This window comes from Stenotrophomonas sp. STK16_22, assembly GCF_051984505.1.
In the GTDB taxonomy this organism is placed as follows: Bacteria; Pseudomonadota; Gammaproteobacteria; order Xanthomonadales; family Xanthomonadaceae; genus Stenotrophomonas; species Stenotrophomonas maltophilia_A.
In genome coordinates, this window is sequence record NZ_CP196972.1 from 1,387,392 (window position 1) to 1,443,440 (window position 56,049).

Annotated in this window: 50 protein-coding genes (2 of these 50 running past the window's edge); 16 read left to right on the forward strand and 34 right to left on the reverse strand. The window is 67.2% G+C overall.

Features of this window, described 5'->3' with window-relative positions:
- From ACSYAO_RS06330 to ACSYAO_RS06350, 5 genes are all read left to right on the forward strand, one after another.
- Positions 1–405, forward strand: partial view of a putative bifunctional diguanylate cyclase/phosphodiesterase gene (locus ACSYAO_RS06330; RefSeq protein WP_049424576.1) — the 3' portion only. The gene continues 2,019 nt to the left of window position 1, outside the view; the window shows 405 of its 2,424 coding nt (coding positions 2,020–2,424); its start codon lies off the left edge, out of view; the stop codon is at positions 403–405.
- Positions 406–514: 109 nt separating this feature from the next.
- The gene (locus ACSYAO_RS06335; protein WP_049461760.1) at positions 515–2,179 is read left to right on the forward strand and encodes a sensor domain-containing diguanylate cyclase; all 1,665 of its coding nucleotides are present in this window, start codon (positions 515–517) and stop codon (positions 2,177–2,179) included.
- A 34-nt stretch (positions 2,180–2,213) separates the two neighbouring features.
- Positions 2,214–2,936 (forward strand): pseudouridine synthase, encoded by a 723-nt coding sequence (locus ACSYAO_RS06340; protein ID WP_049424580.1) that lies wholly within the window; start codon positions 2,214–2,216, stop codon positions 2,934–2,936.
- 144 nt (positions 2,937–3,080) lie between these two features.
- The gene (locus ACSYAO_RS06345) at positions 3,081–4,151 is read left to right on the forward strand and encodes a sensor domain-containing diguanylate cyclase (protein WP_197655921.1); all 1,071 of its coding nucleotides are present in this window, start codon (positions 3,081–3,083) and stop codon (positions 4,149–4,151) included.
- A gap of 117 nt (positions 4,152–4,268) precedes the next feature.
- The gene (locus ACSYAO_RS06350) at positions 4,269–5,429 is read left to right on the forward strand and encodes an AAA family ATPase (protein WP_134951490.1); all 1,161 of its coding nucleotides are present in this window, start codon (positions 4,269–4,271) and stop codon (positions 5,427–5,429) included.
- A 30-nt stretch (positions 5,430–5,459) separates the two neighbouring features.
- Here ACSYAO_RS06350 and ACSYAO_RS06355 read toward each other — a convergent pair whose 3' ends face one another.
- Genes ACSYAO_RS06355 through ACSYAO_RS06365 form a run of 3 tightly spaced genes read right to left on the reverse strand, consistent with a single transcriptional unit; the run spans position 5,460 to position 7,712 of the window.
- Positions 5,460–6,407, reverse strand: a complete 948-nt coding sequence (locus ACSYAO_RS06355; RefSeq protein WP_197655920.1) for a DMT family transporter — start codon at positions 6,405–6,407, stop codon at positions 5,460–5,462.
- 34 nt (positions 6,408–6,441) lie between these two features.
- Positions 6,442–7,272 carry a DUF72 domain-containing protein gene (locus ACSYAO_RS06360; RefSeq protein ID WP_197655919.1) on the reverse strand — a complete coding sequence of 277 codons (831 nt, stop codon included), beginning with the start codon at positions 7,270–7,272 and terminating at the stop codon, positions 6,442–6,444.
- Positions 7,269–7,712, reverse strand: coding sequence for a VOC family protein (locus ACSYAO_RS06365; RefSeq protein WP_049461764.1), 444 nt, complete (start codon positions 7,710–7,712; stop codon positions 7,269–7,271). The genes ACSYAO_RS06360 and ACSYAO_RS06365 overlap by 4 nt, the downstream gene beginning before the upstream one ends.
- A gap of 110 nt (positions 7,713–7,822) precedes the next feature.
- Here ACSYAO_RS06365 and ACSYAO_RS06370 point away from each other — a divergent pair, with 110 nt between their 5' ends.
- The 3 genes from ACSYAO_RS06370 to agp all read left to right on the forward strand — a co-directional run bounded on the left by ACSYAO_RS06370 (position 7,823) and on the right by agp (position 12,688).
- Positions 7,823–9,382: a serine hydrolase gene (locus ACSYAO_RS06370; protein WP_197655918.1), complete on the forward strand. Its 1,560-nt coding sequence runs from the start codon at positions 7,823–7,825 to the stop codon at positions 9,380–9,382.
- Positions 9,383–9,581: 199 nt separating this feature from the next.
- Positions 9,582–11,414: a multidrug efflux ABC transporter SmrA gene (smrA, locus tag ACSYAO_RS06375; RefSeq protein ID WP_180844846.1), complete on the forward strand. Its 1,833-nt coding sequence runs from the start codon at positions 9,582–9,584 to the stop codon at positions 11,412–11,414.
- A 44-nt stretch (positions 11,415–11,458) separates the two neighbouring features.
- The gene (gene agp, locus ACSYAO_RS06380) at positions 11,459–12,688 is read left to right on the forward strand and encodes a bifunctional glucose-1-phosphatase/inositol phosphatase (protein ID WP_197655710.1); all 1,230 of its coding nucleotides are present in this window, start codon (positions 11,459–11,461) and stop codon (positions 12,686–12,688) included.
- A gap of 141 nt (positions 12,689–12,829) precedes the next feature.
- Here agp and ACSYAO_RS06385 read toward each other — a convergent pair whose 3' ends face one another.
- Positions 12,830–14,638, reverse strand: a complete 1,809-nt coding sequence (locus ACSYAO_RS06385) for a DUF885 domain-containing protein (protein ID WP_197655709.1) — start codon at positions 14,636–14,638, stop codon at positions 12,830–12,832.
- A 113-nt stretch (positions 14,639–14,751) separates the two neighbouring features.
- On the opposite strand from ACSYAO_RS06385, the gene ACSYAO_RS06390 reads away from it, so the two are divergent.
- On the forward strand, positions 14,752–15,108 hold the full coding sequence (locus ACSYAO_RS06390; protein WP_046983156.1) for a GFA family protein: 357 nt from the start codon (positions 14,752–14,754) through the stop codon (positions 15,106–15,108).
- Between the two features lie 32 nt (positions 15,109–15,140).
- Positions 15,141–15,920, forward strand: a complete 780-nt coding sequence (locus ACSYAO_RS06395) for a DUF4349 domain-containing protein (RefSeq protein WP_197655712.1) — start codon at positions 15,141–15,143, stop codon at positions 15,918–15,920.
- Positions 15,921–15,951: 31 nt separating this feature from the next.
- Here the strand turns inward: ACSYAO_RS06395 and ACSYAO_RS06400 are convergent, their stop codons facing one another.
- Both ACSYAO_RS06400 and ACSYAO_RS06405 read right to left on the reverse strand, forming a co-directional pair.
- On the reverse strand, positions 15,952–16,245 hold the full coding sequence (locus ACSYAO_RS06400) for a hypothetical protein (RefSeq protein WP_005415831.1): 294 nt from the start codon (positions 16,243–16,245) through the stop codon (positions 15,952–15,954).
- Positions 16,246–16,313: 68 nt separating this feature from the next.
- Positions 16,314–17,258, reverse strand: a complete 945-nt coding sequence (locus tag ACSYAO_RS06405; protein WP_197655708.1) for a LysR substrate-binding domain-containing protein — start codon at positions 17,256–17,258, stop codon at positions 16,314–16,316.
- Between the two features lie 115 nt (positions 17,259–17,373).
- Between ACSYAO_RS06405 and ACSYAO_RS06410 the strand changes: the two genes are divergently transcribed.
- Entirely contained in the window at positions 17,374–18,246 is an 873-nt protein-coding gene (locus tag ACSYAO_RS06410; RefSeq protein ID WP_032128339.1) for a DMT family transporter, read from the forward strand.
- Here ACSYAO_RS06410 and ACSYAO_RS06415 read toward each other — a convergent pair.
- Both ACSYAO_RS06415 and ACSYAO_RS06420 read right to left on the reverse strand, forming a co-directional pair.
- Complete coding sequence (locus tag ACSYAO_RS06415) at positions 18,234–18,524, reverse strand: hypothetical protein (protein WP_197655707.1); 291 nt, start codon at positions 18,522–18,524, stop codon at positions 18,234–18,236. The genes ACSYAO_RS06410 and ACSYAO_RS06415 overlap by 13 nt on opposite strands.
- Positions 18,525–18,826: 302 nt before the next feature.
- The gene (locus ACSYAO_RS06420; RefSeq protein WP_197655706.1) at positions 18,827–19,729 is read right to left on the reverse strand and encodes a peptidylprolyl isomerase; all 903 of its coding nucleotides are present in this window, start codon (positions 19,727–19,729) and stop codon (positions 18,827–18,829) included.
- A 136-nt stretch (positions 19,730–19,865) separates the two neighbouring features.
- Here ACSYAO_RS06420 and ACSYAO_RS06425 point away from each other — a divergent pair, with 136 nt between their 5' ends.
- The gene (locus ACSYAO_RS06425) at positions 19,866–20,231 is read left to right on the forward strand and encodes a PadR family transcriptional regulator (RefSeq protein ID WP_032128337.1); all 366 of its coding nucleotides are present in this window, start codon (positions 19,866–19,868) and stop codon (positions 20,229–20,231) included.
- Positions 20,228–21,217, forward strand: a complete 990-nt coding sequence (locus ACSYAO_RS06430; protein ID WP_197655705.1) for a sensor domain-containing protein — start codon at positions 20,228–20,230, stop codon at positions 21,215–21,217. The genes ACSYAO_RS06425 and ACSYAO_RS06430 overlap by 4 nt, the downstream gene beginning before the upstream one ends.
- 214 nt (positions 21,218–21,431) lie before the next feature.
- Here the strand turns inward: ACSYAO_RS06430 and ACSYAO_RS06435 are convergent, their stop codons facing one another.
- Together ACSYAO_RS06435 and ACSYAO_RS06440 are read right to left on the reverse strand one after the other, a co-directional pair.
- On the reverse strand, positions 21,432–22,739 hold the full coding sequence (locus tag ACSYAO_RS06435; protein ID WP_197655704.1) for a polyhydroxyalkanoate depolymerase: 1,308 nt from the start codon (positions 22,737–22,739) through the stop codon (positions 21,432–21,434).
- A gap of 93 nt (positions 22,740–22,832) precedes the next feature.
- Entirely contained in the window at positions 22,833–23,423 is a 591-nt protein-coding gene (locus ACSYAO_RS06440; protein ID WP_197655703.1) for a class I SAM-dependent DNA methyltransferase, read from the reverse strand.
- A 149-nt stretch (positions 23,424–23,572) separates the two neighbouring features.
- Between ACSYAO_RS06440 and ACSYAO_RS06445 the strand changes: the two genes are divergently transcribed.
- On the forward strand, positions 23,573–24,028 hold the full coding sequence (locus ACSYAO_RS06445; protein WP_032128333.1) for a CopD family protein: 456 nt from the start codon (positions 23,573–23,575) through the stop codon (positions 24,026–24,028).
- Positions 24,029–24,168: 140 nt separating this feature from the next.
- On the opposite strand, the gene ACSYAO_RS06450 is transcribed toward ACSYAO_RS06445, so the two are convergent.
- From ACSYAO_RS06450 to ACSYAO_RS06565, 24 genes are all read right to left on the reverse strand, one after another.
- The gene (locus ACSYAO_RS06450; RefSeq protein WP_151356363.1) at positions 24,169–25,128 is read right to left on the reverse strand and encodes an acetyl-CoA carboxylase carboxyltransferase subunit alpha; all 960 of its coding nucleotides are present in this window, start codon (positions 25,126–25,128) and stop codon (positions 24,169–24,171) included.
- 113 nt (positions 25,129–25,241) lie between these two features.
- Complete coding sequence (locus tag ACSYAO_RS06455; RefSeq protein ID WP_197655702.1) at positions 25,242–26,111, reverse strand: hypothetical protein; 870 nt, start codon at positions 26,109–26,111, stop codon at positions 25,242–25,244.
- A gap of 64 nt (positions 26,112–26,175) precedes the next feature.
- Entirely contained in the window at positions 26,176–29,766 is a 3,591-nt protein-coding gene (gene dnaE, locus ACSYAO_RS06460; RefSeq protein ID WP_262220666.1) for a DNA polymerase III subunit alpha, read from the reverse strand.
- Between the two features lie 218 nt (positions 29,767–29,984).
- Positions 29,985–30,653, reverse strand: coding sequence for a ribonuclease HII (locus tag ACSYAO_RS06465; RefSeq protein WP_049461544.1), 669 nt, complete (start codon positions 30,651–30,653; stop codon positions 29,985–29,987).
- Positions 30,650–31,852, reverse strand: coding sequence for a lipid-A-disaccharide synthase (lpxB, locus tag ACSYAO_RS06470; protein ID WP_100437555.1), 1,203 nt, complete (start codon positions 31,850–31,852; stop codon positions 30,650–30,652). The genes ACSYAO_RS06465 and lpxB overlap by 4 nt, the downstream gene beginning before the upstream one ends.
- Positions 31,853–31,905: 53 nt before the next feature.
- Positions 31,906–32,697, reverse strand: coding sequence for an acyl-ACP--UDP-N-acetylglucosamine O-acyltransferase (lpxA, locus tag ACSYAO_RS06475; RefSeq protein WP_032128327.1), 792 nt, complete (start codon positions 32,695–32,697; stop codon positions 31,906–31,908).
- Positions 32,698–32,713: 16 nt separating this feature from the next.
- Complete coding sequence (gene fabZ / locus ACSYAO_RS06480; RefSeq protein ID WP_032128326.1) at positions 32,714–33,172, reverse strand: 3-hydroxyacyl-ACP dehydratase FabZ; 459 nt, start codon at positions 33,170–33,172, stop codon at positions 32,714–32,716.
- On the reverse strand, positions 33,169–34,191 hold the full coding sequence (lpxD, locus tag ACSYAO_RS06485; RefSeq protein ID WP_049455670.1) for a UDP-3-O-(3-hydroxymyristoyl)glucosamine N-acyltransferase: 1,023 nt from the start codon (positions 34,189–34,191) through the stop codon (positions 33,169–33,171). The genes fabZ and lpxD overlap by 4 nt, the downstream gene beginning before the upstream one ends.
- 434 nt (positions 34,192–34,625) lie before the next feature.
- Positions 34,626–36,989 (reverse strand): outer membrane protein assembly factor BamA, encoded by a 2,364-nt coding sequence (gene bamA, locus ACSYAO_RS06490; RefSeq protein WP_049463624.1) that lies wholly within the window; start codon positions 36,987–36,989, stop codon positions 34,626–34,628.
- Positions 36,990–37,063: 74 nt separating this feature from the next.
- Positions 37,064–38,422 carry an RIP metalloprotease RseP gene (gene rseP, locus ACSYAO_RS06495; protein WP_032127946.1) on the reverse strand — a complete coding sequence of 453 codons (1,359 nt, stop codon included), beginning with the start codon at positions 38,420–38,422 and terminating at the stop codon, positions 37,064–37,066.
- Positions 38,423–38,477: 55 nt separating this feature from the next.
- On the reverse strand, positions 38,478–39,668 hold the full coding sequence (locus tag ACSYAO_RS06500; protein ID WP_049463625.1) for a 1-deoxy-D-xylulose-5-phosphate reductoisomerase: 1,191 nt from the start codon (positions 39,666–39,668) through the stop codon (positions 38,478–38,480).
- Positions 39,669–39,670: 2 nt separating this feature from the next.
- Positions 39,671–40,507: a phosphatidate cytidylyltransferase gene (locus ACSYAO_RS06505; RefSeq protein ID WP_049463626.1), complete on the reverse strand. Its 837-nt coding sequence runs from the start codon at positions 40,505–40,507 to the stop codon at positions 39,671–39,673.
- Entirely contained in the window at positions 40,504–41,271 is a 768-nt protein-coding gene (gene uppS / locus ACSYAO_RS06510) for a polyprenyl diphosphate synthase (protein WP_032127943.1), read from the reverse strand. Before uppS ends, ACSYAO_RS06505 begins: the two co-directional genes overlap by 4 nt.
- Before the next feature lie 5 nt (positions 41,272–41,276).
- Complete coding sequence (gene frr / locus ACSYAO_RS06515) at positions 41,277–41,831, reverse strand: ribosome recycling factor (protein ID WP_032127942.1); 555 nt, start codon at positions 41,829–41,831, stop codon at positions 41,277–41,279.
- Positions 41,832–41,927: 96 nt separating this feature from the next.
- Positions 41,928–42,656: a UMP kinase gene (pyrH, locus tag ACSYAO_RS06520; protein WP_032127941.1), complete on the reverse strand. Its 729-nt coding sequence runs from the start codon at positions 42,654–42,656 to the stop codon at positions 41,928–41,930.
- Between the two features lie 121 nt (positions 42,657–42,777).
- Positions 42,778–44,316, reverse strand: a complete 1,539-nt coding sequence (locus ACSYAO_RS06525; RefSeq protein WP_049463627.1) for a GGDEF domain-containing protein — start codon at positions 44,314–44,316, stop codon at positions 42,778–42,780.
- 258 nt (positions 44,317–44,574) lie between these two features.
- The gene (gene tsf, locus ACSYAO_RS06530) at positions 44,575–45,450 is read right to left on the reverse strand and encodes a translation elongation factor Ts (RefSeq protein WP_032127939.1); all 876 of its coding nucleotides are present in this window, start codon (positions 45,448–45,450) and stop codon (positions 44,575–44,577) included.
- A 126-nt stretch (positions 45,451–45,576) separates the two neighbouring features.
- Positions 45,577–46,383 carry a 30S ribosomal protein S2 gene (gene rpsB / locus ACSYAO_RS06535; RefSeq protein WP_005408748.1) on the reverse strand — a complete coding sequence of 269 codons (807 nt, stop codon included), beginning with the start codon at positions 46,381–46,383 and terminating at the stop codon, positions 45,577–45,579.
- A 219-nt stretch (positions 46,384–46,602) separates the two neighbouring features.
- Positions 46,603–47,301 carry a fimbrial biogenesis chaperone gene (locus tag ACSYAO_RS06540; protein ID WP_197655699.1) on the reverse strand — a complete coding sequence of 233 codons (699 nt, stop codon included), beginning with the start codon at positions 47,299–47,301 and terminating at the stop codon, positions 46,603–46,605.
- On the reverse strand, positions 47,301–47,519 hold the full coding sequence (locus ACSYAO_RS06545) for a hypothetical protein (RefSeq protein ID WP_049463630.1): 219 nt from the start codon (positions 47,517–47,519) through the stop codon (positions 47,301–47,303). Before ACSYAO_RS06545 ends, ACSYAO_RS06540 begins: the two co-directional genes overlap by 1 nt.
- Positions 47,520–47,809: 290 nt before the next feature.
- Complete coding sequence (locus ACSYAO_RS06550) at positions 47,810–48,847, reverse strand: Csu type fimbrial protein (protein WP_049463631.1); 1,038 nt, start codon at positions 48,845–48,847, stop codon at positions 47,810–47,812.
- Positions 48,844–51,222, reverse strand: a complete 2,379-nt coding sequence (locus ACSYAO_RS06555; protein ID WP_049463632.1) for a fimbria/pilus outer membrane usher protein — start codon at positions 51,220–51,222, stop codon at positions 48,844–48,846. Before ACSYAO_RS06555 ends, ACSYAO_RS06550 begins: the two co-directional genes overlap by 4 nt.
- A gap of 7 nt (positions 51,223–51,229) precedes the next feature.
- Positions 51,230–51,979 (reverse strand): fimbrial biogenesis chaperone, encoded by a 750-nt coding sequence (locus tag ACSYAO_RS06560; RefSeq protein ID WP_049399527.1) that lies wholly within the window; start codon positions 51,977–51,979, stop codon positions 51,230–51,232.
- Complete coding sequence (locus ACSYAO_RS06565; protein WP_032127934.1) at positions 51,979–52,509, reverse strand: Csu type fimbrial protein; 531 nt, start codon at positions 52,507–52,509, stop codon at positions 51,979–51,981. Before ACSYAO_RS06565 ends, ACSYAO_RS06560 begins: the two co-directional genes overlap by 1 nt.
- Before the next feature lie 173 nt (positions 52,510–52,682).
- Between ACSYAO_RS06565 and map the strand changes: the two genes are divergently transcribed.
- Together map and ACSYAO_RS06575 are read left to right on the forward strand one after the other, a co-directional pair.
- The gene (gene map, locus ACSYAO_RS06570) at positions 52,683–53,525 is read left to right on the forward strand and encodes a type I methionyl aminopeptidase (protein ID WP_080355365.1); all 843 of its coding nucleotides are present in this window, start codon (positions 52,683–52,685) and stop codon (positions 53,523–53,525) included.
- A 2-nt stretch (positions 53,526–53,527) separates the two neighbouring features.
- A protein-coding gene (locus tag ACSYAO_RS06575) for a [protein-PII] uridylyltransferase (protein WP_049399523.1) crosses the window boundary here: on the forward strand, positions 53,528–56,049 show its 5' portion. 106 nt of this gene lie beyond the right edge of the window; 2,522 of the gene's 2,628 nt are visible here — the first part of the coding sequence; it begins with the start codon at positions 53,528–53,530; the stop codon falls past the right edge of the window.

Sequence of the window (56,049 nt, forward strand, 5' to 3'; positions counted from 1 at the left end):
ATCAGCAACCTCAGCCAGGCACGCGCTTTCATCGATGCGGTCAAAGCGCGTGGCTGCCGGATGGCACTGGATGACTTCGGCTCCGGCCTGTCCTCGTTCGGCTATCTGCGCCAGCTGCCTGCGGACATCCTGAAGATCGACGGCACCTTCGTGCGTGACATGGACACCGACCCGGTCAGCCACGCCACGGTGCGGGCGATCAGCGAGCTCGGGCGGGAACTGCAGATGGAGGTGGTGGCCGAATGGGTGGAAACCGCCGAGGTGGCTGGCGCACTGACCCGGCTCGGCGTGCAGGGCCTGCAGGGCTACGCGATCGAGCGGCCGCAGCCGCTGGAACGGATGACCCTGAGTGACCTGAGGCCGGTCCGCCTGGTGGCGGTGAAGGGGCCTCCGGCCGCTGGCTGAACGGCGCACGGCGACTTTGGTCTACACATGCGTGGCGTGCCCGGCTGCGATAATGCGCGCCAGGGGCGACGCGCAGTGGGCGCGGACGTAAGCAGGAACAGGATGTGGCGTGGGCGTCAGGCAGTGGCGGTACGAAACAGGGGCGCTGCTGGTCGTCCTGCTGATGGGAGTGTTGCTTCCCGGTCTGGTGCACGCGCGCCTGGCCGAGGCCGGCCGGGATTTCCTGCTGGTTGGCGCACCGACGGACGAACCGACACCCCATCGTGGCTGTACGCCCGCGATGCTGGCCGGGCCGCGCGAGCAGGTAGAGGTGCCGGCGCCGCCCGGGGGCTGGTCGGGGCAACCCCAGGCGCTGGATGTGTTCAACGTGTTCGCTGGCGAAGTCCGCGTACAGCATGGTGACCGCGAGATCTGCGGCAACATGCACGATGCGCGCACCCGTGATTCGCGCTTCCGTGCCGGCATCGGCCTGGTGGCGGTGCCAGCGGCAGGCAGCCATGAGCCGTTCCTGGTGTCGTGGCAGGCGCCGCTGAAAGCGCGCTGGGTGCCGACCTTGCGGCTGGGGGCGCCCAGTCCGGTCCAGCAGAACGATACCGCCCGCCTGCTGGTGCGCGCGGCCTGCATCGCGGTGGCGATCGCGCTGGCGCTGTCGGCATTGATGGCCTACCTGACCACCCGTGACCGCAGCTTCCTGGTCTACATCGGCGCGACGATCGTGGTGGTGGTGTGGCAGGCGGTTCTTGGCGGCTTGAGCGGTTATCCCGAACCGTGGCTGCCGGTGGGCGAGCGCGGCGCATGGTGGCTGCTGGCGCTGACCGCCGCGACCCAGGCGCTGGTACTGCCCGCTCTGTGGCGCCTCAACGGTGGGGACCGCTTGCTGCCACGCTCGCGGCCGGCACAGCAGGCTGTGCTGTGGGGCCTGATGGGACTGGCCGCGCTGGTGCCGTGGCTGCGCTGGGACACCCTGGCGCTGGTCGCGCAGAGCCTGCAGCTGACCTTCATCCTCGGTTGCCTGTTGTCACTGGCCGCTGGCATGCGTGCCTGGTTGCGCGGTGACTGCTGGGCGTTGGCGGGCCTGGCGGCGCTGGTGCCACTGCTGGTGATGATCGCAGCCGATGCCAGCAGTGCGGGGTGGCTGCTGGAGTACCGGGTGGAAGCACTGCAGCTGTCGGTGACCTGGCTGCTGATGATGGCCGCCTATGCCATGAACCAGCGGTTGGGCCGGCTGCGCCAGCAGCGCGATGAACTGCGCCAGCTGGCCGAAACCGATGGCCTGACCGGGCTGCCCAACCGCCGGGCCGGCCTGCAGCAGCTGGCCCGTCACCTGGCACAGGTCGACCGTGAGCGCGGCCCGCTGGTGATCGGTTTTCTCGACATCGACCTGTTCAAGGACATCAACGACCGCCATGGCCACGCGGTGGGCGACCAGGTGCTGGTGGCGGTGGCGCGTGCCCTGCGCACGGCAGTCCGCAGCCAGGACGAAGTGGTGCGGATGGGCGGCGAGGAGTTCCTGCTGCTGATGCCGGGCATGCCGCGCGAGGCGGCGTCGGCGCGCCTGGACCGCCTGCGCCAGCGCATCACCGAAGCCGGCCAGGCCCTGCAGGTGCCGGGCCTGGAAGTGACCGCCAGCATCGGACTGGCGCAGTGGCGGCCGGGTGAGGATGATCTGGCCGCGCTGCTGCGGCGGGCCGACCATGCCATGTACGTGGCCAAGCGGGCGGGTCGCAACCGGGTGTTCGACGGCGAAGAGCTCGATCCGCCGGCCCTGGCATGAAGCGCAGCGGGCGGCGATGCCGGATAATGGACCGATGACCACCCGACTCAACAAACATATCGCCGACACCGGCTTCTGCTCCCGCCGCGAGGCCGATCGCCTGATCGCCGCCCGCCGCGTCACCGTCAACGGCCACGCGGCCGGCACCGGTGCGGTGGTGGGCGAGGAAGACCAGGTGCTGGTCGACGGCCAGCCGCTGCGCGCGCGCGTGGCACGCAAGCCCGGCGCCCGCCGCCACGTCTACATCGCGCTGAACAAGCCGGTGGGCGTCACCTGCACCACCGAAACCTCGGTCAAGGGCAACATCGTCGACTTCGTCGGCCACGAACAGCGCATCTTCCCGATCGGGCGCCTGGACAAGGAGTCCGAAGGCCTGATCCTGATGACCAGCAACGGCGACATCGTCAACCAGATCCTGCGTGCCGAGAACGGCCACCAGAAGGAGTACCTGGTGGCGGTGAACAAGCCGGTCACCGACGAGTTCCTGCGTGGCATGGCGCGCGGCGTGCGCATCCACGACCAGATGACGCTGCCGTGCAAGACCTCGCGCATCGCCAAGTTCGGATTCCGCATCACCCTGCAGCAGGGACTGAACCGGCAGATCCGCCTGATGGCCGCCGAGTTCGGCTATCGCGTGACCCAGCTGCGCCGCGTGCGCATCGACAACATCAAGATCGGTGCGCTGAAGCCGGGCCAGTGGCGCAACCTGACCGAGCAGGAGCTGCAGGGCCTGCTGCCGAAGCAGCTGGACTGGTAACGCGCGGTAGTGCCGGCCGCTGGCCGGCTGCTCCAGGCATCGAATGAGTGCGGGATGCCGGCCAGCGGCCGGCACTACCCGTTGTGCGGATTACGCGCGGGCATCAGCTAGACTTTGCAGTGACCTGCCGGAACGTGACGCTGCATGATCAAGCCCGACAAGCCTGCCAACGAAGCCCTTCGGCTCGAGGCGCTGTACCGCTACCGGATCCTGGATTCGCAGCGTGAGCAATCCTTCGACGACCTGGTCGCGATCGCCAAGGCGGTCTGCGGTACCTCGATGGCGGCGGTGACCCTGATCGACGTCGAACGGCAGTGGTTCAAGTCGATCCAGGGCATCGACGCGGCGGAAAACCTGCGCAGCGAATCGATGTGTGGCCACGCCATCCTGCAGCCGCAGGAAATCATGGTGGTCGAGGACGCGTTGCAGGACATCCGCTTCCACGATAATCCGGTAGTGACCGGCGACCCGCACATCCGCTTCTACGCCGGTGCGCCACTGATCAGTTCCGATGGCCTGCCTCTGGGCACGCTGTGCGTGTTCGATGCACATCCGCAGCACCTGCCCAGCGACAAGGCCGAGGCACTGGCCGCGCTGTCACGGCAGGTGATGCTGGTGATGGAGCTGCGCCGTTTCGCGCTCGACATCCAGAAGCACATGCTGGAGCGCGATGACTACGAGCGCCTGTTGGCGGAGTACCAGGACGTGCTGCTGGCGCAGAATGCCGATCTGGCCGAGCAGAGCCGCACCGATGCGCTGACCGGCCTGCCCAACCGCCGCGCAATGGCGGCGGCACTGGAAGAGGCGGTGGTGGAGATCGATGGGCAACCGGGCGTCGCCTGCGTTGCGTTGCTCGACATCGATCATTTCAAGCACATCAATGATTTCCAGGGCCACGCTACAGGCGACCGGGTGCTGGCCGAGCTGGGCGTGCTGCTGCGCTCGCACTTCGCCGGCCGCGGCATGGCTGCGCGCTACGGCGGCGAGGAGTTCGTGGCGGTAATGCCGGGCACCGACCTGCACACGGCCGAACTGCAATGCGAGTTCCTGCGCCTGGCCGTGGCTGACCTGCCGCTTGGATTCCCGGTCACGGTCAGCATCGGTGTTGCCCAGCACCAGCCAGGTGAAAGCGTGGGTGACATGCTGGCGCGCGCCGACAAGGCGCTGTACCGGGCCAAGGGCAATGGTCGCAACCGGGTGGAACGGGCGGGCTGAAGCTCCAGTTAGATCCACGCCACGCGTGGATGAAAAATCCATTCGAACGCCGTGCGCGTCGCATTCCCTGCGATCCACGTGCTGCACCATGCCGTTCCTGTTCCCACGGACACAACCATGCTGCAGACCCTGGCCATCGCCCACTATCGCTCGCTGCACGGGCTGATACTGCCGCTGCAGCAGTTGAATGTGGTGACCGGCGACAATGGCAGTGGCAAGTCCAGCCTGTACCGCGCGCTGCGCCTGCTGGCAGAGACCGCGCAGGGCGGCGTCGCGGCGGTTCTGGCCCGCGAAGGTGGGCTCGGTTCGGCGCTGTGGGCGGGGCCGGAAAAAATGGACCGTCGGGTTGCTGCCGGCGAAATCCCCTTGCAGGGCGGCCCACGTCAGGAATCGGTGGGATTGAAACTGGGCTTCACCACCGACGAGTTCGGCTATGCCATTGACCTGGGCTACCCACCGCCCAGCCGTTCGGCCTTCGCACTGGACCCGCAGATCAAGGCCGAGGCGATCTGGGCCGGGCCGTTCCTGCGCAGCGCCAACCTGCTGGTCGACCGACGTGGGGCAATGGTGCGGCAACGCCATGCGCGCGGTTGGGATCTGGTCGATGACCGGTTGTCGCTGTTCGACAGTCTGTTCACCCAGGTTGGCGATCCGCAGCGCATGCCGGAAACCATCGCCCTGCGCGAGTACATCCGTCGCTGGCGCTTCTACGACCATTTCCGCAGCGACGCCGATGCCCCGGCACGGCAACCGGCGATGGCCACGCGCACGCCGGTGCTGCATCACGACGGTCGCGATCTGGCGGCGGCCTGGGTGACCATCCTCGAGATCGGTGATCCGGGCGCACTGGCGCGCAGCGTGGAGGATGCGTTCCCGGGCGCCACGGTGGGGTTCGAGGAACTGGACGGTCGACTCGCCCTGCGCTTCCACCAGCCGGGGCTGCTGCGGCCGTTGTCGATGGCCGAGCTGTCCGACGGCACGCTGCGCTTCCTGCTGCTGGCCGCGGCACTGCACACGCCGCGCCCGCCGCCGCTGCTTGTGCTCAACGAACCGGAGACCAGCCTGCATCCGGACCTGCTGCCGGCGCTGGCGCGGCTGATCATCGCGGCCAGTGCGCGCAGCCAGGTGTGGGTGGTCTCACACGCCAGCCGACTGATCGCAGCACTGGAGCAGGCGCCCGGCTGTCATTCGCTGCATCTGCACAAGGAACAGGGCCGCACGCTGTTGAGCGGGCAGGGCCTGCTGGATGCCCCGGCATGGCACTGGCCGCAGCGCTGACAAGGCGATTCGCATCCTGCGCGGATACGCTCAATCGGCGATGTTGCGTGCTTCCGACGTACCGAGAATTTCCGGATGCTGCACCGGCTTGCGGCGGTTCAACAACGGATGCAGGAACACCGCGCCGACGATGATCGCCACGCCCAGGTAGAACCACGGCGTGACCTCGTGCTGCTCGCGCAGCAGCACCACCGCCAGCACCACCGCGTAGACCGGTTCCAGGTTGGTCACCAGCTGCACCGTGTAGGCGCTCAGGTGGCGTAGCGCGACCAGGGCCAGGGCGAACGGCAGCAGCGTGCAGAACCCGGCCAGTACCAGCAGCAGGATGCCGTCGTGCAGGTCCGGAACTACCCATAGCGGGCTGGCCAGCGCCGGCAGCAGGTAGGGCATCAGTGGCGCCAGCAGGGTCAGGGTGAGGGTGCCGGCGCCCAGCTCCAGTGCGGTGACCGTAAGCGGATCGGCGTGGCTGACCATGCGCTTGTTGAGCGAGCCAAACACCGCCACCAGCAGCGCCGATATCGCGCCGATCAACACACCCAGGCGCATGCCATCGGGCACGCCACCGACCACCAGTGCAACACCCGGCAGCACCGCCAGGCCGAAGGCGAGTTCACGCAGCTGGAACGGTCGCTTGGCTACCCACGGTTCGATGATCGAGGTGAATACCGGCGCCAGCGCGATGCAGGTGGCGGCCACCGAGGCGTTGGCCAGCTTCACCGCGCCGTAGAACGTCAGCCAGTGCAGGGCGACCAGCGCGCCGATGCCGGCGTAGCCCACCACCAGGCGCAGTGGCAGGGTGCGCAATCCAAGCCAGACCCGCGGCAGCAGCGCCAGCATCGCTGTCACCAGCAGCATGCGCCACCACACCAGCGGCAGTGCGGGCAGGGTGATCAGCTTGCCGAGGATGGCGGTGACGCCCCACAGCAGGACACAGAAGTGGATCTGCCACAGCGCTTTGCGGGTGTCGGGTGTGCTCATCCGCCTATTGTGAGGCAAGGCGATGACCGCAGCGCTATCCGCGTGAGGAATTGCTGACCCCATCCACCCGCCGCTGCAGGGCCATCGCCGCCGCCGGGTTGCGTGCCTTGCCCGCACCAATGCACAGCAGGTAGACCTCGCGCGGCTCTGACGGTGCCGGCGCGGCCTGGCAGGGCAGGTCGTCCACCGGCTCGCCGCGTGACCAGTGGAGCGCGCGTTCGGCCCAGTGCTGCTGCAGGGGTGCCGGCAGACCCTCGTTCAAGCGGGCCTGGCTGCGCTTGATCCTGGCGTAGACGAAGCCGGCACTGACATCGCTGTGTAGTGGCGCCTCGTCGCTGTCCTCGATCACCAGCGCCACGCCGTGTCGACGGGCGGCAGCAACCAGTGCCGGGCCATGTGCCTCGGCGTTGCGGACCTCCAGCGCATGCTGCAGCGTCACCCCTTCCAGTTGCTTCGGCAGCTGCGCCATCAGGGCACCCAATGCATCGGCATCGGCCGGATGGCGCGGATCGAACTGCCACAGCAACGGGCCGAGCCGGTCACCGAGTGCAATCGCCGCCTGCAGGAAGGGCGCGGCCGCTTCCACCGTGCTGGAGAGGTCGCGGCGCTGCACCAGGTACCGTGGTGCCTTCATCGAAAACCGGAAACCGTCGGGTGTCTGTGCGGCCCACTGCGCGCACTGCGCCGCTGTTGGCGTGCGGTAGAAGGTGCCGTTGATTTCGATGCAGCGCAGGGCGCGGCTGGCGTGGGCCAGTTCTTCACGCTGCGGCAGGCCCACGGGGTAGAAAACGCCGCCGCGCCATTCGGGAAACACCCAGCCACCGATGCCGCAGCGGATCTCCGCCGGACGGGCGGTCGCGGTCACTGGCCGTGGTCCGCGCGCCACGGGTCGTAGCTGCCGAACCACCACAGATAGCCTTCCGGGTCGGCGCAGGCGTAGCCGCGTCCGCCATAGTCCTGGTCGGCGATGTCGATGACAATGCGGGCACCGGCGGCCTTGGCCCGTGCATAGTGCGCATCGGCATCGGTGACGATCACGCAGGCGTTCTGGGTCTGGCGGCCGCCGACCTCATCAGGCATCGCCGCATGCTGGCTCCACTCGCTTTCCTTGTCGGCCGAGCCGAGCATGATCATGCCGGTGCCGAAGGTCAGCTGTGCATGGAAGACCGTATCGCCATCGGCGTAGACGGCCTGGGCATGGAAGCCGAAGGCGCGCTGCAGCCAGTCGATGGCGGCCTGCGCGTCGCGATAGCGCAGGCATGGAATGATGGTGGAGCCGTTGCTCGGTTGGCCGTTCCCGCCCATGACACCCCTCCTATGGCACAGGGCAGGGTGCGCCGCAGACCGTTACCATCGCGCGAAACCCCGGTGACGGCCTGCACATGGCCGCCACCCCTGTTCGGAGATCGTGCTGGATGAAACCCTGGATTGGAGGAGCCGTGCTGCTGGCGTGCACGACCATGGCGAGTGCTGCCACCCCGGCGCAGCTGCAGGACCTGGATGCGACCGTCGAGCGCGTGCGCGCGCAGTTCGACGTGCCCGGCATTGCCGTGGCCGTGGTCAAGGATGGCGAGGTGGTGCTGGAACGCGGCTGGGGCGTGCGCGAGCAGGGCAAGCCGGAACCGGTGCAGGCAGATACGCTGTTCGCCATTGCTTCCAACACCAAGGCGTTCACCGCCACCTCGCTGAACCTGCTGGCCGAGGACGGCAAACTGAAGATGGACGACAAGGTGATCGACCACCTGCCGTCGTTCCGCATGTCCGATCCGTTCGTGACCGGGCAGATGACGATCCGCGACCTGCTGTCGCATCGCAGCGGGCTGAGCCTGGGCGCAGGTGACCTGCTGTTCTGGCCGACCACCTCCTACAGCAATGCCGAAGTGGTGGAGCGGCTGGGCAAGGTGCCGCTGAAGGGCGGTTTCCGCGAGAGCTATGCGTACGACAACATCCTGTACGCGGTTGCCCAGCAGGTGATCGAGCATGTCTCCGGCATGAGCTACCGGCAGTTCCTGCAGACCCGCATCTTCGACAAGGTGGGCATGGCCGGCACACGCTACAACGCCGATCACCTGAAGCCGGGCGACAGGGCCGCGGTCGGCCACGCCAAGTACGATTTCAAGGACCTGCGTACCGTTGCACCGCTGACCTGGTCGAACAATGCCGGCGCCGGTGGCATCTATTCCAGTGCGCACGACATGGCGCGCTGGATGCAGGTGCAGCTGGACGAAGGCAAGCTGGCCGATGGCACCGCGCTGTTCAGCGACAAGAGCCAGCAGCAGATGTGGCGGATGATCACGCCGCAGTCGATTCCGGCGCCGAGCGTGCCGGAGCTGGCGCCGGCGCGGGCCAACTTTGCCGGCTACGGCGAAGGCTGGAGCCTGAGCGACTACCGCGGCCAGAAACTGGTCTGGCATACCGGTGGCTGGCCGGGCATGGTCTCGCGTTTGACCCTGGTGCCAGGCGAGAAGCTGGGCGTGGTGGTGCTGACCAACCAGGAAGTAGGCGCGGCATTCAACGCGATCACCCTGAGCGTGCTTGATGCTTACCTGGGCGGTGAGAAGCACGACTGGGTGGACGCCTATGCCAAGGCCGTGGCCAAGGGCCAGGACAAGGCCGACGAGGCCTGGGCCAAGCACCAGAGCGCGCGCGACAAGGGCAGCAAGCCATCGCTGGCACTGGCCGGCTACACCGGCACGTTCCGCGACCGCTGGTATGGCGACATGCAGGTCAGTGCCGAGGGCAAGGGCCTGCGCCTGCGCTTCATGAAGACCGCGCAGCTGAGCGGGCGCCTGGAGCATTGGCAGCATGACACCTTCATCGTGCGCTGGGACGACCGTTCGCTCAACGCCGACGCGTTCGTGAACTTCAGCCTGGATCCGGACGGCAAGGTGCGCGAGGTGCGCATGCAGTCGATCTCCGACCTGACCGATTTCAGCTTCGATTTCCAGGACCTGCTGTTCACCCCGGTGAAATGACGCCGCCGGGCGTGGCCCGGCGCTGCCGTTTGACGAATCCCATCGGTAGTGCCGGCCGCTGGCCGGCAACCTGATGATCCCCGGAAACGTCACGAGGGGGCCGGCCAGCGGCCGGCACTACCGGAACCGCGGTGATCATCGGCTGGCGTACACACGCGGCGTGGGATACTCCGCCGGCTATTGATGGCGAGGGAATGCGATGTTCCGTTGGTTTGAATCCCTGATTCCGGTGTTCCCTCCCGTGGACGGGCGCATGCCGCCGCGCAAGGTGCTGCCGTTCTACCTGCACTACCTGCGCCCGGTGTGGCCGGTGCTGCTGGCCACCCTGATCGCCGGCCTGCTGCTGGCGCTGGTGGAAGTGGCGATGTTCGATTACCTGGGCCGCATCGTCGACATGGTCGCCGAGCAGCCGGGGGCCGATTTCTTCAAGCGCCATGCCAATGAGCTGGGCTGGATGCTGTTCATCACGGTCATCGCGCGGCCAATCCTGGTCGGCCTGCACAACCTGCTGGTCAACCAGGCCATCGTGCCTGGCCTGAGCAACCGCTCGCGCTGGCTGATGCACAACTACGTGGTGCGGCAGAGCCTGAACTTCTTCCAGAACGACTTCGCCGGCAGCGTGGCCAACCGGGTGATGCAGACCGGTACCTCGCTGCGCGAATCGGCAGTGCAGATGGTCGACTCGCTCTGGTACATCGTGGTCTACACCGGCACCGCGCTGTACCTGTTCGCGCAGGCGGACTGGCGGCTGATGGTGCCGTTGATCCTGTGGCTGCTGGCCTATGCAGTGATCCTGGCCTACTTCGTTCCGCGCGCGAAGGAACGCGCATGGATCGCCTCCGAAGCGCGTTCCAAGGCGATGGGCCGCATCGTTGATGGCTACACCAACATTCCCACGTTGAAGCTGTTCGCCCATGGCGGACGCGAGCAGGCCTATGTGGCCGAGTCGATCCAGGAACTGGCGGTCAAGCACCGTGCGCAGACCCGCATCACCACCGGCATGGACCTGACCATCGCCATCGTCAACGGTTTCCTGATTGCCGGTACCTGTGGGCTCGCGCTGTGGCTGTGGAACGGTGGCCACATCACTGTTGGCGCGATCACGCTGGCGACCGGCCTGGTGATCCGCATCCACAACATGTCCGGCTGGATCATGTGGACCATCAACGGCATCTTCGAGGACATCGGTACGGTGCAGGATGGCATCACTACCATCGCCCAGCCGCTGACCGTGCAGGACCGCGAGGATGCGGTGCCGTTGCAGGTGACCCGTGGTGGCGTGCACTTCCAGGACATCCACTTCCACTACGGCAAGAAGGGCGGCGTGATCGCCGGACTGGACCTGGTGGTGAAGCCGGGCGAGAAGATCGGCCTGGTCGGTCCTTCCGGTGCCGGCAAGTCGACCCTGGTCAACGTGCTGCTGCGGCTCTACGACCTGGAAAGCGGCCGCATCCTGATCGACGATCAGGACATCGCCCATGTCACCCAGGAGAGCCTGCGCCAGCAGATCGGCGTGGTCACCCAGGACACCTCGCTGCTGCATCGCTCGATCCGCGACAACCTGCTGTATGGCCGCCCCGATGCCACTGACGAGCAGCTGCATGCCGCCGTGGCCAAGGCGCGCGCCGCAGCCTTCATCGATACGCTGGTGGACGGGCAGGGCCGGCGTGGCTACGACGCGCACGTGGGCGAGCGCGGCGTGAAGCTGTCCGGTGGTCAGCGCCAGCGCATCGCCATCGCCCGCGTGCTGCTGAAGGACGCACCGATCCTGGTGCTGGATGAGGCGACCTCGGCGCTGGACTCGGAAGTGGAAGCGGCGATCCAGGACAGCCTGGATCAGCTGATGGGCGGCAAGACGGTGATCGCGATCGCGCACCGGCTGTCGACCATCGCACGCATGGACCGGCTGGTGGTGATGGACCAGGGCCGCATTGTCGAGACCGGCACCCATGCCGAGCTCATTGCGGCCGGTGGCCTGTACGCGCGCTTGTGGGCGCGGCAGACCGGTGGTTTTGTGGCTGCAGACCAGTAGACCCACGCCATGCGTAGATGCATTCCTTGGGGTCGGAGGCCCGCATGATTCGTTCTCTACGCCCCCTGCTGCTGGCGCTGGTGCTGGCACTGGTCGCCACTGCCGCAGCCGCTGCATCGCCATCAGTGGAAGGCGAAGCCCTCGAGCAGGTCATCCTTCTCAGCCGCCACAACCTGCGCGCACCGGTGGTGGCATCGGGCGCGTTGGCCAATGCGACTCCGGAGCGCTGGCCGAGCTGGGACGTAGGCGCCGGCGAGCTGACCACCAAGGGCGGCGTGCTGGAGGTTTACATGGGCCGTTACATCGGCCAGTGGCTGCGGCAGGCAAAGTTGCTGCCGGCAACGGGCTGCCCGCAGCCGAGCGACTTCCACGCGCACGCCAACAGCCTGCAGCGCACCCAGGCCACCGCGCAGTTTTTCGTTGCCGGTGCGTTCCCAGGCTGTCATGTTGCGGTCGAACAGCGCATGCCGCTGGGCACGATGGATCCGTTGTTCAATCCGGTGATCCACAACGGTGATGCGGCCTTCCGCGAACGCGCGTTGTCGGCGATGCAACAGGCGCAGGCTGCATCGGATCTGGCACCGGCGTTGGCGGCGGTGGAGGCGATCACCCGCTACCCGCAGTCGGCTGCGTGCGCAGGCCGCAGCGAATGCCACCTGACGCCGGCCGATTCCATTTTCAGCGCAGAGCCGGGCAAAGAACCGCGTACTTCCGGTTCGCTGGCCCTGGCCAGCGGGTTGGTCGATGCCTTGTTGATGGAGCACTACCAGGGAAGTGGCATCCCCCGCGAAGGGTGGGGCCGATTGAACACGGAGGCCAAATGGCAGGCGCTGGCGCAGATCCGCAACCGCTACCAGGACATCCTGTTCGGAACACCCGAGGTGGCGCGGGACGTGGCCGCGCCGCTTTTGGCAAGAATAAACGGGCTGTTCGAAGATCCGGCGTCACCGAAGGTGAGCCTGCTGGTCGGCCACGATTCCAACATCGGTTCCGTGCTGGCGGCGCTGGGAATCACGGACTACATGTTGCCGGGCCAGTATGAGAAGACACCGATCGGCGGCCTGCTGCAGTTCGAGCGCTGGCGCGACCGCCAAAGCGGTGGCGAGCGCTTCCGCCTGGCCTACGTCTACCCGACCACCGCGCAACTGCGAGATGCGCTGCCGTTGAGCGATGTACAGCCACCCGGTCGGGTGGAGCTCGCGCTTCCCGGGTGTGGGCAGAATGGATGCAGTGACGTGCAGTTCGAGCGCGTGCTGCATCGCGCGGTGAATTGAATGCCATCCACGCATGGCGTGGATCTACTGGCAGGCGGGTAGTAGATCCACGCCATGCGTGGATGGGTCCATCCCGGGACGCCGAACAGAAAACGGCCCGAGTTTCCCCGGGCCGTTCTGTTTCCGCTCACACCGGCGCGATCACTCGATCGGCTGGTCCAGCATCAGCTGGCGTGCGAAACGCACCGGCGGCGCGCCGTAGGACAGCATCTGGTCGTGATAGGCCTTGAGGTTGAACTTGTCGCCCAGCTTGTCCTGCATCGCCTTGCGGGTGTCGAAGTGTTCCTGCGCACCGACGAAGTAGGTCGGCAGCTGTGCCGAGGTCAGCTGCGCGCGCACCCACTTGCCCGAGGCTTCGCTTTCCTGCTGGAAGGCATCGTGGGTCATCAGGTGCATCGCCTTCTCGCGATCCCAGTTGTCCACGTGTACGCCCTGGTCGAGGATCGCGTTGGAGATCGTGCGCAGGTAGAACTTCAGCTGCACCAGGTGGAACAGCGGGTCGTTGTTGAGGTAACCCTGCTCCTGCATCATGCGCTCGGTGTAGACCGCCCAGCCTTCGGCGAACAGGCCCGAACGCAGCACCGCACGCAGGGTGGAGGGGAACTTGGCCGAATGCCAGCCTTCCAGGTAGTGGCCCGGGGTGCCTTCGTGGATGCTCAGCAGGTGGATCATGCGCGAGTTGTACTCACGCAGGAACGAGTCGACCTGCTTGTCGTTCCAGTCGTCCGGAATCGGCGACACGGCGTAGAAGGTCTTCAGGTTCTTGTCCAGCGGGCCCGGCGAATCGCAGTAGGCCACGGCCACGCCACGCTGGAATTCCGGCATCAGGATGATGTCCACCGGCGCGTCGGGCAGGGTCATCAGATCGTGCTCGCGCACGAATGCGGTGGACTGCTCCAGTGCGGCCTTGGCATCGTCGACCACCTTGTCGCGCGCCGGCTTGTCGGCGTAGGCCAGCTCCAGCGCGGCCTCGATCGCCTTCTGCTGCTGCTCGTCGGTCGGCTGTGCCGGCATCTCCGGTGCGCCCGGCTTGTCCTTCAGCACGGTCTGCGCGATGCCGTACATGTCTTCGCGCACGCGCTTGAGTTCGGCGCGTGCTCGCTCACCGATCTCCTGGCGCGACAGCGACGAGTTCAGCGCGAATTTCAGCTTCTGGTCGTACTTTTCCGCACCGATGCGGAAGTCGCCCTTGGCGTTCGGCACCAGGGTCTTGTCCAGCCAGGTCTGCTGTTCGTCCACCGCCTTCTTCAGGCCATCGATGGCGGCCTGCAGGCGCTGCTGGTCGGCCTGCGGCAGTTCGCCGATGTGCGGGGTGATGAAGGTATCGACGATGCTGAGGATGCCCTTGTTCTGCTTGGCCACCGTCTCGGCATGGATCTTCGGCACGCGGGCCGGATCCAGGTTCTCGCGTGCCTGGGCGAAGATCGCCGGCAGCTTTTCCATACGCGCGGTGGCCGACTTCAGGCGCTCCGGCAGCGGCGCGAACTCGCGGGCCATCAGGCCGTAGATCGCGCTGCCGGCAATGCCGTTGTACAGCTGCGGGTCCCACTTGCCGGACTGCAGCACTTCGGCGTTCCAGATTTCCGACTGCAGCTGGTTGCGCAGGATCGCCGCGTCCACCTGGTTTTCGCGGCCGAGCTTGGCCACCTCGATCTTGTCCAGCTCGCCCAGCAGCGCCTTGTAGGCGGCCAGGGTCTTCTGCTGGCCGGCGGCGCTCAGGTCGTCGATCTCGCTGTCGTAGCGGTGGTCACCGATCTGGGTGGCGCTGACCGGCGAGAGCTGCATCCAGGTGTCCAGAGCGCGCTTGGACAGGTCGGCGAAGGCGGCATCAACCGCCGCGTCACCGGCCTGCTGGTTGGCGGCCGGGGTGGAAGCGTTGGTCGGGGCGTCGGCCGGCTGGCAACCGGCCAGGGCGGCGACCAGGGCGAGGGCAAGAAGATGCGGGCGCATCGGCGTTCCTGTACTGGGGTCAATTCCCGAGCATAGGCCTCCGGGGCTGCTTTGTCCCCGTGCCATAGGATTACCATGGGCACTGACAAGGACCCTCCAGCGGAGCACAGGACATGGAATACCAGGGAAGCTGCCATTGCGGCAGGATCGCATTCACCGTACAGGCCGAGGCGCCGATCAGCGACGTCATCGACTGCAACTGCTCGATGTGCCGTCGCCGCGGCAGCCTGCTGTGGTTTGCCCCGCGCGAGGCGTTCCAGCTGAGCACCAATCCCGCGGACGTGGCCACCTACCACTTCAACAAAGCCCACATCGATCATCACCACTGCCGCGAGTGCGGCGTTGCCCCCTACAGCGAAGCGGTGGACCCGCGCACCGGCACGCCGATGGTGGCGGTGAACGTGCGCTGCGTACCGCAGGTGGACCTGGCCACGTTGGCGGTGATGTCCTACGACGGAGCGGCACTGTGACGCCGCTGCGCGCGTGGACGCGCGTGGTGGCGATGCCGGTGCTGCTGCTGGCGCTGGCGGCCTGTGCCAAGAACGGCGAGAGGGCGCAGGAGGCGGGTGCCGCCGCTGCCGATGCTGCTGTCGCTTCGCCGGAAGGTGCGTTCCTGGCCTACGAGCATGACGTGCAGATCCAGCTGGAAGCGGCGCAGATTGCACCGCGCATCCAGCAGGTGGCGCAGGCCTGCCAGAGCGCGAAGTTCGGTGACTGCGCGGTGCTGCAGGTCGACCAGCGCAGTGGCGAGCAGCCCAGCGGTGAGGTCAAGGTACGCATCGCGCCGAAGGGCACCGAGCCGTTGATCGCTCTGGCCGGTGAGGGGGGCACGCTGCAGTCGCGCAATACCCGCGCCGAGGACCTGGCGCAGGAGGTAGCAGACACCGCACTGACCAAGGCGCGGCTGGAGAAGGAACACGCGCGGCTGCTGTCCTACCAGGACCGCAAGGACCTGAAGATCGAGGACCTGATGGCGATCACCACGCGCCTGTCGGAGATCGAAGCGGGCGTCGAACAGGCCAACAAGGATTCGGCGCAGCAACGCCGGCGCATCGATACCCAGCTGGTCACGATGCACTTCGATACCACCTCGGGCCAGCGCAGCCGCAGCGAGATTGGCGAGGCGCTGAGCGAATCGGGCAGCATCCTCAGTACCAGCGTTGCGTTCCTGATCCGCGCCGCGGCCGCGCTGCTGCCGGTGGCGGTGCTGGCCCTGATCGCGGCCTGGGGTGTGCGGGCGTGGTGGCGTCGCCGCCGCCGCAGGCTGCCGCCCAGCCTCTGAGGTGAAGGTTGATGCCGGCAACCCGCCGGCATCAGCCCTCGTCGGTCTCGTACTCGACGAACACGTCCAGCTCCAGTGCCAGTTCCTGCACGGCATCGCGCACCTTCTGCGCGGTGCTTTCATTGCCGACTTCCACTTCCAGTTCGTGGATGCCCGGGCCGATGTCATCGGACAGCCCGGCCGAACTGGAATCGTCGTCGTCCATGTGCGGCATCAGGTCGTCGGTTTCCTCGACATGTTCGATGCCGTCCAGGCCGAGCAGCAGGTCGCTGATGGCACGGGCGTCGTCTTCGGTTCCGGTGATGCGCAGTCGCAGCATGGCCATGGCGTCGATACGGTGTGGGGTTGCCTGCAGCCTAGCCAGCGTGAAGCAAAGAACGGGTGAGGGCGCAGTCAGGCGCGTGTGGCCGGGCGCCCGAGCAGGCTTTCCGGCAACGCGGGAATCGGCGTGCGTTCGTCCTGCGCCTGCTCCAGCAACCAGTCAATGAACAGGCGCGCGGCGTGGCTCGGCGGTTGCCCTTCGGCGTGCACCACGTGATACGCATAGCGCGCTTTCAGTGCCGGGCCGGGCAGGCGTACCACTTCGTAGCGCTGCAGGTAGGGCTGCGCGATGTGGGTACGTGCCAGCACCGCGCCCATGCCGTACACCGCGGCACGCATCGCATCGGTACTGTCGGCGAAGGTGTGCATCGGCGGCAGTGGCGAGGGTGGGCTCACGCCGGCATGGCGGAACCAGTCACGCCAGCCCTGCGGCGACAGATCGGTCAGCAGCGGCAGGTCGGCGATGCGCGCCGGATCGACCAGCGTTTCAACCCCGGCCAGCGCCGGCGAGGCCACCGGGAACAGGTAGTCATCCATCAGGTGCTGTGCACGCAGGCCCGGCCACTGGCCCAGGCCATAGCGGATGCCGACTTCCGGGCCGTTGTCGTCGTAGCGATCCAGACCGCTGCCCGTGTGCAGTTCGATGCGGATGTGCGGATGGGCCTGGGTGAAGCGTGGCAGCCGTGGCAGCAGCCAGCAGTAGGACAGCGAGCGCAGCGTGGTGATCCGCAGCGGCACGCTGTCGGCATCCGGCTGCAGGTGATGGGCGACGGCCGCGACATCGGAGAAGGCGGCGCTGGCGGCGTCGGCCAGCTGCCGGCCCTCGGCAGTCAGGCGCACGCCGCGGGCGTGGCGCAGGAACAGCCGGGTTTCCAGCACCTCCTCCAGCCGGCGCACATGGTGGCTGACCGCGCTGGCGGTCAGGTGCAGCTCCTGGGCGGCCTGGGCGAAGTTCTGGTGGCGCGCGGCGACCGCGAACACGGCCAGTGCGGGGAGCAGGGAAGGGCGTAGCTGCATGTCCAGCCTCAAACCATATTTGTGGCTGGCAGCGATACTACGCGCTTGTGTGGCGGGCGTCTGCGCCTGATCCTGTCTGCCTTGGCGAGGAACAGACGATGGACGGAGGCAGGGCATGAATGCGGTCCCACAGGCGGCCGAGCGCGACTGGCGCACGCCGCTGGAATTGACCCTGCTGGGCGCCATCTGGGGCTGCTCGTTCCTGTTCATGCGGGTGGCGGTGCCGTCGTTCGGCCCGTTCGCGCTGGTCGAGGTGCGGCTGGTGCTGGGCGCGCTGGTGCTGCTGCCGTTCCTGTGGCGTGCCCGCGCACAGTTCCCGCCGCGGCGCTGGCTGTGGCTGGCACCGATCGGCCTGATCAACTCGGCGCTGCCGTTCGTGCTGTTCGCCTATGCCGCCGAACAGGCACCGGCCGCGATCGGTGCGATCTGCAATGCGATGACGGTGCTGTTCGCCGCGCTGATCGCGTTCCTGTTCTTCGGTGAAAAGATCGGCATGCGCCGTGCGGGCGCGCTGCTGGTCGGCTTCGCCGGCGTGGTGGTGCTGGCCACGGCCAAGGTCTCCGGCCTGAGCATCGGCACCGCGGTGCTGGCCGGTGCGGCGGCTTCGTTGCTGTACGGCCTGGGCGTGAACCTGGTGAAGCGGCACATGACCGGCCTGCCGTCGGCGGCCGCGGCGGCGGCAACGCTGTCGTGTGCCTCGCTGTGGATGCTGCCGATGGCGGTCAGCCATTGGCCGCAGGCGGCGATTCCGGCCAAGGCCTGGGGCGCAGCGATCGCGCTTGGCGTGGCCTGCACCGGGCTGGCGTTCCTGATGTTCTATCGTTTGATCGGCCGTATCGGCCCGTCGCGTGCGTCGACCGTGACCTATCTGATTCCGCTGTTCGGCGCGGCGTTCGCGTGGTTGTTCCTGGGCGAGCCGGTGACGCTGCAGATGCTGATTGCGGGTGCGTTGATTCTGGGTAGCGTGGCGGTGAGTCAGAAGGGTTGAGGTGTTTTGCACGTGGCGCGTGCTGAAGGCAATTCATTGTTCATGGGCGTTACTTTTCTTTGTACGCAAAGAAAAGTAACCAAAAGAAACGTTCCGCCGGTCACGAGCCGATGCTGCGCATCGGTGCCCTGCGCTCCTCGGCCCGTCGAGGGACGGCGCGGGAACTCGCTGCGCTCAGACACCCGCGCCTCTTCGCCCTCGCCGGACCTGCGGTGCTCGGCTCGCTCAAGGCGGACCCAGATCAAAGGCCACAGCTGCACCCAGTAGATCCACGCCATGCGTGGATGCTTTTGCGGTTGATCTTGACCTTCCAGTCCGCCTTGAGCGAGCCGAGCATCGCAGGGGAATCAGGGGCGAAGAGGCGCCGATGTCCTGTAGAGCCGACTGCTAGTCGGCTGACTTCCTCGCGCCGTCCCCTGATTCACCGAGAAGCGCAGGGGACCGGCGTGCGAAGCACGGCGGCTCGCGACCTGGCGGCGCGTTTCTTTTGGTTACTTTTCTTTTCGCGCGAAAAGAAAAGTGACGCCCATGAACGATGAAGCACCTTCAGCACGCGCCACGCGCAGAACCCGCGACGGCGTTACTTCACCGGCACCGGAATATTGCAGAGATCGATATGCCCCGCCGGGCGCTTGTAGAAATCATCCACGCGATTGCGACGCGCCTCCACCGTATCGGCGAACGTCTTCGAATCGGTGCGCAGCACCTGGATCGGCGTGCGCTCGGCCGCCGGCACATCGCTGGCGCGGCGGATCGACACGATCGGCGTGCGCAGCTTCGGGTCGGTGTAGAAGCCCATCGGCGCCGGGCCGCGCGGCGTTGCACTGAGCAGCTCCATGCCCTTCAGCACGCGGCCGACCAGGGTGATGTTGCGGTCCAGCTGGCGCGGCGACTGGCCGGTCACTACATAGAGTTCGGCGCCGATGCTGCTGTCTTCCTCGTTGCTGCGGCCGGCGCCCAGCATGCCGTAGCAGTGCGCCAGCCAGGCCTTGCCGGCCTGCGGGTCCTGGCCGACCGGGAAGCCGTCGACGAAACCGGTCTGCGCGGCCCAGCCATCGCGATCCGGCAGCACGCTGACCTTCAGGCCGGCGCTGGCGCGTTCGAATTCGGCCGGCAGCTTGCGCGCGGCGCTGCCGAACGGCTTGGCCTTGGCGGCGTCATCGGCGTCGGCATCGCCGAACTGCACCACGAAGTTGTCCTGCGAGCGGTAGATGCTGGTGCCGTCCCAGAAGTGCTCGCGGGCGAAGGTCTGGATGTTGGCGACATGGCGCGGGGCGAACTGCGGCGCCAGCTCGATGATCACCCGCCCGGCCGGCAGGTCCATGTACAGCAGGTTGGCCGGGTCCGGGGTGCGCCAGTCGCTGGCCGCCGAAGCATCAAGAATCTGCTGCGGACTGCGGTAGGGCGTGGCCGCGCCGGCCAGGACGGGCAGCAGGCAGGACAGGGCGAGGGCGGTCAGGGCAAGGCGACGGCGGTGCGGCATGGGAACCCCGGAACATGAACGAGGCTTCGATTCTGCGTGAGCGGCCCGGCCACGCCAACCGGCAGAGTGACTAACGACACATTCGCTATACCGAACTTCGCACTACTGTGGACTTCAACGTAGTGGAGGGCCGGTCATGTCCGAGGACGATGTCCAGCTGAAGAAGTTCCAGAAGGAACTCAGCGCTGGAACGGTGTCGCTGGCCCTGCTGGCGGTGCTGGCCCGGGCCGGGGAGCCGCTGTACGGCTACCTGATCGCCAAGGAGCTGGAGCGGGTGGGCGAGGGCGTGCTGAGCGGCAAGCAGAGCGCGCTGTACCCGGTGCTGCGCAATCTGGAGGGCGCCGGCCTGCTGGAAAGCCATGTGGAGCCGTCCAGCAGCGGGCCGCCGCGGCGCTACTACCGCATCAATGAACGTGGCCGCGAGGTGCTGGCGCAATGGCGCCAAGCCTGGCAGGCCACACGCGATTCCGTCGATTCCGTGTTGGAGGGGGTACCGCAATGAACGACCCGAGCCTGGCAGGCCGAGCCCTGCCCACGACCATCCCGCAGTACCTGGCGCAGCTGCGCGCGGCATTGGAAGGCGCCGACCCGGCGATGGTGCAGGACGCGCTGTACGACGCCGAGGAATACCTGCGCTCGGAGCTGGCGGCGCAGCCCGGCCGCAGCGAGGCCGAGGTGATCGCTGACGTGGCCGGCAGCTACGGTGCGCCGGACGAAGTGGCCGACATCTACCGCGAGACCGAAGTGACGGTGAACCGCGCGCTGCGCACGCCGCGTGCGGATACCGCACCGGTGCTGCGCGCAGCGGCCGAAGCCAGTGGCGTCGAGCCGGCCGCACCGCCGCCGGCGCCGGTGCAGCGCTCGCTGCTGGCGCGTTTCTTCGGCGTGGTGACCGATCCGCACACCTACGGTGCGCTGTTCTACATGCTGCTGTCGCTGGCCACCGGCATCTTCTTCTTCACCTGGGTGGTGACCGGCCTGTCGCTGTCGCTGGGCCTGCTGATCCTGATCGTCGGCATTCCGCTGACCGTGCTGTTCTTCGGCTCGGTGCGCGGGCTGGCGCTGCTGGAAGGGCGGCTGGTGGAAGCGCTGCTGGGCGAGCGCATGCCGCGCCGTCCGCGTTACACCGATCGCAGCCGCACCTGGCTGCAGCGCATCGGCGACATGTTCACCGATGGCCGCACCTGGCTGACCCTGCTGTACTTCGTGCTGATGCTGCCGCTGGGCGTCATCTACTTCACCCTCGCGGTGACGCTGCTGTCGCTGTCGCTGAGCCTGATCTGGGCGCCGGTCGCGGCGATCTTCAGTGGCGACATTCCGGGCGTGTACGTCGATGGCGTGAACGTACTGCCGATGGCGGCATCGCCGCTGGTGGCAATCGCGGTTGCCGCGGCGGGGGCGCTGCTGCTGCTGCTGACGATGCATCTGGCACGCGGCATCGGCAAACTGCACGGGCTGATCGCCAAGAACCTGCTCGTGCGGCTGTAAGCGGGAATCCACGCTTCGGTAGGCTTCGCTCTGGTAGGTGCCAACCTTGGTTGGCACGATCCATCAGTGCAGGGGCGCTTGGCGGAATTCGCTTTGGTAGGTGCCAACCTTGGTTGGCACAATCCTTCAGATACCGGGATTCAGGGTAGAGCGCCAACCAAGGTTGGCATCTACCAGGGCATACCGACCAAGGTCGGCACCCACCCTGGGCGAGTTACCCCGCCTTTCGCCGCAACGGGGTGACGTTGCTCTTCTTCTTCGTGACCTTCGCCGCCGGTGCTTCGGCATGCGCGGCGAAGAAGTCGCGCACCTTCGGGTACACCACTTCGCGCCAGCGACGGCCGCTGAAGATGCCGTAGTGGCCGGCACCTTCGACGATGAAATGCTCACGGCGGCCAGCGTCGATGCCGGTGCACAGCGCCTGCGCGGCTTCGGTCTGGCCGAGGCCGGCGATGTCGTCCAGCTCACCCTCGATGCTCAGCAGCGCGGTATCGCGGATCGCCGACGGATCGACCTTCTCGCCATTGACCACCCACTCGCCACGCGGCAGCAGGAAGTCCTGGAACACCACGGAAATGGTATCCAGGTAGTACTTGGCCGGCATGTCCAGCACCGCGTTGTACTCGTCGTAGAAACGACGGTGCGCGTCGGCGTCTTCCAGGTCGCCCTTGACCAGGTCGGTGTAGAAATCCCAGTGTGAGCTGAAGTGGCGGCTCGGGTTCATCGACAGGAAACCGGCGTGCTGCAGGAAGCCCGGGTACACGCGACGGCCGGCGCCGGGATAGCTGGCCGGCACGGTGTGGATGACGTTGTTCTCGAACCACGACAGCGGGTTCTGCGTGGCCAGGTTGTTCACTGCGGTCGGGCTGCAGCGTGCATCGATCGGGCCACCCATCATCACCAGCGTGCGCGGCGTCGGCTCGCCACGGCTGGCCATCAGCGAAACCGCAGCCAGCACCGGTACGGTCGGCTGGCACACACTCACCACGTGCAGGCGCTCCACGCCGAGGTGGCGGATGAACTCCTGGATGTAGGCGATGTAGTCGTCCAGGCCGAACTCGCCTTCGCTGGCCGGCACCATGCGCGCGTCGACCCAGTCGGTCACATACACGCGGTGGTCGCGCAGCAGCGTGCGCACGGTGTCGCGCAGCAGCGTGGCGTGGTGGCCGGACAGCGGCGCCACCACCAGCACGAACGGCTGGTTGAGCATGGTGTGCAGCTGGTCGGCTTCATTGCTGTGGCGCTTGAAGCGCAGCAGCTTGCAGAACGGCTTGCTCACTTCCTCGTGCACGACGATCGGCACGCGCTCGCCATCGACGTCGATTTCGTTGATGCCCCACTCGGGCTTCTCGTAATCCTTGCCGATGCGATGGAAGAGTTCATTGACCGCCGCCAGGCGATCAGCGCCGGGCATCTGCGACCACCAGTGGCCCTGGTTGGCGAAGAACCTGGCGTTGGCCTGGGCCTGGTGCACCCAGGGGGCGAGCAGGTTGCGGGTCAGTTCGTGCAGTTGATAGAGCATGACGACCGAATATGTATGGTCATATGTTGCCGCGCAGCATATCCCATCCGGGTGTCCCGCAGGTTAAGTTGGCTGAAAATAATGAATCCGGATTCACATCCGTTCCAGCGCGGCCGCATCGCCTGCCAGGGCGGGACCGAGCCAGCAATGCGACCCTACCGGCTGCAGACCGTGCCGGGCCAGCGTCCGCCGGTACCAGCGCGCCGGGCGGGCCTGGAAACCCTCGTGGTCGCCCTCGAACGCGTCCTCGGCGGCGAAGGTCTCCAGGAAGGCCACGCCGCCGGTCAGCTCCGCCATGCCGGCCAGTCCGGCACGCAGCTCACGGTCGGGCACGTAGTGCATCACGTCCGAGCAGATCAGCAGGTCGACCGGGGCGCAGGGCCGCAGCCAGGCGAAATCACCGAAGCGGGCCAGGTGCAGGTTGCGGGTGCGGCCGTAGCGGCGCACAGCGTACTCGCTGCTGTCGAAGCCGAGGTATTCGACCTTCGGACGCAGCTTCAGCAGCGGCGCGCGCCAGGCGCCTTCGCCGCAGCCGATATCCAGCACGCTGCGGATCGGTCGCTCCAGGTAGTACTCGGCGCTGGCCACAGCCAATGCCACCTTGCGTGCCAGGCGGGCGCTGCCACCGATGTCGGCACGTCGGTACCAGCGTTGGAAGTAGGCGGCGTCGTAGGTCTTGTCCATGGGGCGGTGCACGATCGGGGAAAACGGCGCTTATCGTACGGCGTTGCGGCGTGCCATGCGTCGATGTGTCGCGGCGTGCGTGCCTGCGGCGGCCTTGCCACGGCATGCGAGAATGGCCGCCAACCTACGCCAGCCGCCGGAGCGAGCGCATGCAGAGCTATTACTGGGTCAAGACCTTCCACATCGTGTTCGTGGTGGCGTGGATGGCCACGGTGTTCTACCTGCCGCGCATCCTGGTGAATCTGGCCGAGACCGCAGGCCAGCCGGCGGTGACCGAGCGCCTGCAGCTGATGGGCCTGCGCCTGTACCGTTTCGGCCACTCGATGTTCGGGTTGGCATTCCTGCTGGGCCTGGTGCTGTGGCTGGGCTACAAGGTCATTCCGGATTTCCCGACGATGGTTGCCTCGGGCGGCGCCGGTTGGCTGCATGCCAAGCTGGGGCTGGTGGTGCTGCTGCTGGTGTACTTCAGCTGGATCGGGCGCCTGCTCAAGGGCGTGGCCAAGGGCAGGGCGCTGCCGTCGTCGCGCGCGCTGCGCTGGATCAACGAGATCCCGTTGCTGGCGTTCATTCCGATCGTGTGGCTGGTGCTGGCCAAGCCGTTCTGACGCGGGGTCATCTGCACCCGGTAGATCCACGCCATGCGTGGATGCCGCCAGGGCGCAAACGAAAGAGCCGGGCGATTGCCCGGCTCTTTCGTTTCTGCAATCACCTGCGTGTTGCCGGCCAGCGGCCGGCACTACCGGGCTTAGGCCGCTTCGTACGTGCCGTAGCTGCGCAGGCGGGCGTAGCGCTGTTCCAGCAGCTGCTCGGTGGACAGCTTGTCCAGCGCGTCCAGTTCGTTCAGCAGCACCGCCTTCAGGCGCTTGGCCATCTGCGTCGGGTTGCGGTGGGCGCCACCGGTCGGCTCGCGCACGACCTTGTCGACCAGGCCCAGGCTCTTCAGGCGCGGGGCGGTCAGGCCCAGCTGTTCGGCGGCATCCTTGGCCTTGCCGGCATCCTTCCACAGGATCGAGGCGCAGCCTTCCGGGGTGATGGTCGAGTACACCGAGTACTCCAGCATCACGGTGCGGTCGCCCACGCCCAGCGCCAGCGCGCCGCCGGAGCCACCTTCACCGATCACGGTGCAGATGATCGGCACCTTCAGTTCGGCCATCTCGATCAGGTTGCGTGCGATCGCTTCGGACTGGCCGCGCGATTCGGCATCGATGCCCGGCCAGGCGCCGGCGGTGTCGATCAGGGTCAGCACCGGCAGGCCGAAGCGCTCGGCCATCTTCATCAGGCGCAGGGCCTTGCGGTAGCCCTCCGGCTTGGGCATGCCGAAGTTGCGCTTGATCTTTTCCTTGGTGTCACGGCCCTTCTGGTGGCCGATCACCATCACCGCGCGGCCGTTGATGCGGGCCAGGCCACCCATGATGGCCTTGTCGTCGGCGAAGGCGCGGTCGCCTGCCAGCTCCTGGAACTCATCGCAGATGATGCGGATGTAGTCGGCGGTGTACGGGCGCGACGGATGACGGGCCAGCTGCAGCACCTGCCACGAGGTCAGGTTGCGGAAGATCTGCGCGGTGCGCATGCGCAGCTTGTCCTGCAGCGCGTGCACTTCCGCCTCGACATTGACCGCCGGCCCGGCACTGGCGTTGCGCAGTTCCTGGATCTTGGCTTCCAGGTCGGCGATGGGTTGCTCGAAGTCGAGGTAGTTCGGATTCATCGGAAGCCGTCGTGTAAAGAAGAGGGGAATTCTAGCCGAATGCGTGCAAACCACCCGTACGCCTTCGTCTGGAAGGCGACGGTAGCGCAGCCGGGCAGGGGGCGCCAGTCAGCTCAGGGCACCACCAGGGCGCTGCGGCCCATCAGCTGGCTGCGCTGGGAAACGAAGTCGTTGTAGGCCTCGTTGGCCTCCCGGCCCAGCCCGCTGCCCAGGGTGGCGGTGGCCGAGGTGAAGGCCATCTGCGCGGCGAAGTCCTGCTTGCGCAGGGCCTTCTGTTCATCGGCGGTGGTGGCCTTCAGCCAGCGCGCATAGACCTCACGCAGCGGCGCGGCATGCGCCTCGAAGGCCGGCACCAGCGCCGGCAGGCTGGCCGGGGCCGGTTCCAGGCTGAATGCCGGGGCCACGTAGCCGGCCGGCTGCTCGCGCTTGAACGCACCGGGCTCGCCCATGCCTTCTTCCACGTAAGCGATGAAGTCCGGCGCGGTGAACACCTTGGCCACGATCTGGCCGCCGCTGGAATCGACGTGGGCGACCACCTTTTCCTTGGGGAACGGTTCGCGCACGCCGTAGGTCCAGGTCTTGTCGATGAACAGGTCGTGGCGCTTCTCGAACGGGCCTTCGAAGTCGACGCCGCCCAGCTCGATGCCGGCCTTGCCGGTGCCGAAGTTCTTCAGCTTGCTCTCGTCGGTGACATAGATCTCGCGGGCGATCACGTACTCGCTGAGGGTCGGATTGATCAGGCCGCCACGACCGTCGACGTAGACGATGAAGCGCACATCACCGAGCTTGTCGGTATGCAGGCGATGCTCGCCGACGGCCAGCGAGATCGGGCGCGAGCCCTGTGCGGCCACCGGCAGGTCCTTGCCATCGATGCTCAGTGCCAGCGGCGTGTCGGTCGGGTTGTCGATCTGGAACTCGACCTTCGAGGGCGAACAGGCGGCCAGGGCCAGAGCGGCGGCGAACGGGAACAGCAGGGTCTTCATCGGCAATCGTCCTTGATACATGGAACGGGAAAGCAGGGGTTTCAGCAAAACCAGGGAGCCAGCTTCAGCTGGCCCACGGCGGGCTGTAGCGCACCTTCAGGGTGCGCACGGCGGGGTCGGCGCGCAGCGCCTCCATCAGCTTGGAATCGATGCGTACCGCGCTCTGCCCGGACACATCGAGCATGCCGGCGACACCGCCCTGCGGACCCTTCAGCAGCAGATCCAGGCGCAGCGGCGTGCGGCCGGGGCGATGGCGGTCGAGCAGGGCGTCGATGCGCTCCCAGACCGGGCGCTGCTGGCGCAGGTCCAGGCGCAGCGAGAGCCGGGTGGCGTAGTTGGCGCAGACTTCGTCGAAGTCCCAGCACTGGCGGATGCGCAGCGCGAAGCCACCGTTGAATTCGTCCTCGCGCAGGCCACCCTTGACCACCAGGATGCGGTCCTTGGTCATCAGGTGGCCGAACTCGGCCATCGCGTCGGAGAACGCGCTGCACTCGACGCGGCCACGGCCGTCCTCGAGCTGGATGAAGATCTGGCTCTCACCCTTGCGGCGCACGCCGACCACCTGGCCGGCCAGCACGGTTTGCACTTCCGGGCGCCAGCGCTTTTCGCCGCCGCCACCGCCACCGCTGTTGGCGCTCCAGATCTTCTCCACCGAGCCCAGGTCGTTGCCGACCAGGTCGCGCACGTCGTCGCGCCAGGGATCGAACGGGTGGCCGCTGAGGTAGAAGCCCAGCGTGTCGCGCTCGCCATTCAGGCGCTGCAGCAGCGGCCATTCCTCGGCTTCGGGCAGGTCCAGCTGGATCGTGGTCGCGCTCGGGTCGGGGCCACCGAACAGCGAGTTCTGGCCCGACGCACGTTCGCGCGCCATCTGGTCGGTGGCCTTGATCACTTCCGGCAGCTGCAGCATCAGCGAGGCGCGGTTATGCCCGAGCTCATCCAGTGCGCCGCAGTTGATCATCGCTTCCAGCGTGCGCCGGTTGAGCTTGGCCGATCCAACGCGGGTGCAGAAGTCGAGCAGGTCCTTGTAGTCGCCACCCTTCAGGCGCTCGTCCACCACCGCTTCGCAGGCACCCTGGCCGACGCCCTTGATCGCGCCCAGACCGTACTGGATGGTGTCCGGGGTGACGGCTTCGAACATGAAGGCCGAGTGGTTCACCTTCGGCGGCAGCACGGTCAGGCCGAGGTTGCGCACTTCGTCCAGGAAGCCGACCACCTTCTCGGTATTGTCCAGGTCCGAGGACAGCGTGGCCGCCATGAACTCGGCCGGGTAGTGGCGCTTCAGCCACGCGGTCTGGTAGCTGACCAGTGCATAGGCAGCGGCGTGCGACTTGTTGAAGCCGTAGCCGGCGAACTTCTCCATCAGGTCGAAGATCGCGTCGGCCTTGGCCTCGTCCACGCCGTCCTTGGCCGCGCCTTCGCGGAAGATCTCGCGGTGCTTGGCCATTTCGGCCGGCACCTTCTTGCCCATCGCGCGGCGCAGCAGGTCGGCGCCGCCCAGCGAGTAGCCGCCGACGATCTGCGCCATCTGCATCACCTGCTCCTGGTACACCATGATGCCGTAGGTGTCCTTCAGGATCGCTTCGGTGCGCGGATCGGGATAGATGATTTCTTCCTGGCCGTGCTTACGCGCGTTGAAGGAGGGAATCAGGTCCATCGGGCCGGGACGGTACAGCGACACCAGCGCGATCAGGTCTTCGAAACGGTCGGGGCGCGCGTCCTTCAGCAGGCGGCGCATGCCCGAGGATTCGAACTGGAACACCGCGCCGGTATTGCCGTTGGCAAAGATGTCCTTGTAGGTGGGCGTGTCGTCCAGCGGGATCGCGGCGATGTCCACCGGCGGAATGCCGGCGCGCTCATGGCGCTTGTTGATCGCCTTCACCGCCCAGTCGATGATGGTCAGCGTGCGCAGGCCGAGGAAGTCGAACTTCACCAGGCCCACTTCTTCCACGTCGTTCTTGTCGAACTGGGTGACCGGGTTCTTGCCGAGGCCGTTCTCGTCGTGTTCGGCGTACAGCGGGCAGAACTCGCTAAGCGGCTCCGGCCCGATCACCACGCCACCGGCGTGCTTGCCGGCGTTGCGGGTCAGGTCTTCCAGCTGCAGCGCCAGATCGATCAGGTCGCGGACATCGTCCTCGGTCTCGTAGCGCTGGATCAGTTCGGCCGAGGCCATTTCCGAGCCCGGGCCTTCCTTGCCCTTGCCCAGCGCATCCTTCAGGTGGATGCCGAGGATGTTCGGGATCAGCTTGGAGACACCGTCGACCAGGCCGTACGGGAAACCGAGCACGCGGCCGGAGTCGCGCACCACCGCCTTGGCGGCCATGGTGCCGTAGGTGATGATCTGGCTGACGCGCTCGCGCCCGTACTTGCGCGCGACGTAGTCGATCACCTCGTCGCGGCGGTCCATGCAGAAGTCGATGTCGAAGTCGGGCATCGACACGCGTTCGGGATTGAGGAATCGCTCGAACAGCAGGTTGTACGGCAGCGGGTCCAGATCGGTGATCTTCAGCGCCCACGCCACCAGCGAACCGGCACCCGAACCACGGCCCGGGCCGATCGGAATGCCCTGGTTCTTGCCCCACTGGATGAAGTCGGCCACGATCAGGAAGTAGCCCGGGAAGCCCATCTTGATGATGGTGTTGAGCTCGAACTCCAGGCGCTCGAAATACTCTTCGCGGGTCTTGCCCGGCGCCAGTGGATTCTTCTCCAGGCGCTCTTCCAGGCCATCGCGCGACATCTTCTGGATCCAGGTGTCCAGGGTCTCGTCGTCCGGCACCGGGTAGTTGGGCAGGAAGTAGGTGCCCAGCCGCATCTCGATGTTGCAGCGCTCGGCCAGCGCCAGCGTGTTGTCGATCGCATCGGGGATGTCGGCGAACAGCGCGCACATCTCCTCGGCCGACTTCAGGTACTGCTGGTCGCTGTATTCGCGCGGGCGCTTGGGGTCGTCCAGCACGCGGCCGGTGGAAATGCATACGCGCGCTTCGTGCGCGCTGAAATCCGTCGGCGACAGGAAGCGCACGTCGTTGCTGGCCACCACCGGCAGGCCACGCTGGCCTGCGGCCATCAGCGCGAACTGGTTGAAGGTTTCCTCGCCCTCGCGGCCGGTGCGGGTCAGCTCCAGGTGCAGGCCATCGCCGAACACGCGTTGCCAGTCGGCCAGCTGCTGCTCGGCCAGTTCATGCTTGCCGTCCAACGCCAGGCGCCCGGCCAGGCTCTGCCGGCCAGCGAGTGCGAACAGGTTGGCGTTGCCGGCCTTCAGCCAGTCCGGGTGGATTGCCACGCCGCCTTCCGGGCGATGGCCTTCCATCCAGGCGCGGGTCAGCAGCCGCGACAGGCTCAGGTAGCCCTCACGGTCGCGGCACAGCAGGGTCATCCGCCACGGGTCCTGGCCTTCCTCGGCGATCAGTACATCGGCGCCGGCGATCGGCTTGATGCCCACGCCTTCGGCGGCCTTGTAGAACTTGACCAGGGCGAACAGGTTGTTGAGGTCGGTCACCGCCAGCGCGGGCAGGCCGAGCTCGACCGAGCGCGACAGCAGGTTGGCCTGCTTGGCCTTCTTCGGGTCCGCCTGGTCGGGCTTGGCCGGCACGCGGATGGTCGAGTCCGCCAGCGAGAACTCGGTGTGGACGTGGAGATGTACGAAGCGGGAGTTGGACATGCCGGACCAGGTTGGAGCGCGCGGGCCCCGGGTGCTGACGGAAGATCGTCGCCGGGGTCGGGATGCGCTGGAGTGCCCGGTCAGGGTAGCGAGGGCAGGGGGAAGCGACAAGGACTTGACGGTGCGCCGATTGCGCGAATGTCGCCGGGCATGGCCCGGCGCCAGCGGAGGCGTTCACATTGCCGTGAAAGCGCCGGACGATACCCGGCAGCCGTTGTTCAAGCGATGGCTGTGATCGCGGGGGCTGGCGCTGTTTCCAGGCACTCGCGCACCGGGGCGAAGCTGCGCCGGTGCTCCACGCAGGGGCCGTGCTCGCGCAGGGCGGCCAGGTGGGCCGGGGTGCCGTAGCCCTTGTGCTGCTCGAAGCCGTACTGCGGATGGCGGGCATGCACCTCCTGCATGTAGCGGTCGCGCGAGACCTTGGCCAGGATCGAGGCGGCCATGATCGCGCGGTCGATGCCATCGCCGCCGACCAGCGCCTGCGCCGGCAGTACCAGCCCCTTGGGCACCACGTTGCCATCGATGCGCGCGAAGCCGGCCACGTGGGCGACCGCTGCGACCACGTCGCGCATGCCCTGCAGGGTGGCCTGGTAGATGTTCAGACGGTCGATGGTGTCCACGTCCACCAGCACCACATGCCAGGCCAGGGCGCGCTCGATGATGCGGTCATGCAGCTGCTCGCGGCGCGCCGCGGTCAGCTGCTTGGAATCGTCCAGGCCGTTGATGCGCGGCCGTGCCGGGTCGAACACCACGGCCGCCACCGCGACCGGCCCGGCCAGCGGGCCACGACCGGCTTCGTCGACGCCGGCGACCAGGCGCTCCGGCTCGACCACCGCCGCGCCATCGAACAGGGTCAGGCTGGCCGCTGCGGCGTGGCGGCGGCTCATGCCTGGGCCTGGTCGCGCATCAGCAGCTCGCCGACGGCGTCGGCGGCACGTGCCGACGCATTGCGGCGCAGGCGCTCATGCAGGCGGGCATAGGTGTCCTGCAGGTCGGTCACCCGCTGCGGGTGGTCGAACCATTGCTGGATGGCCGCAGCCAGCTTGTCCGGCGTGCAGTCATGCTGCATCAGCTCCGGTGCCAGGTCCTGGCCGGCCAGGATGTTGGGCAGGGCGAAGCGGTCGACCTTGATCAGGCCGAATGCCTTGACCAGACGGTAGGTCAGCTCGTTGACACGGTAGCCGACCACCATCGGCCGCTTCACCAGCATGGCCTCCAGGGTCGCGGTACCGGACGCCAGCACCACCACGTCGGCCGCGATCATGGCGTTGCGCGCCTGGCCGTCGAGCACATGCGAGTACGCGACCGGCAGCGCCGAGCGCGACAGCTGCTCTTCGATCAGCCGCTTGCATGCGGGGTTGGCGGCAGGCACCACCACGTGCAGGCCGGGGATGCGCTCGGAGACCTGCCAGGCGGCTTCGAAGAAGGGTTCACCGAGGCGCGAGATTTCGCCCAGGCGGCTGCCTGGCAACACCGCCAGCACCTTGGCCGACGTCGGCAGGCCAAGCGCGGCGCGCGCTTCCTCGCGGTTGCCCTGCAGGGGGATGTCATCGGCCATCGGATGGCCAACGAAACGCGCGTCGATGCCGTGCTTGGCATAGATGGGCGGTTCCATCGGGAACAGGCACAGCACCAGGTCGGCGCTGCTGCCGATCTTCTCGGCGCGCTTCTCGCGCCAAGCCCAGACCGAGGGGCTCACGTAATGCACGGTGCGCACGCCGCGCTGCTTCAGCCAGCGTTCGATGCCCAGGTTGAAGTCGGGCGCGTCGATGCCGATGAACACGTCCGGCTGCCATTCCAGCGCACGCTGGCGGAACGCGGAACGCAGTTTGAGCAGACGTGGCAGATGGCGCAGTACTTCGGTCAGGCCCATCACCGCCAGCTCGCTGGCATCGTGCCAGGTCAGGCAGCCGGCGCTGCGCATGGCATCGCCACCGATGCCGGCGAACTCGGCATTCGGAAAGCGTGCCTTCAGTTCGCGCACCAGTCCCGCACCCAGCAGATCACCGGAGGCCTCACCGGCCACCAGCGCGATCCGCAACGGGCGCTCGCTGAGCACCCGCTGCGCGGGGACGCTGCCGGCCATCGAGGCCAGCGGAATCACGGCGGCGCCGGCCGGCGCCTGGCCGGTCGTGCTGCTCATCGCAGCAAGGGCCTCTCGGCGTGCTCGATGAAGTCCAGCATGGCCTTCACGTCATCGCTGTCGCGCGCCTGTTCGGTCAGCTGCACCTTGGCTTCGGCCAGTGGCAGGCCCGCCACGTACAGCGTGCGGTAGGCACGCTTGATGGCGGAAATGCGCTCGGCGTCGAAGCCGCGGCGCTTCAGGCCTTCGCTGTTGATGCCGCGCGGGCGGCCCAACGAATCGGTGCCGACCATGGTGAACGGCGGAACATCGCCATTGGTCAGCGCGCCCATGCCGAGGAAGGCATGCGCGCCGATCCGGCAGAACTGGTGGGCCCCGGCGAAGCCGCTGATGATCACGTAGTCACCCACGGTCACGTGGCCGGCCAGGGTGGTGTTGTTGGAGAACACGCAGAAGTTGCCGACATGGCAGTCATGCGCCACGTGCGTGTAGGCCAGCATCCAGTTGTCGTCGCCGATGGTGGTGATGCCGCCGCCGCCGCCGGTGCCACGGTTCAGCGTGACGAACTCGCGGAACACATTGCGGTCGCCGATCACCAGCTCGGTGCGCTCCCCTGCATACTTCTTGTCCTGCGGTTCGCCACCGACGGCTGCGTGGCCGATGAAGCGGTTGTCGCGGCCGATCTTCGTCGGGCCGTGGATGCTGCAGTGGGGGCCGATCACCGTGCCGGCACCGATTTCCACATCGGCCCCGATCAGGGTGAACGCGCCCACCTGGACGTCATCGGCCAGGCGCGCGGCCGGGTCGATGACGGCGGTCGGGTGGATCCGCGGTGCGTTGTCAGTCATTCCTGCCTCCAGTGGATCAGCCCTTGGCGCCGGCGCACATGACTTCGGCCGAGGCAACGACTTCACCGTTGACCTTGGCTTCGCCGTAGTACCAGCCCATGTTGCGGATCAGGCGCTTCATCTGCACATCCAGCATCAGCACGTCGCCGGGAACGACCTGCTTGTTGAAGCGGGCGTTTTCCACCTTGACCATGTAGAACAGCTTGGACTGCGAGTCACGGCCGAGCGTGAGCTGGGTCATCACGCCACCGGCCTGCGCCAGCGCTTCGATGATCAGTACGCCGGGCATGATCGGGCGGCCCGGGAAGTGGCCCTGGAAGAACGGCTCGTTGATGCTGACGTTCTTCTGCGCAAGGATGCGCTTGGCGTCGATGTCGAGCTCAAGCACCCGGTCCACCAGCAGGAACGGGTAGCGGTGCGGGAGCAGTTCCTGGATCTGGCAGACGTCGATCGGAAGCTGCAGCGTGTCGTTCATTCTTTCTCCTTGCCAGCAGCCAGGACGCGGCGAGCCAATGCGTCCAGCTGCTTGAAGCGCGCGGCGTTCTTGCGCCACGTGCGGTTGTCGGTCAACGGGGTGCCGGACGAGTACTCGCCCGGCTCATGGATGGAATTGCGGACCACCGACTTGCCGGTGATCACGACCTTGTCGCAGATCTCGAGGTGGCCGACCACGCCAACGTGGCCGCCGAGCAGGCAGTAGCGGCCGATCCTGGCGCTGCCGGCGATGCCGGTGCAGCCGGCGATGGCCGAGTGCGCACCGATCTGCACGTTGTGCGCGATCTGCACCAGGTTGTCCAGGCGCACGTCTTCGTCCAGCACGGTGTCTTCCAGCGCACCGCGGTCGACGCAGGTGTTGGCGCCGATCTCGCAGTCATCGCCGATGCGCACGCCGCCGAGCTGCGGCACCTTGATCCATTTGCCGGCGTCCATGGCCAGGCCGAAGCCATCGGCGCCGAGCACGGCACCGGGGTGCACACGAACCCGCTTGCCGAGCTTGACCCGGGTGACCAGGGTGACCCGCGCGATCAGCTCGCAGCCGTTGTCCAGGCTGCAGTCTTCGCCGATCACGCTGCCGGTGCCGATGATGCAGTTTTCGCCGACCACGCTGCGGGCGCCGACGGAGACGAACGGGCCGATATGCGCGCTGGCGGCGACCTGCGCGCTGGGATCGATGACGGCGCTGGGGTGGATGCCCGGCGGGCGCGTCGGCGCGATGTCGAACAGCGCGGCGATCTTGGCGAAGGTGGTGTACGGGTCCTTGGCCACGAGCGCGGCGCCGGGGGCGGCCTCGGCGTCGTCGGCACGCAGGACCACCAGCGAGGCCTGGCTGTCGGCCAGCTGGGCGCGGTAGCGCGGGTTGGCGAGGAAGGTCAGCTGGCCAGGACCGGCATGGGCGAGGGTGGCCACGCCATGGATGGCGGTGGCGGGGTCGCCATGGACCTGCAGGCCGAACTGCTCGGCGAGTTGCTGGGCGGTGTAGGTGGGAGTATTCACGGCGGGAGTTTAACGTGTGACGGCATTGCGGTCATGCGGGGCGGTCATGCAGCCAACGGCAGGGCCCCTCGCGGCCGGCAGAGCCAGTGTCATGGGCTGGGTCGGACGGGGCGGGGCTGCGGGGGGCGGCGCAAGTACGTCCATGTAGCCTTGGTCGCCGCATCCATGCGGCTCACACCCCCGCAGCCCCACCCCGTCCGACCTCCGAGGGCGTGGCGCGAGTGCCAGCCACGGAAAAACAGAAAAGATCAAAAGCAGAGCGGGCGCTTCCGGCATCCAGGCCAAACGAAAACGCCGGGCAGAGCCCGGCGCTTCGCATCCCGTCTGGTGGAGAGCCCCCCTTCTGTTAAGGGGGGCGCGCCAGCGGCGCGGGGGATAGGTGAAATGCGCGGGCAATTCACCGGAGGTGGATCAGTTCTGAGGAACGACGTTCCTCAGAACTGGCCACCGAACGTGAATTGCAGACGTTCGATCTTGTCATCGTCTTCCTTCTTCAGCGGGAAGGCGTAGCTGATCGAGATCGGGCCGACCGGGGCGCGCCACAGCAGGGCCACACCGGTGGACACGCGCAGTTCGTTGGCCTTGAAGTTCTTGGTGCCGTTGTAGACGTTACCGAAGTCGACGAAGGCGGACACGCGTGCCGACGGGCTGTCGAACAGGCGCGGGAAGTAGGCTTCGACCGAACCGACGGTCTTCAGCGAACCACCCAGCGGCTGGCCTTCCGGGTAGCCGTTGGTGACTTCGCGCGGGCCGAGGGTGTTGTCTTCGAAGCCGCGCACCGAGTTGGTACCGCCGGCGTAGAAGTTCTCGAAGAACGGCAGGCCGCTGGCGGTCACCGTACGGGTGGTGCCGTCCGGGTTGGTCAGCGTGCGGGTGTAGTCGTTGCCATAGGCATCGCCGTAGCCCACTTCGGCACGGGTGTTGATCACCAGCGACGGCATGATCGGCCAGTACTTGCTGATCTGGTAGTTCAGCTTGTAGTACTCGATGGTCGAACCCGGCAGCGTGGTTTCCAGGCCGATGCGCTGGTAGGTACCGCGGGTCGGCATGAAGTAGTCGTTGCGCGAGTCACGCGCCCAGCCCAGCTCGGTGCGCCAGGCATGGAACGTGCGCCTACCGACGGCGTTGATGTAGTCGATGATCGACTGCGGGGTCGAGCCCTGGTAGGTGGTGATCTGGTTGCTGTCGATGCCGAACATCAGCGAGACGGTATCGGTCTCGGTGATCGGCACGCCGAACACCACCTGCGCCGAACCATTGGTGCTGTTGTACTGCGCGGTGTTGAAGTCGGAGTAGTCCAGTTCGCGCCAGGACAGGTTGTAGCCCAGCGACACGCCGTCATCGGTGAAGTACGGGTTGGTGTAGCTGAAGCCGTAGCGCTGCAGGTAGCTGCTGCGCGAGGCTTCGACCGACACGCGGTTGCCGCCGCCGAGGAAGTTGTTCTGCGACAGCTGCACCGAGGTGGTCATGCCGTAGGACTGCGAGTAGCCCAGGCCGAACACGAAGCTGCCGGACGTGGTTTCCTTGACGTTGTAGACGACGTCGACCTGGTCGTTGCTGCCGCTCACGGCCGGGGTTTCAACGTCCACCGACTCGAAGTAGCCCAGGCGCTGCAGGCGGATCTTGGAGCGGTCGATCGCGGCCTGCGAGTACCAGCTGTTCTCGAACTGGCGCATTTCGCGACGCATCACTTCGTCGGACGTACGCGTGTTGCCACGGAACAGGATGCGACGCACCGACACGCGCGGGCCGGGCACGACCTGCATGTTGATCGCCACGGTCTGCTCGGGGCGGTTGGTGGTCGGGATCGGGTTCACCTTGGCGAACGCGTAGCCGATGTTGGACAGCGAGTTGGTGATGGTGTCCGAGCTGAATTCCAGCAGCGCACGCGAGAACGTGTCGCCGGACTTCTGGATCACCATGCGCTCGACGTCCTCCTGCGGAAGGATCGTGTCGCCGCTGACCTTGATCTCGGAGATCTTGTACTGCGCACCTTCGGTCACGCCGGCGGTGAGGAACATGTCGCGCTTGTCGGGGCTGATCGACACCTGGGTCGAATCAATGCTGAAGTCGACATAGCCGCGGTCGAGGTACCAGGAATTGAGCTTTTCCAGGTCGCCGGACAGCTTTTCCTTGGAGTACTGGTCGTCACGGCGGTACCACGATGCCCAGTTGTGCTCCTTGGACTCCCAGGTCTCCAGGATGTCCTTGCTCTCGAACTTCTCGGTGCCGACCAGGTTGACGTGACGGATCTTGGCCGCCTTGCCTTCCTTGATGGCGATCGCGATGTCCACGCGGTTGCGGTCCAGCGGGCTCACCGTCGGGGTGATCTCGACGTTGTACTTGCCGCGGTCGTTGTACTGGCGGCGCAGTTCCTGGGTCACGCGGTCCAGGCTCAGGCGATCGAAGGTGCCGCCCTCGGTCAGGCCGATGTCGGACAGGCCCTTGAGCAGCTGCTCGGACTTGATGTCCTTGTTGCCGGTCACGGTCAGCTTGTTGATCGCCGGGCGTTCCTTGACGGTCACCACCAGGATGCTGCCCTGGCGGTCCAGCTGCACGTCTTCGAAGAAGCCGGTCTTGTACAGGGCGCGGATGGTCTCGCCGACCTTGTTGTCGGTGACCGTCTCGCCACGCTCCACCGGCAGGTAGGTGAATACCGTGCCCGAGCTGATGCGCTGCAGGCCATCCACGCGGATGTCGCTGACAGTGAAGGGCTCGGCTGCCTGGGCCAGGGCGGGAGCGCCGGTGACGGCGGCGAGGGCGAGGGCCAGCAGGCGGCGATTGGGGAGTCGCGTCATGTCACGTCCGGTAGGAAGGTCGATTTCATTGGTGCGGGATGCCGACGCTGTAGACGGCAACAACGTGGAAAAGTTCATCGCGGGACCAGGCCGAGGATGTCGTTGTAGAACGCCAACCCCATCAGCCCGGCCAGCAACGCCAGGCCGATGTACTGGCCGGCGGCGATGGCACGCTCGCTCAGCGGGCTGCCCTTGACCAACTCGATAAGGTAATACAGCAGGTGGCCGCCGTCCAAGATCGGGATCGGCAACAGGTTGATGATGCACAGGCTGAGTGACAGCAGGGCAAGGAACTGCAGGAACCAGTCCAGGCCGCGTTTGGCCGAGATGTTGGCTACCCGGGCGATGGTGACGGGCCCGGAAACGTTCTGCAGCGAGGCTTTGCCGGTGACGATGCGGCCCATCATGCCCAGCGAATCGGCCGCCAGGCGGCCGGTTTCGCGCACGGCCACGGTGACCGCGTCGAGCGGGCCATAGCGCAGCAGGGTGTCGTAGGGAGGGCTGAACGAGGTCGGGAACTGCACGCCGATCTGCCAGATCGGCTCGCCCTTTGAATCCTTGCCCTGGCGCGGGGTGACTTCCAGCGCCAGGCGCTCGCCGCCCCGCAGGACCTCGATCATGCCCGGGCCGCCGGCGCGGCCCAGCGTCTGGATCTCGCCGATGACCTGGTCGGCGCCGTCGATGCGCTGGCCGTCGATCGCTACGATCAGATCGCCCGGCTGCAGCTGCCCGGCCACCACGGAGTCCGCGGTGAGCGACTCGACCAGCGCCGGTTGCAGCCACGACTGCCAGTACAGGCCAGCCAGGATCGGCACGCGCCGTTCATCGAAGCCGGGGGGCAGCTGCGACAGCGGCAGGCTGCGCACGCGCACCTGGTCGGCCGGGTCCAGCACTTCCAGCTTCACGTCGCGGCGGTCCATCGCGGCGGCGGTCAGCGCCATGCTGGCCTCGCCGAGGGTGACCACCGGGCGCTCGTCCACGCGCAGCACGCGGTCGCCGCTGGTCAGGCCGGCGCTGGCGGCGATGCCGCTGACACGGCCGATGGTCGGCGAATAATCCTGCTTGCCGATCACGAACATCGCCCACAGCAGCAGGATGCACAGCAGCAGGTTGGCGATCGGTCCGGCGGCGACGATGGCGATGCGCTGCCAGACGGTCTTGTGGTTGAAGGCCTGGCCGCGCTCGTGCGGGTGCACTTCGACCTCGCGCTCGTCCAGGAACTTCACATAGCCACCCAGCGGGATGGCGGCGATGGCGAACTCGGTGCCGTGCCTGTCCCGGCGCGACCACAGCGGCCGGCCGAAGCCGACCGAGAAGCGCAGGATCTTGACCCCGCACAGGCGCCCGACCCAGTAATGCCCGAACTCGTGGAACGTGACCAGCAGCCCGAGGCTGACAATCATCCACCAGACCGATCCGATGAAGTCAGTCATGCAGGCTCACAGTGGCGGGCAGGGGCGGCGTCGTCATGCTGGGCGAGGCGGTCGTTCAGGCGGCGTCGATGGCGTTCAGGGTCAGCTGGCGTGCCCGCTGGTCGGCGGACAACAGGACCTCCAGTGTATCGGCTGGCTGGGTCGGCAGTGTTGAAAGAGCGTTAGCAACCAGCTCCGGGATGGTCAGGAAACCGATCCGGCCCTGAAGAAACGCTGAAACCGCCTCTTCATTGGCAGCGTTCAGCACCGCCGGGGCGGTGCCGCCGGCCTGCATCGCCTGCCAGGCCAGGGCCAGGCAGGGGAAGGCGTCGGTGTCCGGGGCCTCGAAATCGAGCCGGCCCTGGGCCAGCAGATCCAGCCCGGATACGCCCGATTCGATGCGTTGTGGCCAGCCCAGGCCAACGGCCAGTGTGGTGCGCATGTCCGGCAGGCCCATCTGCGCCAGGGTCGAGCCGTCCACGAACTCGACCAGCGAGTGGACCAGGCTCTGCGGGTGCACCAGCACTTCGATGTGCTCTCCGGGGATGCCGAACAGGTGGTGGGCCTCGATCACTTCCAGGCCCTTGTTCATCAACGTCGCCGAATCGACCGAGATCTTCGGCCCCATCGACCACTTCGGGTGGGCAACGGCCTGGGCCGGGGTGACCTGGGCCAGTTCGGCGCGGCTGCGGCCACGGAACGGGCCGCCGGAGGCGGTCAGCAGGATGCGGCGCACGCCGGCGCCATCGACGCTGGCATCGCGCGAGCGCAGGCACTGGAAGATCGCGCTGTGTTCGCTGTCGATCGGGATGATCTCGGCGCCGGCGCGTTCTGCGGTGCGGGTCAGCAGCTCACCGGCCAGCACCAGCGATTCCTTGTTGGCCAGCAGGATGCGCTTGCCCGCGGCGGCGGCGGCCAGGGTGGAAGACAGCCCGGCCGCACCGACGATGGCGGCGACCACGGTGTCGCAGGCATCGCTGGCGGCCAGCTGGTCCAGCGCGGCATGGCCGGCATGCGCCTCGGTGGCCAGTCCGGCATCGCGCAGGCCATCGCGCAGCTCAGCGAACAGCGATTCGTCGGCGATCACCGCGTGCGCGGGCCGGTGCTGGCGGCACAGTGCCAGCAACGCCTGCACCTGACGACCGGCGGCCAGCACGGTGGCCTGGTAGCGCTGCGGGTGGCGGGCGATCACGTCCAGCGTGGAGGCACCGATCGAGCCGGTGGCGCCGAATACGGCGACCCGGCGCAGGTCTGCGACAGCATTCATGGTCAGAACCCGAAGATTTCCTTGCCGAGTGCGAACACCGGCACTGCAGCCAGAACGCCGTCGACACGGTCGAGTACGCCACCATGGCCCGGAATCAGGTGGCCCGAGTCCTTGGCGCCCGCGTGGCGCTTGATCAGGCTTTCGAACAGATCACCCAGCACCGAGGCGAACACCGCCACCACCGAAGTGATCAGCAGGCCCGGCAGGTGTGCGGTATCGATGCCGGCCAGCCAGCCCAGGCCGACGGCCACGGCGACACCGGCCAGCAGGCCGCCGAACAGGCCTTCCCAGGTCTTGTTGGGGCTGATGCGCGGGGCCAGCTTGTGCTTGCCGAAGTGACGGCCGGCGAAATAGGCGCCCGAATCGGCCGCCCAGACCAGTGCCAGCGCAGCCAGCAGCCACAGGTGGCCCTGCTGGCCCGGCGGATCGCCGCCGGCATGGATCAGCACCAGCGCGGCCCAGGCCGGAACGATGGCCAGCGTACCGGCCAGCATCTTCACGATGCGCGAGGGTGCCGACGGCTGCGCGCCGAAATTGAAGAAGCGCAGCCAGACCAGCGCCGCCAGCCACCAGGCAACACCGGCCAATGTGGTGATCTGGAACAGCACCAGCGTGCTGCCATCGGCCCACACCAGCAGCACCATCAGCAGCAGGTTCAGTACCAGCAGCACGGTGCGCGCCAGGGTGTCTTCGATGCCGGCCAGCTTCAGCCACTCCCACAGGCCGATCAGCAGCACCGCAGCGGCCGCCGCTGCCAGCCATTGGGTCGGCAGCAGCAGGATCGCGGCAATGGCGACCGGCGCCATGATCAGCGCGGCAAGGACTCGGGTCTTGGTCATGGGCTGGAAGTCTCGGTGGCCAGTGCGGCGATCTGGGCGCTGGTCAGGCCGAAACGACGCTCACGGCTGCCGTAGGCGTCCAGCGCCTGCTGCAGCAGGGCGGGATCGAAGTCTGGCCACAGCGCCTCGGTGAACCACAGCTCGGTGTACGCCAGCTGCCACAGCAGGAAGTTGCTGATGCGGGTGTCGCCACCGGTGCGGATGAACAGGTCCGGTGGCGGCAGGTCGGCCAGGGCGACCTGGCTGCCCAGCAGCGATTCGTCGATCTGTTCGGGCAGCAGGCGGCCGGCGGCGACTTCAGCGGCCAGCGCGCGCGCGGCACGGGCGATGTCCTGGCGGCCACCGTAGCTGGCGGCGATCGACAGGGTCAGGGTGGTGTTGTCTGCGGTGCGCTGCTCGGCCAGCTGCATGCGGCTGACCAGCCCGGCACCGAAGCGTTCGCGCTCGCCGATGAAGCGCACGCGCACGCCACGCCGATGCAGCTCGTCCACTTCGCGGTCGAGCGCGCCGAGGAACAGCTTCATCAACGCATCGACTTCTTCCTGCGGCCGGCCCCAGTTCTCGCTGGAAAACGCGAACAGGGTCAGCGCCGGAATGCCCAGCTCAAGGCAGCGCTCGATGGTGCGGTTGACCGCACGCGCGCCGGCGCGGTGGCCGATCACGCGCGGACGACGGCGCTGCTGTGCCCAGCGCCCATTGCCATCCATGATGATGGCAATGTGGCGGGGCAGGGCGGCCGGCAACGGAGGCGGGACTGAAGGCATCGACTTCAGACCGACAGCAGTTCTTTTTCCTTGTCGGCAACGACCTTGTCGACGTCCTTGATGTTGGTGTCGGTCAACTTCTGGATGTCGTCCTCACCGCGCTTCTTCTCGTCTTCGCTGATCGCCTTGTCCTTGACCAGCTTGGCGATTTCCTTGTTCGCGTCCTGACGGATGTTGCGGATCGCGATCTTGGCGCCTTCGCCTTCCTTCTGCACCTGCTTGGCCAGCTCCTTGCGGCGCTCTTCGGTCGGCGGCGGCATGTTGATGCGGATCGCGGTGCCCAGGGTGTTCGGGGTGAACTCGGCGTTGTAGAGACCCTTTTCGATCTCCTTGATCATGCTCTTGTCGAACGGCGTGACCAGCAGCGAGTGGGCGTCGGCGTTGGAGATCGATGCGACCTGGTTCAGCGGGGTGCTGGCGTTGCCATAGGCGCTGACCGTGACGCGGTCCAGCAGGGCCGGGGTGGCGCGGCCGGTGCGGATCGAGGTGAGGGTGTGCTTCAGAGCGTCGATGCTCTTGGCCATGCGCGTCTGCGCGTTGTTCTTGATGTCGTTGAGCATCGCCCGGTCCTGGGTGTAACTGGAATCGGTCGATTATAGGCGAATACGGGACGCTGCCGGGCCAGAATCGGCCCGGAGCTCGCCTGGCGCTCAGGCTCAGGCCGGGTCGCGGCCCTGGACCAGGGTGCCGATGTTCGCGCCGCTGAGGATCTTCAGCAGCTCGCCCGGCTGGCCCATGTCGAACACGCGCATCGGCAGGTCGCTGTCGCGGGCCAGTGCGAAGGCCGCGGTATCCATCACTTCCAGGCCGCGGCGGATCACTTCGTCGTAGCTCAGGCTGTCGAAACGGACCGCGTCGCTGTGCTTGTTCGGGTCCTTGTCGTACACGCCATCGACCTTGGTGGCCTTCAGCAGCAGGTCGGCACCGATCTCGATCGCACGCAGCGCGGCGCCGGAGTCGGTAGTGAAGAACGGGCTGCCGACGCCGGCGGCGAAAATCACCAGGCGGCCCTTTTCCAGGTGGCGGATGGCGCGGCGGCGGATGTAGTCCTCGCACACGTCGTTGATCTTGATCGCGCTCATCACGCGGGCCTTGGCGCCCAGCTTTTCCAGGGCGTCCTGCATGGCCAGGGCGTTGATGACCGTGGCCAGCATGCCCATCTGGTCGCCGGTGACCCGGTCCATGCCGCCAGCGGCCAGGCCGGCGCCGCGGAAGATGTTGCCGCCGCCGATCACCAGCGCCACTTCGGCACCGGCCTGCTGGGCTTCGATGACCTCACGGGCCAGGCGATTGATGATCTTCGGGTCGATGCCGTAGTCCTCATCTCCCATCAGCGCCTCCCCGGACAGTTTCAGAAGGATGCGACGATAGGCGAGCTTGGACATGGGGACCTCGGGTGCGTGGAAATCGCGGGCGATTCTACGCGCATGCGGCGTTGGGCCAAAGTGTTTTGTGCACTGCGGCGCGAAATCCTGCCGTCCGCCCCGCTCACGCGGGGCGTCCCGTTCAGCCCAGCTCGGCGCCGGCGGTGGCTGAAAGCTCGTCGTGGCCGAGAGCGCCGGGGGAGCGGGCGATCACCCGGTTGCGGCCCAGGTTCTTCGAGCGGTACAGCACATCGTCGGCTGCGCGCAGCAGGTCCTGCACGTCGGCAAAGCGTTCGTAGCCGCCCTGGGTGGCCACGCCGGCGGAGAAGGTGACGAACAGCGGGCCTCCCTCCAGCTCGGCCATCGGCGTGGCGACGATGTTGGCCAGCACACGCCGGATCACGTCCAGCGCCACCGATTCACTGGTGTTGGGCAGCAGCGCGACGAATTCCTCGCCACCGAAGCGGGCCACGGTGTCGCTGTTGCGCAGCTGGCCCTGCAGCTTGCCGGCAAAGGCGCGCAGCACCTCGTCGCCGGTCAGGTGGCCGTGGGCATCATTGATTTTCTTGAAGTCGTCCAGGTCGATGAAGGCCACCGACAGCGGCCAGCCCTGGCGCCCGGCGCGCAGGAACTCCTGTTCCAGCACCGCCTCCAGCTGGCGGCGGTTGAGCACGCCGGTCAGGGCGTCGCGGTGGGCCTGGTCGGCCAGGCGCTTGGCCCGCGCCTCGAATTCGTCGGCGCGGCGGCGTGCCTGATCGGCATCCTGCAGCTCGCGCAGGTTGCGCAGGGTGGCCAGTTCCTGCGCGTGGTCGATCAGCTCCCGGACCCGCGAGGGCGAGTTCAGGCCGGCCTCGAACAGGCTGGCGATATCCGGAAGGGCATCGCTGATGCGGGTCAGCACCTGATCGAAACGGGCGCTGTCGAGCTCCAGCCGGTCATGCACCTGGTGCAGAGCGCGTTCGCGGGCGGCATCGGCGTCTTCGTCCAGCCAGATGTCGGCAACAGCGCCGGACAGCTGCACGCAGGCCTGGAACGGCGAATCGGCAGCGTCGTCGTCCTCGCTGTGGCTGATGCTTTCCACCAGGTAGCGCGGCAGGCCCCACTGTTCGGCCACCCAGGCGCCGACATCGGCGTGGCTGCAGCCCAGTTCCTCGCGCTCGCGTGCGACCAGATCGGTATTGTCACGGGCTTCGCGCAGCAGTGGCAGGTAGCGCTCCGATTCGGCCTGGGCCAGGCACAGCACGCCCAGGTCCTGCAGCAGCCCGGCCAGCATCAGTTCCTCCAGCCGGCGCAGGCCGCGTGCCTGGCCCAGCTGGCTGGCGGCCAGGGCGCTGAGAATGCTGCGCTTCCACGCGCGCTGGCGCAGGTCGTGGTCGGCACCGCCGCCAGCGGTCAGGCCCTGGGTGACGGTGAAGCCGAGGGCGAGGCTGATCGTGGCATTCAGGCCGAGCATGGTCAGCGCCTGGCCGAGGTTCTCGATGCGGCGGCGGCTGGCGTACAGCGGCGAATTGGCGATGCGCAGCATGCGAGCGCTCAGCGCCATGTCGATGGCGATGATGTCGGCGGCGGTGGCGATATCCGCTTCCGGGTCCTGGGCCAGCTCGATGATGCGCAGGGCAATACCGGGTGGCGAGGGCAGGTTGCGGCAGAGCGCCAGGGCAGCTGTCAGCTCGGGAGGCATGTCGGGTCGTTCAATTCCATTGGGACAAGAATACCTAGGAATGCATCACAGTCCGCGATTTTCGTTCCTGCTATGTGACTGTGGATTCCCTGCGCCGAGTATCGGCTTGATTCGCGCGCAACGCAAAGGTGCCGGTTGTGCGCACCAACGGTGCACACCCGCCGATGGGGCATGGGTTCATCCCTTGGCCCATACATAAAAAAAGAGCCGCGGTTTCCCGCGGCTCCTTCTGGTCGCTTCACAGCCGGAAGGCTGGAATCAGACCTGCATCGCCTTGGCAACTTCAGCGGCGTAGTCTTCCACCACCTTCTCGATGCCTTCGCCGACGATCAGCAGCTTGAAGCCAGCCACGTCGGCGCCAGCGGCCTTGACCACCTGCTCGACGGTGGTGTCGCCCAGCACGTAGGTCTGGCCGTACAGGGTCACGTCGCTGACGATCTTGTTGATCTTGCCGCTGATGATCTTTTCCAGGATCTCGGCCGGCTTGGCCTTGTCCTTTTCGGACATCTTGGCCAGCTCGATTTCCTTTTCCTTCTCGACGAACTCGGCCGGGACGTCCGCAGCCTTGTTGTGCGGCGGCTTCAGGGCTGCCACGTGCATGGCCAGGCCACGGGCCAGCTCGACGTCGCCGCCGACCAGGTCGACCAGCACGCCAACCTTGCCGTTGGTGTGGACGTAGGCGCCGATGGTGTTGTTGCCATCAACCTTCACCATGCGACGGATCTGGATGTTTTCACCCAGGGTCTGCACGGCGGTGGCGCGGGCTTCTTCAACGGTGCGGCCATCGGCCAGCTTGGCAGCCTTCACGGCTTCGACGTCGTTGGCGCCCGATGCCAGGGCGGCAGCGGCGACGGCATTGACGAAGGACTTGAAGTTGTCATCGTTGGCGACGAAGTCGGTTTCCGAGTTGACTTCGACCAGCACGGCCTTGCCGCCATCCTGGGCCAGGCCCAGACGGCCTTCGGCGGCCACGCGGTCAGCCTTCTTGTCGGCCTTGGCAGCGCCGGACTTGCGCATGGCTTCAGCAGCAGCGTTGATGTCGCCGTTGGCTTCGGTGAGAGCCTTCTTGCATTCCATCATGCCGGCGCCGGTGCGCTCGCGCAGTTCCTTGACCAGGGAAGCAGTGATTTCCACGGGATTACCTCACGAAAGAAAGGGGTTGGGCCGGCATGGTGGCCGGCCCGTGTGACACGGTCCTGTCACGCGCCAAAGGCTGCGCGCAGGGAGGGTGGACGCCGGGCGTCCACCCCGGGGCCTGGATCAGGCCTGGGCGTCGTCGCCCTTCTTGGCAGCCTTCTTGGCCGGGGCGCGGCGGGCCGGCTTCTCTTCGCCTTCAGCAGCGGCTTCGGCGAACTCTTCCTCACGCACCGAAGCAGCGTGCGGCGCAGCAGCCTTGCCTTCCAGCACGGCGTCGGCAGCGGCGCGGGCGTACAGCTGCACAGCGCGGATGGCGTCGTCGTTGCCCGGGATGGCGTAGTCCACCAGTTCCGGGTTGTAGTTGGTGTCGACCACGGCGATGACCGGGATGCCCAGCTTCTTGGCTTCCTTGATCGCGATGTCTTCGTGGCCGATGTCGATCACGAAGATGGCGTCCGGCAGACGGTTCATGTCCTTGATGCCGCCCAGCGAGGCTTCCAGCTTGTCGCGCTCGCGACGCAGGCCCAGCACTTCGTGCTTGACCAGCTTCTCGAAGGTGCCGTCGGTTTCACCGGCTTCCAGTTCCTTCAGGCGGGCAACCGACTGCTTGACGGTACGGAAGTTGGTCAGGGTGCCGCCCAGCCAACGCTGGTTCATGAACGGCATGCCACAACGCTCGGCTTCTTCCTTGATGGTTTCGCGGGCGCTGCGCTTGGTGCCCAGGAACAGGACGGTGCCGCGCTTCTGGGCAACCGACGAGATGAAGTTCATCGCATCGTTGAACAGCGGGACGGTCTTTTCCAGGTTGATGATGTGGATCTTGCCGCGGGCGCCGAAGATGTACGGAGCCATCTTCGGGTTCCAGTAGCGGGTCTGGTGGCCGAAGTGGACGCCGGCTTCCAGCATCTGACGCATGGTGACCTGGGGCATTGCAATACTCCTGATATGGAACCGGCGATTCCGCCCGCGGGATAGGTATGCGGGACGCGTGGAAGCGCGGATGGTTCCGGGGTTGGGCTTCCCTGTTGCCTCCGTGGCCGAACTCCTTGCGGAGCACCCCGGCACGGATGGGGGCAGCAGGTGTGGATTCACCGGTGACGTCCGGTGTGGACGGTCTCCCGCGCACGCAGGCGGCAGGAATCCGGTCGATTATAGCCCGCTGGGAGCGCTCGCTGCAATTGCCGGGTACGGCGCGGTCAGATCGACCACGCGGCCGTCCTGCAGCCGGGCCTGGAAATGGCCACCGGCATAGCCGTCGGCATGGACGGGGAGGGCCCAGCGGCGTTCCCGGCCCGCCAGCAGGTAGCCGGCCAGTCCCGGCAGCAGCAGGGTGCGGCGTCCATCGCCGGCGACAAACGCAAGATCGTGCAGGCGGGCGTGAACGGAACCTGCGTTGCGCAGTCGCAGAAGAGGCTGCGACGTGCCGGGCTCGATCCCGGCATGCAGGTCCGGCCGCGCCAGGGGCGTCGCATGCCCCCGGAACAAGGGCAGCGAGTAGCGAGGCAGGCCCTGTCCGCTGGGGCTCAGGATCACCCGGTAGGCCTGCTCGACGGCAACGGGCGACGTCTCCCGAGGCAGCAGCCAGATGCGTTGACGGGTGCCGGGCGGGAGGTCGAGCCGGGCGGGGCTGGCCAGGATCTGGTCGCTGGGCCGCAGCTTTTCCGCATCGACCTGCTGTTCCCAGGCCAGGATCCGAACCTCGCCCTGCCAGCGGCCGGGCCCGGGGTTGTACAGCCACAGCTCGCCGTGCCCCCCTTCGGCGGGCAGCTGCAGGGTGGTGGGCACCAGGTCCAGCGCCGCAGCGGGCAGTGCCAGCAGCAGTGCCAGCAGGCTCAGCAGGATGCGCATCAGTAGATGAGGGTCACGGCAGGCGCCGCGTCGTCGCTGTCGGCCGGCGGCGCGAGGTCGCGGATCTGTTGCGGAAGCTCGGGCGCGTCGCTGCGCCGGTGCGGTGCCGAGCATCGGGTGTTGCCGGCATCACTGCTGCAGCCCTCGACCACAGTCAGCCGGATCTGCAGGGAGGTGCTGCCGGGATCGGCCCACGCGGGCGTACTGGCGACCAGCATCGCCCCGATCAGAAGTGCGCGAACCACCTGCCATCCACCGTACTGTAGGACCCGTTGCGCGGTATCGGCCGGATCGGCCGAATCTGTAGGGTCGACTGCCAGTCGACTGGTCCTGCCGCAGGAGTGATGTGCGCATCCACGCATGGCGTGGATCTACCGAAACCCATCCCGGTGGATGCCGACGATTCCAAACCCACGCCGGTGGGTGCCGACCATTCCAAACCCACCCCGGTGGGTGCCGACCATTCCAATCCATCCCGGTGGATGCCGACCGTTGGTCGGCACACAGGTCAGTAAGTGATCGTCACCTGCACCAGATCGTTGTAGGTACCGGCCGGGGGCTGGCCGGTGACCGGCGGCACCCGGCCATGGATGGTCAGCTGCTGCGCGCTGCCACTTCCGGTGCCGCCAACGGTATCGACGTTGAGGGTATTGCCCCAGCGCAGGCTGCGCGCGGCGTCGCGGTACAGCTCATAGGGGAGGTAGTAGGTGCCGCTGCCAATGGTGGTGGCCATGCGCCGGGTGGTGGAGGCGGCGGGGTTGTTCTGGCCGTTGTTGAGGCTGATCTGGTAGGCGGTGTTCTTCAGGCAGGTCAGCGTGAGCGTGGCGGTCCGGTCGATGTTGGCGGGAATGCTGCCGGTGACGTTGCCGAAGTCCATGTTGGTGGTGACGTAGCTGCCGCATTGCGGCAGCACGTTGGCAGTGGCAGTGAAGCTGAAGGCCGCACTGGCGCTGTTGGTGCCGGTTGCGCCGCCGTTGCAGGCGGCCGGCACGGTGGCGTTGCCGAGCAGGACTTCATTCCAGGCCCAGGTGAGCACCACGTTGGCGCCACTGAAGGTGCTGCTGTAAGCACCCGAAGCGAGGATCTGGTTGGCGGGGATCTGCGCGAACAGCTGCACGGACTGCGCACCGCTGCCGCCGGTCAGCAGCGGCACGTTGTAGCTCATGGTCAGTTCCTGCGCCGGCGGCGTGCCGCGTGGCACCAGGCCGGTGACCTGGCCGTAGCTGGCGTTGTTGTAGAGCTGGAAATTCATGGTGTCGCTGCTGGAAGTGGACATCGTGCGGAAGGTGGAGCTGCTGCCGCCGCCACTGCCTGCGCCGACACCCACGCAGACGCGGACGCCGGTGGTGGCCAGCAGGCTCAGTGCGGCGGTGGTGCAGGTCACCGTGATGTTCAGCGTCGCCGCCGTAGGGCCGGGAGCGTTGCTGTTGATGTTGCCGAACGGCAGGGTCGGGTTCGCGGTTGCCGTGCAGACCGCTGTCGCCTGGGCCGGTAGTGCCGCGAGCAGGCCGGCGAACAGCAGCATGCCGAGCAGCAGCACTCTCATGGCGCCACCTCCGGGATGCACGGCAGCGGTGCCGGCTTCGGCCGGGCGCCGGACGCCACTACCTTGGGCGGCTCGGGTACCTTCACCCGGCACTGGCCGCGGCTGGTGGTGATGTACAGCACGCTGCCGGCAGCGACGTCTTCCAGATACAGCAGGCCGTCATAGCCCACCGTGGCCTGGCGTCCGCCGGGCAACTGCACTTCGCTGCCCACTTCCAGCGGCTGCCCGTCCATGCTCTGCAGCGTCAGGCTCAGAGAGGGCCGCGAGCGCAACTGGAATGTCACGTGGGTCCCAGCGCGCTGGCGCGGCGTCACCCAGTCCTCGATGCGGTCGGCACGCATGTCCTCGGGCAGGTCCAGGGTGTCGATCGAGACCCGGTTGCGCTGCCAGGACAGCAGCGGGCTGACCAGCAACAGGCCACGATCATCGGTGACGCCGATCAGGCGGTTCTCCAGCCGCACCGGCACGCCACCGACACCATTGGTGCTGATCACCGCGAATGCATCGGAGACCTCGCGGGTGGCAAACGCGTGCCCGCCCATCCAGACCAGGCTGCCACTGGCGCTGCCGTAGGCATAGTTGAGCCCGCCCTGGCGCGAGGCCCCGAAGGAGTAGCGGCCGACGTCATTGAGGATGCCGACTTCGGCCAGGCCGCCACTGCCGTCCTCGCCGTGGCGCACCTGCGCGCGCCAACCGATGCCGCCTGCACTGCCATCGCCGGGCACCGGCTGGGTGACGTCGGCCACCCAGGTCTGGCTGTCGCCATTGCGCTGGCTGGACAGGCTGGCCTGGCGGTTGTTGCCCAGGCTGGCGGTTACCGACAGATAGATGCTGCGGTCATCACTCTGGTCCAGGTTCTGGTTCACCGAGAGGTAGGCTGACCAGCGCTGGCTCCAGGTCCGCGACCAGAACAGGCTGGCGTAGCGGTTGTCTTCGCCATCGGGGTAGCGCAGGCGCAGGTAGCTGGCGCTGAGCGTGCCCAGCCGCAGCAGGTCGGCGCCGACCGTGGCCTGTTCGCTGATGCTCGGCGGCAGGTTGCCCTGCAGTGCGCCCAGGTCGCGGTAATCACCATGGCTGCGCACGGTGCGCAGATTGACGTTGAGTCGGCGGTTGTTCCAGCTGTAGCCCAGTGCCCATTGCCCGCCCTGCAGGCCGTGATAGTCACTGTGCGCATAGGCGGCGTTGAACACGCCCGCGCCACCCAGCAGCCACCAGCCGCCGATGCCGGCCTGGGCCAGGCCACCACCGCCTTCGGCATGAGCCTCGCCGGTGAACGTGTCACTGATGCCACCGCGCCAGCTGGCACTGGCCACGGTGCGGTCGTCGTAGGCGAAGGAGCGTTGGCCGAAGTCCTCACGCAGGTGGCCGATGCCGGCGGACCAGTCCGACAGGCCCTTGGCCAGCAGCTGCTGGGTGCCATAGAAGCTGAAATCCAGGGTCTGCATGCGGCCGAACGCATCGGTCACCACCACCTGTGCGCTGCCGGTGCCGCTGATCCCCGGCTGTGCGGCCAGCTGGAACGGGCCGACCGGGACCTGGCCGCTGTACTGGCGCAGGCCATCGACGTACAGCTCGACCGTGGACGGCACCACCGCCTGGCCGAGGAAACTGGGCGTGGGGGTCAGCACGCGATAGGGCTGCAGGCTGTAGTTGCGACCGATCTGCAGGCCACCCAGGCGCACCGGACGGGTCCAGTCGACGAAGCCGCTGTAGAAATCGCCGACCTCCAGCGTCATCGCCTGGTCGGGGAAATCCAGGCTCCAGCGCGTATCCAGGCGCACGCTCTCCCCTCGCCAGCGACGGTCGCCAGGCTGCTGGTAGCGCCTGCTGACCGCGGTGTTTTCGAAGGTGCCGTTGCCGACGCCGAACAGGCGCAGTTCGGAGCTCAGGCTGAGGTTGCCCAGCGTATCCACCCGGCTGCCATACACGTCGTAGTTGAGCAGCAGTCCGGGTGAGGCACTGCCCGCGGGCGCGCGTGTCTGCGGGCGGCTGAGCACGGTGGTTGGCAGGGTCAGCTGGTCCAGTGGCACGTCCAGCGCCAGGGTCTGCAGGCGTGCGTCATAGCGCACCACCGCGCCGCTGATCTGGTCCAGGTACACCGGTGCATCGCCGTGGGCGTTGAAGCCGAGCTGGCGCAGTACGTCGGGGCTGGCCTGCAGGCGGCCACGGTTCTCGATGAAAGGCAGCAGTCCGCGTGGGGTGCTGTTGAGCGAAACGTCCAGGTACAGCGTCTGGTTGGCGGTCAACGGTGTGGGCGGTGGCAGCATCGCATCGGCGGAGATGCCTGATACATCGGCGGTGGCGGTAGCCGCTGCACCGGACACATCGGCGGCTTGGGTCGCCGCAGGAGCCAGGGCAGCAAGCAGCGCGCCCATCAACGCCTCAGCGAGCCGATGGGGGCGACAGCGGCGTCTGTTCCGACTCGCCATTGAGCTTGGCCGTGATCTGGTCGTTGTCGCGGTCGATCGCCGTGCGCTCGATCGGCCAGCGCATCACCTGCCCGGGCAGCACGTAACCCAGCAGTCCGGGATGCACGATGCGTGGGCGCGTGGGGCTGCCCAGCGCAAGATCGGCGATCTGCGCATAGCTGTTGCCTGCGTTGGCCACCTCGACGCCGTTGCGGCCATCGGGCAACTGCACCAGGCGGGCCTGCAGCTGCGGCGCAAGCTTGCCGGCGGCGGGCTGCACGAACACCGGTATCGAATAGCGCAGCACGAACTGCATGCCGTCGGCGCGGGTGGCCAGGTCGGGCACCTCGTCGACAATCAGCCTGTAGTACTGCTGTGCCGGCGGTGGCGTCCTGTCCGGACGCATCACCCGGACCAGCTGCTGCTGCCCGGCAGCCAGTTCCTGCATCGGCGGGGTGACCACCAGTTCATCGGTGGGCAACAGTTGCTCCTGGCCGTCCTGCTGCACCCAGCGGAACACCCGAACCTGCAGCTTCACCGGCGAGGTGCCACTGTTGGTCAGCCAAAGCTCGCCGGCACGCTGGCGCGCTTCCAGCTGCAGGCTGGTCGGGGCGACCTGCAGGCTGGTGGCTTCGACCGGGGCGGCGAATACCAGGCTCAGGACGAGCAGCGCCACGCCGGTGGCGCGCCACGGGCGGGGTCCGGCCATGCGGGCGTGCTCCATCAATAGGTGATCGTGGCGGTAACCGTATCCAGGTAGTTGCCGGTCGCCGGGTTGTTGGTGCTCAGGTTCAGGATCTGGCCGTAGACGATGTAGGGCACGGCCAGGCCGGTGCCGATGCCAGCCTGGGTGTTGGTGCCGGAGGTGGCACCCCAGACCAGGGTGTGCGCGGCGTCCTGGTAGAGCTGGTAGCCGACGTAGTTGTTGGCGGTCACCGCGGCGTTGGTGTTCTTCATCCGGCGAGTGGTGACGTCATTCGCGGTGCTGGCATTGGCACCCGCATTCAGTGAAATCGTGTACGGGGTCAGTGCCGAGCACTGGGCGGTCACCGTGCCCTGACCCAGGGTGGGGGTCGCGGTGGTCGAGGCCGCCGTGCCGAAGTCAACGTTGGTGGCGGCAGCAGCCGTGATCGTGCAGGCCTTGGTCACCACCAGGGTGACATTGAAGGTGGTGGTGTCTGCGGCCAGGGCCGGGCCGGACAGCAGGACCCCGGCCAAGGCCCAGGCAAGCGGGGAACGAAGCGCGGATCGCATGGACAACCTCCCTGACCCGAAGGTCCGTTGAACAAGGCGAAGGCGGCACGTTCGGCACCGCTTCGGCGACGGTGACCCCAGCTTAGGAGGCGTAAGTGTCTGTATTCCGTGATAAACAGGGAGACGAAAGGGGGGCGGCGATCACGCTTTCACTTTCCTTGCCGGAACCGTGCATGGCCCGGATCGCCAGTTGGGTGGCGTTCGTTCAGATTGTGGCCGGATCGGCGATAATGGGGGCCATGAGCGTGAATCTGAAAACCCCGCAGGAAATCGAGATGATGCGAATCGCCGGCCGCATGGCCAGCGAAGTGCTCGACATCGTCACCCCCCACGTCAAGCCCGGTGTCACCACCGAGGAACTGGACCGCATCTGCCACGACCACATCGTGAACGTGCAGGGCGCCGTTCCGGCCAACGTCGGCTACCGCGGCTTCCCGAAGACCGTGTGCACCTCGGTCAACAACGTCATCTGCCATGGCATCCCCAGCGAAGGGAAGGTGCTCAAGGATGGCGACATCATCAACATCGACGTCACCGTCATCAAGGATGGCTGGCACGGCGACACCAGCCGCATGTACTTCGTCGGCACCCCGTCGGTGATGGCCCGCCGCCTGGTGGAAACCACCTACGAAGCCATGTGGCGCGGCATCCGCGCGGTGCGTCCGGGCGCGACCCTGGGCGACATCGGCCATGCCATCCAGAGCTATGCCGAAGGCGAGCGTTTCAGCGTGGTGCGCGAGTACTGCGGCCACGGCATCGGCAAGGTCTACCACGATGAGCCGCAGGTGGTGCATTACGGCCGCCCGGGCCAGGGCCTGGTGCTGCAGCCTGGCATGACCTTCACCATCGAGCCGATGATCAACGAGGGCACCCGCTACAACAAGGTGCTGCCGGATGGCTGGACCGTGGTGACCAAGGACCGCAAGCTGTCGGCACAGTGGGAGCACATGATCGCGGTCACCGAGACCGGCGTGGACGTGCTGACCCTGTCGCCGGGCGAGTCGCAGGTCTCCTGACGATGCTGCCGGCGAGTTCGCTGCTGGACACGCCGGCCGCGTCGCTCAACGACCCGGACTGGGCTGCTGCCGCGCGCCAGGCGCTGCAGCAGGCCGACGCGCGCCTGTACCGCCGCTTCGACCAGGGCGACAACATCGAGCGCCTGCTGGCACTGCGCGCGCGCGCTGCCGACCATCTGATCCGCCTGGCCTGGCAGCGCTGCCTGCCGGCCGACAGCGGGCTGTCGCTGTTCGCGGTCGGCGGCTATGGCCGCGGTGAACTGTTTCCGCGTTCGGACATCGACCTGCTGGTGTTCGGCGATCCGCCGGCACAGCTGGCCCATGAGGCGGCGCTGGCGCGCCTGTTCGCGCTGCTGTGGGACTGCGGATTGGCCGTCAGCCATGCGGTGCGTTCTGCATCGCAGTGCCGCGAGGCGGCAGCGGACCAGACCGTGCTGACCGCGCTGATCGAGGCGCGCCCGATCCTGGCCGATGATGTGGCGCGCCGCGCGCTGCGCGAGGCCGTCGACGATCGTGAACTGTGGCCGGCGCGCACCTTCTTCCTGGCCAAGCTGGAAGAGCTGCGCAACCGACACCAGCGCTTCGGCGACACCGCCGACAACCTGGAGCCGGATCTGAAGGATGGCCCCGGTGGGCTGCGCGATCTCAACACGCTGGGCTGGATGGCACTGCGTGCGTTCGGCGTGCGTGACCTGGAGGCGCTGGTCGGGCTCGGCCATCTGGGCGCAGACGAAGCGGCAGCACTGAAGCGCGAACGTGCGGTGCTGGCGCGGCTGCGCTTTGGCCTGCATCTGGTCGCGCGTCGCCCGGAAGAGCGCCTGCGTTTTGATTACCAGAAGACCCTGGCGGCACGCCTGGGCTTTGAAGACGATGCCGAGAACCTCGGTGTCGAGAAGATGATGCAGGGCTTCTACCGCGCCGCGCTGGTCGTGCGCCGGATCAGCGACCGCCTGCTGCAGCGCTTCGAGGAACAGTTCGATGGCGAGGCGCAGCCGGAGCCGCTGACCGTGGGTTTTTCCCTGCGCCGTGGTTACCTGGCGGCCAACGAAGCCGACTGGCCGCGCGGCGACATCGGCCAGGTGTTCGCGCTGTTCGCCAGCTGGGCCAACAATCCGCAGGTGCGCGGCCTGCATTCGCTGACCGCGCGTGCGCTGGCCGAAGCGCTGCCGCTGCTGCCGGCCTACGACCAGGCTGATGCCGATGCACGCGAGCAGTTCCTGGCGCTGCTGCGCGGCCAGCGCCCGGTCGATACGCTCTCGCGCATGGCACGGTTGGGCGTGCTTGGCCAGTGGATTCCCGCGTTCGCCCAGGTCAGCGGGCGCATGCAGTTCGACCTGTTCCATGTCTACACCGTCGACCAGCACACGCTGATGGTCCTGCGCAATATCGGCCTGTTTGCCAGCAGCCGTGCCGACGAGCGCTTCTCGATCGCGCACGAAGTGTGGCCGCGCCTGCGCAAGCCGGAACTACTGCTGCTGGCCGGCCTGTTCCATGACATCGCCAAGGGCCGTGGCGGCGACCACTCGGAACTGGGCGCGGTGGACGCGCGCGCGTTCTGCCAGGCGCATGCGCTGAGCACGTCCGACACCGAACTGGTGGCGTGGCTGGTCGAACAGCACCTGCGCATGTCGGTGACCGCGCAGAAGCAGGACATCGCCGATCCGGAAGTGATCCACCGCTTTGCCACCCTGGTCGGCAGCCGCGACCGCCTGGACTACCTGTACCTGCTGACCTGCGCCGACATCGCCGGCACCAGCCCCAAGCTGTGGAATGCATGGAAGGACCGCCTGCTGGCCGACCTGTACTTCGCCACCCGGCGCGCGCTGCGCGAGGGGCTGGAACACCCGGTGCCGGCGGCCGAGCGCGTGGCCGAAGCGCGTGACAGCGTGCGCGCGCTGGTGCGCGAGCGGGGTTACGACGATGCCACCATCGATCGCCAGTTCGCGGTGATGCCCGACGAAGGCTTCATCCGCCTGCGCCCGGAGCAGCTGGCCTGGCAGGCTGCCGCGCTGGTGCCGGTGAAGCAGGGCCAGGCGCTGGTGAAGGTACGCCGGATCAGTGTCGACGACCCCGCGCTGGAAGTCTTCGTGCATTCGCCGGACCGCGACGGCCTGTTCGCCGCGATCGTGATGACGCTGGACCGCAAGGGCTACGGCATCCACCGCGCACGCGTGCTGGACGGTCCGGCCGATACCATCTTCGATACCTTCGAAGTGAACCCGGCCGATACCTTCGCCGATGGCAGCAGTGCCAACCTGGAAGCGGCGCTGCGCGAGGCACTCAGTGGTGACCTGTCGCGCCTGCGGCCGTCACGCCGGGTGGTGCCACGGCAGCTGCGGCACTTCCGCTTCGCCCCGCGCATCGAATTCCGCGATGAGCCGGGCGCAACCCGTTTCGCCCTGGTCGCCCCCGACCGCCCCGGCCTGCTGGCCGATGTGGCGTTCGTGCTGCGCAATCAGGGCCTGCGCGTGCATGATGCGCGCATTGCCACGTTCGGCGAACGCGCCGAAGACACCTTCGTGAT

Excerpts from the sequence above, each read along its gene's own strand:
- ACSYAO_RS06340 (WP_049424580.1), top strand. The coding sequence starts at position 2,214 with ATGACCACCCGACTCAACAAACATATCGCCGACACCGGCTTCTGCTCC.
- ACSYAO_RS06345 (WP_197655921.1), top strand. The coding sequence starts at position 3,081 with ATGATCAAGCCCGACAAGCCTGCCAACGAAGCCCTTCGGCTCGAGGCG.
- ACSYAO_RS06350 (WP_134951490.1), top strand. The coding sequence starts at position 4,269 with ATGCTGCAGACCCTGGCCATCGCCCACTATCGCTCGCTGCACGGGCTG.
- ACSYAO_RS06355 (WP_197655920.1), bottom strand. The coding sequence starts at position 6,407 with ATGAGCACACCCGACACCCGCAAAGCGCTGTGGCAGATCCACTTCTGT.
- ACSYAO_RS06365 (WP_049461764.1), bottom strand. The coding sequence starts at position 7,712 with ATGGGCGGGAACGGCCAACCGAGCAACGGCTCCACCATCATTCCATGC.
- ACSYAO_RS06370 (WP_197655918.1), top strand. The coding sequence starts at position 7,823 with ATGAAACCCTGGATTGGAGGAGCCGTGCTGCTGGCGTGCACGACCATG.
- smrA (WP_180844846.1), top strand. The coding sequence starts at position 9,582 with ATGTTCCGTTGGTTTGAATCCCTGATTCCGGTGTTCCCTCCCGTGGAC.
- agp (WP_197655710.1), top strand. The coding sequence starts at position 11,459 with ATGATTCGTTCTCTACGCCCCCTGCTGCTGGCGCTGGTGCTGGCACTG.
- ACSYAO_RS06385 (WP_197655709.1), bottom strand. The coding sequence starts at position 14,638 with ATGCGCCCGCATCTTCTTGCCCTCGCCCTGGTCGCCGCCCTGGCCGGT.
- ACSYAO_RS06390 (WP_046983156.1), top strand. The coding sequence starts at position 14,752 with ATGGAATACCAGGGAAGCTGCCATTGCGGCAGGATCGCATTCACCGTA.
- ACSYAO_RS06395 (WP_197655712.1), top strand. The coding sequence starts at position 15,141 with ATGCCGGTGCTGCTGCTGGCGCTGGCGGCCTGTGCCAAGAACGGCGAG.
- ACSYAO_RS06400 (WP_005415831.1), bottom strand. The coding sequence starts at position 16,245 with ATGGCCATGCTGCGACTGCGCATCACCGGAACCGAAGACGACGCCCGT.
- ACSYAO_RS06405 (WP_197655708.1), bottom strand. The coding sequence starts at position 17,258 with ATGCAGCTACGCCCTTCCCTGCTCCCCGCACTGGCCGTGTTCGCGGTC.
- ACSYAO_RS06410 (WP_032128339.1), top strand. The coding sequence starts at position 17,374 with ATGAATGCGGTCCCACAGGCGGCCGAGCGCGACTGGCGCACGCCGCTG.
- ACSYAO_RS06415 (WP_197655707.1), bottom strand. The coding sequence starts at position 18,524 with ATGGCGTGGATCTACTGGGTGCAGCTGTGGCCTTTGATCTGGGTCCGC.
- ACSYAO_RS06420 (WP_197655706.1), bottom strand. The coding sequence starts at position 19,729 with ATGCCGCACCGCCGTCGCCTTGCCCTGACCGCCCTCGCCCTGTCCTGC.
- ACSYAO_RS06425 (WP_032128337.1), top strand. The coding sequence starts at position 19,866 with ATGTCCGAGGACGATGTCCAGCTGAAGAAGTTCCAGAAGGAACTCAGC.
- ACSYAO_RS06430 (WP_197655705.1), top strand. The coding sequence starts at position 20,228 with ATGAACGACCCGAGCCTGGCAGGCCGAGCCCTGCCCACGACCATCCCG.
- ACSYAO_RS06435 (WP_197655704.1), bottom strand. The coding sequence starts at position 22,739 with ATGCTCTATCAACTGCACGAACTGACCCGCAACCTGCTCGCCCCCTGG.
- ACSYAO_RS06440 (WP_197655703.1), bottom strand. The coding sequence starts at position 23,423 with ATGGACAAGACCTACGACGCCGCCTACTTCCAACGCTGGTACCGACGT.
- ACSYAO_RS06445 (WP_032128333.1), top strand. The coding sequence starts at position 23,573 with ATGCAGAGCTATTACTGGGTCAAGACCTTCCACATCGTGTTCGTGGTG.
- ACSYAO_RS06450 (WP_151356363.1), bottom strand. The coding sequence starts at position 25,128 with ATGAATCCGAACTACCTCGACTTCGAGCAACCCATCGCCGACCTGGAA.
- ACSYAO_RS06455 (WP_197655702.1), bottom strand. The coding sequence starts at position 26,111 with ATGAAGACCCTGCTGTTCCCGTTCGCCGCCGCTCTGGCCCTGGCCGCC.
- dnaE (WP_262220666.1), bottom strand. The coding sequence starts at position 29,766 with ATGTCCAACTCCCGCTTCGTACATCTCCACGTCCACACCGAGTTCTCG.
- ACSYAO_RS06465 (WP_049461544.1), bottom strand. The coding sequence starts at position 30,653 with ATGAGCCGCCGCCACGCCGCAGCGGCCAGCCTGACCCTGTTCGATGGC.
- lpxB (WP_100437555.1), bottom strand. The coding sequence starts at position 31,852 with ATGGCCGGCAGCGTCCCCGCGCAGCGGGTGCTCAGCGAGCGCCCGTTG.
- lpxA (WP_032128327.1), bottom strand. The coding sequence starts at position 32,697 with ATGACTGACAACGCACCGCGGATCCACCCGACCGCCGTCATCGACCCG.
- fabZ (WP_032128326.1), bottom strand. The coding sequence starts at position 33,172 with ATGAACGACACGCTGCAGCTTCCGATCGACGTCTGCCAGATCCAGGAA.
- bamA (WP_049463624.1), bottom strand. The coding sequence starts at position 36,989 with ATGACGCGACTCCCCAATCGCCGCCTGCTGGCCCTCGCCCTCGCCGCC.
- rseP (WP_032127946.1), bottom strand. The coding sequence starts at position 38,422 with ATGACTGACTTCATCGGATCGGTCTGGTGGATGATTGTCAGCCTCGGG.
- ACSYAO_RS06500 (WP_049463625.1), bottom strand. The coding sequence starts at position 39,668 with ATGAATGCTGTCGCAGACCTGCGCCGGGTCGCCGTATTCGGCGCCACC.
- ACSYAO_RS06505 (WP_049463626.1), bottom strand. The coding sequence starts at position 40,507 with ATGACCAAGACCCGAGTCCTTGCCGCGCTGATCATGGCGCCGGTCGCC.
- uppS (WP_032127943.1), bottom strand. The coding sequence starts at position 41,271 with ATGCCTTCAGTCCCGCCTCCGTTGCCGGCCGCCCTGCCCCGCCACATT.
- frr (WP_032127942.1), bottom strand. The coding sequence starts at position 41,831 with ATGCTCAACGACATCAAGAACAACGCGCAGACGCGCATGGCCAAGAGC.
- pyrH (WP_032127941.1), bottom strand. The coding sequence starts at position 42,656 with ATGTCCAAGCTCGCCTATCGTCGCATCCTTCTGAAACTGTCCGGGGAG.
- ACSYAO_RS06525 (WP_049463627.1), bottom strand. The coding sequence starts at position 44,316 with ATGCCTCCCGAGCTGACAGCTGCCCTGGCGCTCTGCCGCAACCTGCCC.
- rpsB (WP_005408748.1), bottom strand. The coding sequence starts at position 46,383 with ATGCCCCAGGTCACCATGCGTCAGATGCTGGAAGCCGGCGTCCACTTC.
- ACSYAO_RS06540 (WP_197655699.1), bottom strand. The coding sequence starts at position 47,301 with ATGCGCATCCTGCTGAGCCTGCTGGCACTGCTGCTGGCACTGCCCGCT.
- ACSYAO_RS06545 (WP_049463630.1), bottom strand. The coding sequence starts at position 47,519 with ATGCTGGTCGCCAGTACGCCCGCGTGGGCCGATCCCGGCAGCACCTCC.
- ACSYAO_RS06550 (WP_049463631.1), bottom strand. The coding sequence starts at position 48,847 with ATGAGAGTGCTGCTGCTCGGCATGCTGCTGTTCGCCGGCCTGCTCGCG.
- ACSYAO_RS06555 (WP_049463632.1), bottom strand. The coding sequence starts at position 51,222 with ATGGGCGCGCTGCTTGCTGCCCTGGCTCCTGCGGCGACCCAAGCCGCC.
- ACSYAO_RS06560 (WP_049399527.1), bottom strand. The coding sequence starts at position 51,979 with ATGGAGCACGCCCGCATGGCCGGACCCCGCCCGTGGCGCGCCACCGGC.
- ACSYAO_RS06565 (WP_032127934.1), bottom strand. The coding sequence starts at position 52,509 with ATGCGATCCGCGCTTCGTTCCCCGCTTGCCTGGGCCTTGGCCGGGGTC.
- map (WP_080355365.1), top strand. The coding sequence starts at position 52,683 with ATGGCCCGGATCGCCAGTTGGGTGGCGTTCGTTCAGATTGTGGCCGGA.